The organism is Thioclava indica (assembly GCF_000714545.1).
Classification (GTDB): Bacteria; Pseudomonadota; Alphaproteobacteria; order Rhodobacterales; family Rhodobacteraceae; genus Thioclava; species Thioclava indica.
Window position 1 is genome coordinate 1 of record NZ_AUNB01000026.1, and the last position, 45,212, is coordinate 45,212.

The window sequence follows — 45,212 nt, forward strand, 5'->3', positions numbered from 1 at the left end:
GGGCGGCTCTCTGGAAATGCTGGTCACGGATTCCGCGAAAGCTGAGGAAGGGCAGAGTTATGGTCACAAGACGGACATCAAGTTCACCCACGTCTTACGACGCGGGAACAGGCGAGGGGGCGATGCCCCCTTCGAACCCCCGGGCAATCCCTGTTTCCAAGTATATGGATGAGCTATCCAAATCGATCACCTTCCGGGTGTCGCAGCTTGAGAAGGAGACCCTGGACGACATTGCGCGACGGGCGCGCCGCCCGCTGGCGGAGTTGCTGAGAGAGGCCCTCGGCATGGTGACCTCCGGCCACCGAAGTAGCGTTCCGATCGCGCCGCCTGAGCTGCTGCGCGCGGTGGCTCGGATTGAGGCCGACATGGACGAGGTCACGCGCGTCTTGCGGAGGGCTGAAGTCGACGATGGTTTCCTAGACCACTTGGCGATCCTGAGCCTGCTGGTCGGCATCGACCGAAAGCTTGGGAAGTTGGCGCACAGCCATTGGAGCTGGAGATGATGGTCAAGTTCTTCGCTCACGGCCAAGGCGAGGCCGCTCCGGCCGTGAAGTACCTCATCGAAGAATTTGTCGTGGACTACGATCAGCACCGCCAGCCCAAACTGGATGCCGCGGGCAAGGTCAAACACACCCGCCGCACGATCATGCCCGAAGTTCTGAAGGGCCATCCGGAGCGCATGATCGACCTCGTGGACGCGGTGCCACATCGCTGGAAGTACAAATCAGGCGTGCTGAGCTTTGCTGCCGAGGATGCCCCGACCGAAGCGCATCAGCGCCAGCTCATGGAGGATTTCGAGGCCTTCGCCTGCCCAGGGCTGAGGCATGATCGTTACCGGATGCTCTGGGTGCGCCACCTCCATGTCGGTCGCGTCGAGCTGCACTTCATCATGCCGAGAATGGACTTGCTGACCGGCAAGGCGCTGAACATCGCGCCGCCAGGGCATGAGCAGTCCTTTCTAGCTTTCATGGACCTGCACAATCGCCGCCATGGATGGGCAGACCCGATGGACCCGGCACGGGCGCGCGACGTGAAAAGCATCGCCGAGGCGCCCGAGCGCGCTCAGACTCGGGCGGAGGTCAATGAATGGGTGAAGGCTCAGGTCGGTCTGGGAGTGATCCATGACCGTGTCTCGCTGCTCGAGGCGCTCAAGGGCATCGGCTTTGAGAACCCGAGAGCCGGGAACAATTACATCACCGTCGCCGACCCGGACATGCCGAAAAACAAGTGGCGCCTGAAAGGAAAGTACTTCCATGTCGACTGGACCGCAGACACAACTCAACCCCCGCATTCGGCAGAACATGGAACAGATGCTGGAGGCTCAGCTCGACTCGCTGCAATCCCAGTTGCAGAGCTCGAACGTTGCGTTGCGGAAGACTGCGCAAAGCGTCGCGCGTACAATCTCGGACGATTTGGAGACCCTGCAGCACCTGTCCCGCAAGACCACACGCGACCTGAAGGAAGAGGTCGCGCAACGCAAGGCGGAGATCGAGTGCCTGACACAGGAGCTGGAGGTGCAGCGCTTGAGGCACAGCAAGATCGTAACGCAGAGGGCGGTGGCCCTGATCCTAACGGGGATCGCCCTCGCAGGGTTGATGGCGGCCTTCAGCGCGTTCCTGGGCGCGAAGGTGGCGACAATGCCGCCACCCGAGCCACCGATCCAGCTGATCCCGGAGCAGCTGACGGGCAGCCGGACTATCCGTGGCGTCGGCGGCCTGGGCCAGATGGTCGTCCTGCCCCCCGGGCTGTCGCCCGCAAGGTGCCCGATCGGCACCGGCACGAACCGAACTTGCCTGAAGATGGAGTGATCCTTGATGACCCTGACACCGCTCGAGAAAGAGTTGCTCGCCTGCGTCGAAGAATTGGAGAAGAGCGTCTCCGCGTGCATGCAGCGGCAACTCGAGCAAGAGCAGGCGCTCTCCGACTTGCGGAGCGAATTGAACGCCTCGTTGTCGACCTTGCACGGCGCCTTGGAGGCCGGGCCCAAGCCGCCGGAAAAGATCAAGCCCGAGGGGCGGAAGCGGAGCGGCTTCATCTTCAAACGCCCCTAATGGGCGGAAACGAGCCAGAGCAGTGAAAGTGGAAAAAGAAATGGCAGCGAAAACTGTGCGGGGGAGAGCAGCAAGACCTTCGTACCCGGCCGAGACAAGGGCAAGCGCGGTTCAGGAAGTCCTGAATATCCAGGACGATCACCCGTCCCTCTGGGCTGCCGTCTCCGAGGTTGCGCTACGCGTCGGTTGCGCTCCTAAGACTCTGCTGGAGTGGGTTCAGGACCAGATTAGCCGGTGACCGATTTTGTCCAGACGGTTAATGCGACTTTCATAGTCGGGCATAATTGTTTCGAGAGAGCGCCAGAACCGATGGGAGTGGTCGTGATAAAGAATGTGGCAGGCTTCATGTGCTATGACATAGTCAATGAGTGATGCAGGTGCCATTACTAGGCGCCAGTTAAGCCTTATTTTTCCATTCTTGTCGCAACTTCCCCATCGCTTTGATTGCTCAACTACCAGCATCCGCGGGGTGTCAATTCCAAGCGTCGTACTTACTGCACTGAGCCTTTCCGGAAACCGCCGCATTGCCTTCTCGACATACCATTGGCGCAAACCGGAGCGGATTGACGCGCGACGGATAAGATAGTGCTGATGTGGAAGAACTGGGGCTACAAGGGTTTGTCCACGCGCCGAAATTCGTGTCACGACAGCGTTCGGATCTTCAATAACTCGCAACCGATAAGGTCTTCCAAGATAGTGGAAGCTTTCACCGCTAACGAACTCCTTTGGCTGTGTTTCCGAAGCCAATTCCCTATAATCCGCAAGCTTTTTGATTACCCAGGGTGCCTTTTTTCGGACATGCGCCGCCACGTCTTGGTCAATCATATCAACTGGCGCAAGAACTCGAATTCCATCAAAGCCCACTGAAATAGAGATAGTTTTTCGGCGCGCAGTCCGTTCCAGTCGAAAGCTGATATTCTCTCCGCCATAACTGATATCGTGCTTGTCGATTTGTATCATTTGGAAAATCGCGCTCTGGCCACATCCATAATCTTTGCAGTAGATGCTTCCATTTCCTGAAAATCAGATTGCGCGGTGCGCAGATGCTCTTTGATCTTACGCCGCATCTGGCGTTGAACATCTTCTTTCATGTGCCAGTCGATCACTTGCGTCATGGCTTCGAGGTCTGTCGCAATGCTAGATGCGATTTCTCGGCGCGTGTCAGCATCCAAATCAGGCCGGAACTCTATCAAAGGAAGTATGGCGCCAGACGTGCCCGACAGGCGTATGCCGCCTGCATCACTACGGAGCTCGGCGGAGCGCGTAGCCATTTCTTCCAATCGAGCTAGCTGGCTAGCAGCGCTGACACGATCAGTTCGGCGACGTGAAATGAGTTCCTCGAGTTCTTCCCAAAGTGAAGAGTAGGCTGTTGGGTTTTCATCTCGATGGACGTGTATTTCATGGCGTATCGCATGCTCGATCCTCGCGGCCTTGGCCTCGTCGGAATGAAGCTCGGCCACACTCCGAAGGAATGCAGGATCAAGAATGTCCGTCGGCTGAAGCAGTTGTTCCACGCCTTCCGACTGAAGATGTGATGTGATGAGTTCACCCACCTTTGCGCCATAGGGCCGAGCGTCAAACCGCTCGTCGCTGAACGTTCGGCGAGCTGTTGCGCGAATTCGAGACAGCCACTTAAGATCAGCCAAATATGGTTCTTCCAATGCCTTGGGGTCGGGAAGAACCATATCAAATGCTTCCGCAAAACGTTGGAAGTCTAATTCAAAACGGGCACGCACATCCTCTGGCTCGAGCAACAGGACGCAAGCCTCTTCATCGTTGCGATCGACATTGTCGAACAGGCGCATTGCAGCTCGATGGCGACTTTCAAGAAGTTGGTACTTTTCCGAGGCAGGACGCATTGCCGAGAGGACACCATCATCCTCTGAGAACATTTCGAGCGCTTCAGATATACGTTGATTGTCGCCCCAATAATCTACAACCAAGCCGTACTTTTTACCGTCGGCAGTTCTGTTAACGCGTGCGATTGCCTGCAGCAAAGTATGCTCTCGCAACGGTGCGTCGAGATAAAGAACCTGCTCGATTGGGGCGTCGAACCCCGTCAGCAACATATCGCAGACGACAAGGATTTTCAGAGGGTCGTTCTGGCGCTTGAACCGTGCAATCAGGTCCTCACGTTCTCTCTTGGAATGGTGATGTCGTTGCAGCCGCGCGCTGTCGTTATTCGCGGTCGACATGATGACAGCACATTCCGGAGCACCAAGATCACGAAGTGTCTCTACATAGGTGACTGCTACGTCTCGACTGACCGTCACGATCTGTGCTTTGAACCCATTTGGCTCAATGGTTTCGCGGTAGTGCTGAAGTATATCTTGGCAGATCATCCGGACGCGTTCTTCGGCGCCAGCTACCTTTTCCTGCAAACGAGTTCCGCGTTTCAGCTTCTGGATTTCTTCGTCACTCAATTCGGGAAAGGCACGTCGGATTGCAGATTCCAATTCAACGCCGTGGATACGCATGCGAGCATCTCGCATTTCATAGTAGATCGGAACCGTCGCCTCGTCCTTGACAGCTTGGTGGATCAGATAGCGATGGATGTAGTCGCCAAAGACGCGACGCGTCGCCCGGTCTTTCTTGTCGATAGGCGTACCGGTGAAGGCGATCATAGTGGCGTTCGGCAGGCCCGCTCGCATCCGAGCCGCAAGCGCGCCATATTGAGTTCGGTGCGCTTCATCGACCATAACGAAGATGTTCGGGCTGTCCGAAATGACATCCGTCCGCTTCGGTACAGCCGACTGGAACTTGTGGACGGTCGTCAGTACCGTCGTACCTGCGCCGCCTGACAAAAGTTCTCGTAGGTGTTCGCCGCTTTCAGCCTGCGTGGGATTGGGGAAACCCGCGCGTTGAAATTGGCCGGTGATCTGGCCATCCAGTTCTGTCCGGTCCGTCACGATAACGAGGCGCGGGTTTTCCGCCTCCGGCAACCGACGAAGCTTTATCGCCAAGAAGACCATTGTCAGCGACTTGCCAGAGCCCTGAGTGTGGTGAATCACGCCACCACGCTTGTCTGGCCGCAAAGCGGTCCGGATGCGCTCGATCGTACGGCCCACTGCTACATACTGTTGATAGCGGGCGATCTTCTTGATCCGCTTGCCATCAATGGTTTCGAAGATGATGAAGTTGCGCACCAGATCGAGCAGGTTTTCAGGGGCAAGCATGCCAGCGAGGAGAGCATCCTGCGGCGTCGGTGTGCGGCCGAGGCGCGAGGCAAGTGCATCGCTGCTCAAGGGATAAGGATCGCGCCAGTCGGCCCAGAACCGCGTCGGCGTTGCTGTTGTGCCGCTCTTGGCGACATCGCGCGCGAGCGCGAGTGAAATCTGCGACACCTCGAACAGACGCGGCGCGCCCAGCCCTTGGAACTCGTCCCGCCCCTCATAGCGACGGAACTGGCGAAGTGCGTCACCGATCGGGTCAGAGAGTCCCGGCGATTTGCACTCGATGACGACGAGCGGGATGCCGTTCACATAGACGATGATGTCGGGGATAATCTCTTGCCGTGGGCCTTTAATCGCGACCTGGCGCGCGAACTCGAACGTGTTCTTTTCCACGGTTTCGAAGTCGAAGTAGCGGACGCTCCGGTCTTGCCTGCGCCCGTTCGCATCGGTGTGTGGCAAGGTGATGCCATAGGTCAGCGCCGTGTGGACCTTTTCGTTGGCGTCGATCAAGTCGATGGCCGAAACGCGCGCAATGGCGGCGATGGCGCGGCGGATTCCATCCTGGTCAATCCACGGGTTGAGCGCCTGCAACTGCGTTTCCAAGCGCCGGGTCAGCAAGACATCGGTCGTGCTTTCCCTCAGCCTGGATACGTCGGCGAGCAACAGCTCGCCGTAGTCGAACAGGACCCGAAGCAGGTCTACAGCCGGGTCTTCGACAAACTCGATTTCCAACCGATCGCGGGATGAGCTCATGCCGTCACCGCCTCGGGCGTATTGCCGCTTGGCAGAGAGTTCTCGAAGCGGGCAATCATGCTGGCGGGCAGGCGCAGACGGCCAGAAAGCAACTCTTGCGCAAGCGCGGCGCGCGTGTTTTGCAGCTCTGCCAATGATTGCTTTTCGGCCTCAATGCACCGATCGAAGGCCTCACCGGTATCGGCGATCTTTTCTTGCTCTGCCTTGGGCGGCAGCAGGATTTGCAGTCGCTTGAACGTCGGCATGTAGATGGTCTGGTGCGTGCTTCCCGCCTGCAGGCGATCCCATTCCCGCTTCATGTGTCGGAAGACCTGGAGCAGGTAGCGAGGATCAAGGTCTGATCCGCAAACCCAGTTGGCGAAGTCCTGACTGGTGGCCATTTCGACGGCCAAGCGGCACGCTTTGCCAACGGTCGCCGTTCGGGAAAAGACCACCGTATCAACAGGAAGGACGCGGGCAGACGAATTCTTGATCCCCTTTTCGGTCACCTGTTCCAGTGTGTTTTCAATGGTCAGTTGGTCAAGCGCATCGGTATCACCCAGCGACAGCCATGGAATGGTTCCACCCCAGTACTCGGGCTTGTCCCGATTTGGCGTGTGGCCACTTTCCAGCTTTGCCACGCTGGTGAGCCGAACAAGTTTCCAGTCCGTGGGGATCTGGTCGACGCCTTCTGCGATCCGACCCAGAACCCAGCGTTCCGGCAGGGGCTTCAAAGCCGCATTGTCCCGGCGCGTGCCCTTCGTCAGCAACTCGCGCATGACGGCCTTCTTGGTTTCGCCAAGAGAACTGATCAGCTCTAGCTTTCGTGCGATTACGTCCTCAACTGACCGCAGAACCTCGCCAATGGCCAACTGTTCAGGATATGGGGGATACTGGTACTTGTAGGCTGCTAGGTCGCGAAATGCTATGGAACGGCGCCGGTTGACCCCGCCGTTACTGTACGGCGCAAACCGACCTGACAACGCCAGGCGCTTCAAACTCCGCAACGCGAAAAACGGATCAAGCACCCCTGGCTGCACCTCAAACACCGTATACATTGGGCTGATCAGCCCTGCATCGAACTTCTGAAGGAGGTCGATGGAGCCTTCATCGAGATGAATGGTCGCGTATGCAAACTGTCCTTTCCGAACCAGTTTGTACTGATCAGTGTCGGCACTATGGATAGTTTTGGTGAAATACTCGGACGAGCGCACGAAGCCACGGTGCTTCGTCACGCTCAAAACGGGATAAGGGCCGTTCCCGAGGCCGCGTGTTCTTACTTCTTTAGCCAGCTTGCCGAAACGCGCTTCCTGCCAGCCTTTTGGCAGATCAACCGACATAGCCCATCTCTTTCAGCAGTTCATTCATGCGGGCCTCAGCATCGTCGCGGGCTTTCTCGGCAGCCCAGAGTTTGCCCAGTTCGGCCTTCACGTCGATCGGCTTTTCAGGCTCCAATGTGTCGATGTAGCGAGAGATGTTGAGGTTGAATTCGTTGTCCACGACCTCGGACATGGGCACGATGCGACTGAACCTCTCGGTTTCAATTCGCTCGCGATATGTGTCGACGATCGTCTTGATGTTCCCGGGGGTCAGAACGGCCTTTTTTCCACTGTCATCGGCTTCTTTCGCGGCATGCACGAAGAAGATGTTCCCTTGTTGCTCCGGCGCTTTGTTGCGGTTGAGGATCAGCACGATGGCTGGAATACCGGTGCCCGCGAACAGGTTCTCTGGCAGACCGATGATCGCCTCGATCAGGTCTTCTTCCAGCAGCGCCTTGCGGATGCGCCCGTCGCCTGACCCGCGGAACAACACGCCATGCGGCATGACCACACCGCACATGCCGTCCTTGTTCAGGGTCGCGAGCATGTGCTGCACAAATGCATAGTCGCCGATATTCTTGGCTGGGATGCCGTACTTGAAACGGTTGAAGCTCGCTTTCTCCCCTTCGCCGCTCGCCTCTTCCGCGCCCCACTTGTCGAGCGAGAAGGGCGGGTTGGCGATCACCCGATCATAGAGAATGAGGTTGCCGTCACCATCCAGTAGGCGCGGGTTGCGGATCGTGTCACCTTTTTCGATCCGGGCATCGCGCAGGCCGTGCAGCAGCAGGTTCATCTTGGCGATGGCCCAGGTTCCCAGATTGCGCTCTTGCCCATGCAGCGTAACGTTGATCGCCTCACCCAGGCGCTTGCCCTGTTTCGAGCCGACATATTCCGCGCATTGGATCAGCATGCCGCCAGAACCGCATGTTGGGTCACAGATGCGCATGCCCGGTTCGGGATTAAGCAGCTGCACGATCAGATTGACCACCTGGTGAGGGGTATAGAACTCGCCGCCCTTCTTGCCCGCGTCGTCCGCGAAATATTCGATCAGGTATTCATAGGCCCGCCCGAGCATGTCCGGTTCGGACAACGACCGGTTGGCAAGATTGATGCGAGAGAAATGGTCGATCAGGCCAGCAAGGACGACTTCCTTGTTCTTGGGATCACCCAGCCGCGACTCGCTGTTGAAGTCGATGTTTACCAGAACGCCCTCAATGGCTGGATTGGCATCTTCTAATGCTTCGCAGGCCTTGTTGAGGGATTGGCCGATTTCGACGGTTGTCTTCTTGATGTTGTCCCACCGCGCGCGCTCGGGCACGAAGAACTCGTGTTCATCCGGGTCATTGTAAGCGATGTCTTCCGGCAGGCCGTCGCGGATACGCTCCTGCGCCTCTTCCTCGAAGCGGTCCGACAGGCGCTTGAGGAACAGAAAGCCGAGGATGTAGACCTTGTAGTCCGAACTGTCGATCGAGCCACGGAGGTAATCCGCTGCACGCCAAAGATGATTATTCAGCGCATCGCGCGTCAGTTTTTCCATTTCTATCTCCCTCAATTCATTCCGCCGAAGAGCCGCTGGTTCAGCAGCTGGCGAGCAATGTCGCGCCGTAGCTCCGCCGCACGTATTGCATTCCTGTAGGCGTCGCGCGCTTCAAGCATCAGCGCCGCGATGCGATGTTGTTCATCCATAGGCGGAAGGTTCAGCTCCAACCGTTTCAAATCCTTGGCTGACAGGGACAGCAGCGTGGTCGAGCCCCGACGAAGCAGTTCGATCTTGGGGCGATACGCCTCGCTAGAAAGCAGAGCATAGAGAGCGGCCCCAATGATGCTTCCCCTCGGACGCACGACGATAATGTTGCTACTTGCAATCGCCCCTTCTGTTTCTTCCCCGACCAGGCCAAACTTCATCGCGGTGCCCCGGCCCGTCAGAAGTGTGTCGCCGGCTCGCACGCGGTAGTTTTCTGCGCGTTCCGGCTTATCGAAGCCAACCGTGTCGAGCGCGCCTACCGGTGTTACGGCATCGTCCACGAGGTCTCGGACGCCAATCATCGGCAACTGCTGGCCATCACGCTGCACAGCCTCCTCGCGAGAAGCACCCACCCCCGCAAACACCTCAGCAACATCGCCAAGGCGCACGGCGGCGGCACCATTTCTCGGTTTCTTCATGTTCTCTGTCATGCGGGCTGATGTCGCATATAGATTTACGTAGGTCAATACGGTTAAAGCTTAATGCAAAAACGTAGTCGAATACATTTTTCTAGGGGCCTAAAAAAATGGAGTTGAAATCCGAATTTGAGTCTGCCATATACATGATGTCCAGCCCGATCTGGACACAACTGAAACAGCTATGGAGCACAACATGGCAACACGCGCTGAGCCCAGCGGGCTCAAACTCACCGCATCAGATGCGGCCCTCATTCGCGGAATGGTTCGCCGTGGCGATCGCCACCACGACATTGCAGCTTTCTTCGGAGTGAACCAAGGAAGGGTCGCGGAGATCAAAGATGGAGCCCGGTTCCCGGGGATTCCCGCCGCTGACGAAGGGGAACTGCCGCCTAAGGGGCCGTATATGACCCCGAAGGTCGCATGGATGGAAAACCGGCTGCTGTAACAGCCGGTTTCCAAAAGGGGGCGAAGCCCCGCTAGCAAATATGCTTGAACACCATGTTTCTAGCTGGCCCCTCGATCACAGTCAACGGCCTGAAGCTTCGTCAGGCCGCCAACTTAGCCCCAAGGAGGGCAATCACTATGTTCGAGGTTTTGAAAGCATCTACCGGTTACTTCTGGCGCCTGAAGGGTGGCAACGGAGAAACCCTCTGCCACTCCGAGGTCTATACGACCAAACAGTCGGCTGAACGCGGGGCCGAAACCGCCAAGCGGATCGCGCCAAGCGCGAGCGTCGTCGATCGCACCTAAGTAAAGCACTAACACAACACCCCGTAGCCTTTCGGATGCGGGGTGTTTTTTGATTAGGCTATGGCACTTGACTGTCAGTTTTATCCCGCCGCCAATGAGGGCGTCCTAGTGTTCCATAGCGTTTGCGTGCCCTACGCATCTACGCGCGCCTCCATTCCTTGTGCTAGGCAGATGTCGGCACTGTTAGCTAGATACAGTTCGTGCCGCTGATCGCGATCGCGCAGCTGAGCTTCCGCATCTTAGTGATGGTCGAAGGTCATGGGCTTACCGGGATCGTCGGAGTGTTTTCTCAGCCTCGCGCTCGCGGTGCGTTTCTTAAATGGCTGTTTCAGGCGGAGACCGCGACCGCGCCGCTGCCTCCGCATTCGTCAGCTCTCCGCCCTTGTTTGCGCCCTGGCGTCATGTAGCGCCTAAGGCCTAGGGAGCAGATTTGCAGATCGGGTTGGTTTAGGGAACGGTCTTCATCATTCGGGACTACTCGAGGTCTTTTCTTTTCGCGTCACGTGACCTTCGCTCGGCGCGACGCTCTTCCTCATGACGCTCTCTCAAGAGTTCTTCGATGGCATCTAATCCCCAGCCGCCTTCCCGATACCAGTGGTCAAGGTGGGCCCACTCTTCTGCAACGCGCTTGGGGACCGACGTTGTCTCCACTGCGCCAAGTTCGGTGACCTCGCCTGCGATCTTTCGAGCGGGAGCCTCAGCATCAACGGGCAAATAGAGATCGTGCACGGAAAGAAGCGCCATGGCCTCGTTGTATCGATCAATTACCTTATCGTGGGTTTCAGCCCAAACAGGATCGCGGCGAACGTTGAGCAGGTCGTGGATGTCGACGTCTCCGCGTGCCAGAATCTGTAGCAGCAGCGAACTCGGAATGTCGCGCTCTCCACTTTCGTAGCCGCGATATGCTCGGACGGAGCAGCCCAGCTCTTCTGCCATTTGATCTTGAGTGAGGCCGCGACGACCGCGGTATTTGCGAAGTCCCTGGCTGACGCTCATTTCGCTTCGCCGGCGGATGCGTTCAAAGGTTCGAGCCTCTTCGGCCTCTTCGAGCCGCGCGTCTTGAGAGCGCTCGATCTGCTTCCGCCCAATCCAGCCCTTTTGCTGCGCTGACATGCCTGGGCGAATCACCAAATTGTCTTGGTTTGGGTCGGGCTTGAACTGAAATGGCATTGAACGTTCCTTCATAAGATCGAAAACCTGCAAGATTGTGCCGCTTTATGGGGTCATGAGAAAACATAATAATTTCATTTACTTGGCCCATTTTAGCGAGCCATAATCGTAGTAAGAAAGCGGTTTGGAGGCGCAAATGAACAATACATTTGAGAACGCAGTCACGCCAGAGGTTTGGTGCGAGCGGCTGCGCTCACAAGGAGCAGAGGTTTCAGCACGCGTTTTGCGGGCGAAGGCTCGTTCCTGCGGCCACTACTACGCCCTCGGCCGTGTCATGTTGCTGTCGGCGGAGCATGTCGAGGCGATCCTGTCTGCCGAAGGGGCACAGGTTCGCAGGGGTGGGCAGACTGCGAGGAGTTGGTCTCATGCGAAGTGAGTTCGATCGAGATCACGATTCATCCGCTCGCCAGGAGAAGGCCCGATGTGGTTCGACTATACTGGACGCGGGCAAGTCCCCTGCGGACTGGGTTTCCTGGTTGGAGGAGTACCGCCAAATCAACATCGCCGAGCGAACGTTGCGGGAAAAAGCCAATCGCCTAGGTGCGTGCTTTCGTATCGGCAATGCCATGATCATCACGCCCGAACAGATTGATGAAATTCTGACGGAGGATTGGAAGTGCCGCTCGAACCGTACCTCAGAGGCAAGGTCTATTGGGTCAAAGGCTGGATCGAATACAACAGCCGCCCGATCGCCGGCCCATATCGACAAAGCACGAGATCGACTTCGGAAGCTGGCGCGCGGGACTGGATAAGCGAAGAGACCGAGTTGCAGATCCGCAAGCACATCGTTGGCGAAGAGCGGGCCCTTCGCTTCGCGGATGCAATCGAACTCTACCAGCCCGACAGCAGGAGCGCCCGCCAGCTGCTACCGATCCTCGATGAGATTGGCAGTTTGCCTCTCGCGGCCATTACCGGGCGCTTGCTAAAAAATCTCGGACCGAAGCTGCGCCCGAACGCCTCCACAGATACTTGGTGGCGGGAAATCGTGACGCCCGCGCGCGCGGTCATCAACAATGCGCACGAGCTGAAGGGGACGCCGCTGCTGCGGGTGCGGCGCTACGATCAGTTCGAGCGGAATGCCCAGGACAAACGTCGGGGCAAGACGAGCCGGGTAGAGCGGGTTCCGGCTACCCGGGCCTGGATTGACGCTTTCTGTGCCGAAGCTGATCCTTACAATGCGGCCATGGCGCGCTTCATGTTCGAAACGGCCGCCAGGATCGATCAGGCTGTTTCTCTGACGCCAGACGACCTACGCCCGGAAAAATGCCAGGTCCGGGTCAAAGCTCAGAAGGGACATCCGGAAAGCTGGATCACTGTCTCGCCGGAAATGATGGAAGAGTTGCTGGAGCTGCGCCCCAAGCGCCCCCGCAACCGCAGGACTGGAGTGATTTTGGCGCCGCGGATATTCGGGTATGCCAGCCCAACCGGTTATAATAACCGCTGGAAGACAATCTGCCGTCGTGCCGGTATTCCGTATCTCTCCGCTCATGCCGCAGGAAGGCACGGGTTCTTCACTGAACTGGTCATCCGGCAGGGTGTCGATCCGGTGACAGCCGCGCGAGCCGGGCGTTGGTCAGACGCCAATTTGCCGATGAGCATCTACGCCCATCCGGAGACCGACGAGGCGGACATTCGAGCGCGTTTTCGTACATCCCCTGTACAGACGCGCTTATCGGATGATGATAACATTCAGAAATCACATGGAGAAATCAAAGATGAGTAACACCCTCCTAAGGGGCAGGTTGTTGGTTCGAATCCAACCGGGATCACCAATCACCACATAAAAAGACCCGCGCTGGGCGGGCCTTTCTACTTGATTTTCGGTGGCTCAGATTTCGGTCCAGGCCTTGTCTTCGCCGCCCAGACCACCGATCTGGACACGCGTCGTCAAGCCGATGCGATCAAGCACGGTGAAGAACGGCTTCGGGTCCAGCTCTTCGACGTTTTTCATCGTTTTGGCATCCCAATCGCCCTGCGCGACCAAGATCGCAGCGGCGACCGGAGGCACGCCAGCGGTGTAGGAAATGCCCTGCGAGCCGACCTCGTCATAGGCCTCTTTGTGATCGGCCACGTTATAGACGAACAGCTCAATCTCTGCGCCGTCTTTCACGCCTTTCACCAGATCGCCGATGCAGGTCTTGCCGGTGTAGTTGGGCGCGAGAGAGGACGGATCGGGCAGGCATGCCTTGACCACCTTGAGCGGGATGACCTCTTGCCCCTCGGCGGTGGTGACGGGCAGTTCCGAAAGCAAGCCAATATTCTTCAGCACCGTGAACACGTTGATGTAGTGATCGCCAAAACCCATCCAGAACCGCACATCGGCATCGGGGTAATTCGCGGCCAGTGAGTGCACCTCATCATGGCCTGACATATAGGCTTTTTGCGTGCCCACGACCGGCAGATCCCATTCGCGGCCCACTTCGAACATCGCGTTTTCCTGCCACGCGCCTTGCTGCCAGGAATAAACCGTGCCGGTGAACTCGCGGAAGTTGATCTCGGGATCGAAATTGGTCGCGAAATACTTGCCGTGCGAGCCTGCATTGATGTCCACGATGTCGATGGATTTCACCGAATCCATTTGGTCGGCGGCAAAGCGGGCATAGGCGTTGACCACGCCCGGATCAAACCCGGCCCCAAGGATCGCGGTTACGCCCTTTTGCGCGCAAAGATCGCGTTTCTTCCATTCGTAGTTCGCATACCACGGCGGGGTCTCGCAGATCTTGTCGGGCTCTTCGTGAATCGCGGTGTCGATATAGGCCGCGCCGGTTTCGATGCACGCATCCAGAACGTATTTGTTCACGAAGGCCGAACCGACATTGATCACGATTTGCGCGTCGATCTTACGAATCAGATCAGCGGTTGCGGCGACATCCATCGCGTCCAGCGCATGGGCTTCAAACGTGCCCTCGACCTTCATCGCGCCTTTTTCGCGCACGCTTTGCAAAATCGCATCGCATTTCGATTTGGTGCGCGAGGCGATATGCAGATCGCCAAACAGATCATTATTCTGCGCGCATTTATGCGCCACAACTTGGGCAACGCCGCCTGCGCCGATGATAAGCACGTTCTTTTTCACTTCGGCTGTCTCCTTTTGATTGGACAGGGGAAGGGGGCGCAAGCGCCCTCAGGACAATGAGGAAAGATAGTCCTCATAGGTGAAGTCTTTGATCCGCTCGATTGTGCCATCGGCACGGCGGATCACGATGGCGGGCATGGCCACGCCGTTGAACCAGTTTTTCTTGACCATCGTGTAGCCAGCGGCATCGGCAATCGAAATCCGGTCGCCGATCTGCAAGGGAGACTCGAATTTGCCATCGCCAAAGATATCGCCCGCCAGACAGGTCTTGCCCGCGATCTGATACTCATGCGCGCCGTTTTGCGGCAGCTTGGCCGTCTCGCGATAGATCAGCAGATCCAGCATATGCGCCTCGATCGAACTGTCCACGATGGCGATTTTCTTGCCATTATCGAGAATATCCAGCACCGAGACTTCAAGGCTGGCGGTTTGCGTGATCGCCGCCTCGCCGGGTTCCAGATAGACCTGCACGCCGAAATCGTCCGAGAACCGTTTCAGCCGATCCGCGAGATCATCCAGCGGATAACCCTCGCCCGTGAAATGAATGCCGCCCCCAAGGCTGACCCAGTCGAGCCGCTTGAGGATATCGCCAAACTCCGCCTCGATCCGGCCAAGCTGATGATCAAACAGCGCAAAGTCACTATTCTCGCAGTTATAGTGAATCATCACGCCCGAGATCCGCCCCATCGCAGCCTCAAGCCGTTCGGTATTCCACTCGCCCAACCGCGAGAACGGCCGTGCCGGATCGGCCAGATCGAAACCGCTCGTCGAGAACCGCGGGTTCAGGCGCAGGCCCCGCTCGATATGCGCCGCCTTGTCGCCGAAACGGTCCAACTGGCTCAGCGAGTTAAAAATGATCTTGTCGGCGTAACCGATGGCCTCGTCGATCTCATTATCCGACCACGCCACCGAATAGGCATGCGTTTCCTTGCCGAATTTCTCACGCCCCAGATGCAGCTCGAACAAGGAACTCGAGGTCGTGCCATCCAGAAAGGGGCGCATGATGTCGAACGCCGACCATGTCGCAAAGCATTTCAGCGCCAGCAGTGCCTTGGCACCAGACCGCACGCGCAGGCGCTCGATCTTGCGCATATTTTCAAGCAGGCGCGTCTCGTCGATCAGGTAGAACGGCGTGTCGGACATGGCTTTTCCCCCGGCAGAACAGGCAAGGGATATAGGACGCATGTGGCAGCGGTGCAACCGGACTCAATCGACGCGGATCGCCTCTTTGGATACGCTCAGCGCATAGCCCTTGCGCGCGATATTGCGCACCAGAAGCTCTGTCACCAGTTGATTTCCCAGCGCATCGCGCAGCCGTTTGATCCGCGTGGCGCCCGCCGCTTCTTCGCAATCGGACGCATCGCGCCCCGAGATCATCGCCTCAATCTGCACGCCCGTGAGAATGTCGTCATCCATCCGCGCTTCGGCCAGAACTGAGAGCGTCTCAATCGCGGCGGGCGTCAGAGAAAACGCCATATCGTTCAGCATCACGGCGTTCTCGCCGCGCAAGATGCGCAAGCTTTGCACCTCGATCCCGTTGCGGCGAATCTCTACCATGCGACGGTTTAGTCCAATCAGCAGCAGCAAGAAGATCAGCGTAGCCAGTAATAGCGCTGCGGCAAAGATCAGCAGGATAAAGATGATCATCCGGTAGCTTGCCAGTACATCGGAAAACGCCGTGCCCGATTGCGCCAGAACCTCGAGCAGCTTGATCTCGGCCTGCGAGGTCAGATTGTTGTTCTGCACGAAAATCTGCTCGACCCGCGCGTTGAAAGCGTTCGCATCGGGGAGTGCTGCAAACAGCAAGCCCGCCGCAATTGCCAGAATAGCGACCACAGCGGCAATGCCGCCGATCACCGCGCGCGAGCCCAGCCGCAAACTGTCAGTAACGGAGGAAAAATGGTCCGGCACTGGCCTTCCTTTGCGCTAAGCCTTCGGGGCCGAATGTGGAGACAACCGTGAGCAAGGTCCAGCCCGCAGCGCGCAGCCTCGGCGCCAATTCGCGCGCCGCCTGTTGTTTCGAGCACGCCCCGTCCGAGACTTTTGCAACGCCATATTGCAACTGCAACGGGTTGTCGCGCTTGGCCTTATAGTCGGCGTAGCACTCGGCCTGAGCCGTGCCTGCGATGGCGATAAGGGCGCATATGAGAATGAGCTGTTTCATGCCACTCACGTTGCGCAAAACGCCGTTGTTATTCAATAGCGAAAGGGGGTTGGCGCGGTTGATATCTGATAACAATGCGGCGTTATTGCCTGTCGATGGCGGTTGGAGCGAGGGTTGGTCATCGCAACTGATGCGGCCTGAACGGGTCGCCCCACTGAAAGGACCGACCATGTCGCTCAAAACCAAAATGACCGCATTGTTCACGGCTTCTGCACTGGCCTTGGGCACGTTTGGAATTTCCGCCAGCCCCGCCGCCGCGTTGGGCAAAAAGGATCGTCAGGCGTTGACCGTGATCCTTGGCGTCGGGGCGGCTGCGCTGCTTCTTGATTCGGCGAATAAGAATCAACGCCACGTGCGCCATGCGCCGCCGCCCCCGCCGCGTGTGGTGTATCGCGAAGTGCGTCGCGATGGTTATTATAAGGCGCGTCGCATCGACCGCCGCATCGACCGCCGCATCGACCGCCGTGTCGACCGCCGCATCGACCGTCGCATTGACCGTCGTGTCGACCGTCACATTGACCGCCGTGTCGACCGCCGCCACGAATCGCGTCGCTAAGTCGGACGGCAGGTGCCACTTAAGAGCACCAATCGAGCGGGGCGGGGGCCAAGTGCCCCCGCTTTTTTTATTGAACGCACCGTCGATCCGTTGCATCCCGTCTTGATGACACAAATTCCGGATTACTCCTTTGAAAGCGCTGCCCGCGCGCGGGGTTTGACCCTTATTGCCGGTGTTGACGAGGTCGGGCGTGGCCCGCTTTGTGGCCCCGTCACCGCCGCCGCCGTGGTATTGGATCCGGCCAATATCCCCGCCGGGCTGAACGATTCCAAAAAGCTGAGTGCCGCGAAACGCGCCAAGCTTGCCGCCGAGATCATGCAAAGCGCACAGTTCTGCGTTGCCCATGCCAGCGTCGAGGAAATCGACGAGATCAACATCCTGCAAGCCTCGCATCTGGCGATGTGCCGCGCGGTTGCAGGCCTGCCCACGCGCCCCGATCACGTCCTGGTCGACGGCAATCGCCTTCCGCGCGACCTGAGCCTTTCGGCCGAAGCCGTTGTGAAAGGCGACGGGCGATCTATGTCGATTGCGGCGGCCTCAATTCTTGCCAAAGAGGCGCGCGATTTGCTGATGGTGGATTTGGCGCAACAGTATCCGGGCTATGGCTGGGAGCGCAACGCGGGCTACCCGACCAAGGACCACTTGCAAGCCCTCCTAGATTTGGGGGTAACCCCCGTTCATAGACGTTCGTTCAAGCCTGTCCACAATATCTTGTGCCAAGCAAAATATATAACCCCTTGATTCAAAAAAGAAATTGACGACGAATCGCCTTTGACTCATCTTGGTCTGCATAGATCGGCGCAAAAGCCGACACCCGATAGACGGGCAGAAAGAGGCGAGTATGACCAAAACAAAGACCCTGGCGGCGCGCAATGCGCTGCCCCTGAACGAGATTCTTGCAGGTGACTGCATCGAGGTAATGAACAGCCTGCCGGAAGGCAGCGTTGATCTGATTTTTGCCGACCCCCCCTACAACTTGCAATTGCGCGGCGATCTGCATCGCCCTGACAATTCCAAGGTCGATGCGGTGGATGACGCTTGGGATCAGTTCGGTTCATTTGCGCATTACGACCAGTTTACCCGCGACTGGCTGGCCGCCGCGCGCCGTATCCTCAAACCGAATGGCGCGATTTGGGTGATTGGCTCGTATCACAACGTCTTCCGCATGGGCGCCGAGCTACAAAATCAGGGGTTCTGGATTCTCAATGACGTCGTCTGGCGCAAATCCAACCCGATGCCGAATTTCCGCGGCAAACGCCTGACGAACGCGCATGAAACGCTGATCTGGGCGTCCAAGGCCGAGGGCGCGAAATATACCTTCAACTATGAGGCGCTGAAATCGCTGAACGAGGGGATCCAGATGCGCTCGGATTGGGTGATCCCGATCTGCAATGGCGGTGAGCGGCTCAAGGATGATAACGGCGACAAGGCCCATCCCACGCAAAAGCCCGAGGCCCTGTTGCATCGCCTCATCGTCGGCACCACCAATCCCGGCGATGTCGTGCTCGACCCGTTCTTTGGCACCGGCACCTCGGGGGCGGTCGCCAAGATGCTGGGTCGCGATTTCATCGGTATCGAGCGCGAGGAAGCCTATCGCGAGGTCGCCAAAAAACGTCTCTCGAAGATTCGCAAATTCGATCGTGAGGCGCTTGAGGTCTCGACATCGAAGCGCTCCGAACCCCGCGTGCCCTTCGGTCAACTGGTCGAACGCGGCATGCTGCGCCCCGGCGAAGAGCTGTTTTCGATGAACGGGCGTCACAAGGTCAAGGTGCGCGCCGATGGCACGCTGATCGGCGATGATGTCAAAGGTTCAATCCATCAGGTCGGCGCCCATCTCGAAGGCGCGCCCAGCTGCAATGGCTGGACTTACTGGACGTTCAAGCGCGACGGCAAACAGGTTCCCATCGACCTGCTGCGCCAACAAATCCGCGCCGAAATGAACTGAGCTTCACACTAATCACAAAGTTTACCGCCAGTGCCTGAGGTCCGCCCTCAGGCACAGCCTTGCCCCGTCGTGTGAAAACGACGGGGCCTTTTGCGTTTGAAGGAAAACGGGGGCGCTGCCCCCCCGTCGCCGGAGGGCGACAATTAACAGTCAAAGAGGGGGCGCTGCCCCCTCTGGCTGCGCCATTCACCCCCGGGATATTTCGATCAAGAGGAAGTTAGGGCTTTCTTTACCAGAATCAGGTGAGCTTGGTCCTACGGAACAGGCGGGGACGCCGATGGCCGTTCAAGGGGAAGCGCCCGGCCTTGCCGCCCAAAGACGGGCCCGAGCCGGGCGTTTTTTCTTCCTCTTGATAAAAATATCCCGGGGGAGGCCGCAGGCCGGGGGCAGCGCCCCGATCCGATCAGCTTTTTTCCAGCCGCGCGCGCAATTCGCGTAAGACCGGCAAGGTTGCGCGCACTTTATCGGGGCCCAGATCGCGCACAATCCCGCCAATGATCGGCATCAAAGACGCCAGCGCGCCATCGCGAGCCCGCCGGCCGGAGGGCGACAGCGACACCCATTTGCGCCGCGCATCATCCCAATCGGGGCGGACATGCACGTGGCCCGCCCATTCCAGCTTGGCAAGCGTATTGGTCATTGCGCCGCGCGTCACATGTAGCGCCTCGGCCAACTGTGCGGGCGTGCGTTCTTCATTGATGTGGCTGAGCAGGTTGAGCACCGAAAAATGTGAGATCTCCATCCCCTTGGGCAGCGCGCGGCTGACCACGTTTCGTGCCAGTTGATCGGCCATGAAGACCTCGGCGAACAGGGCTGCGGCAAGGGGATCGGGATCCTGGCTCACGGTGCCTCATAGCTCCGGTCATGAAACAGCGAGCGCAGGCGCAGACGCGTGGTTTCAACCTCATCGAGATCGATATCGACAAGGCTGACGCCGGGCTCGGTGCCACCATCCACCAGCACATCCCCCCAAGGGTTCACTGCCAGAGAATGCCCCCAGGTTTTGCGTGGGCGCCCCTCATGCGCACCATGGGTGCCACATTGCGCCGGGGCCAGAACAAAGCACGAGTTCTCGATCGCGCGCGCACGCACCAAGGTTTCCCAGTGGGCGCGCCCGGTGCCCTCGGTAAAGGCCGAGGGGATTGTCAAAATATTCGCCCCCGCCTGTGCGAGTTGGCGATAGAGATGAGGAAAGCGCAAATCATAGCAGACTGACATCCCGATCTGCCCGTATTTAGAGGGCGCAAGCACTGCCTGCTTGCCGGGGCGATAGCCCTCGGATTCGCGGTAGCGCTCGGTCTCGGAGACATCGAGATCGAACATATGGATTTTGTCATAGCTCGCGTTGATATCGCCCTTGCGACCGATCAGATAGGACCGGTTGGCAAAGCGCCCGTCATCATCGCCGGTTTGCAAGCACAGCGATCCGATCAACACGTAAACGCCCAGCTTTTCCGCCTCTTGGCGGATCGCAGCCAGAGTAGGGTCGTTATGTTCGTGATGCAGCACCTCGCGCTGATAGGCGCGATCCGAGGAGATCAGATTGGTGCATTCGGGCGTCGCGATCATCTGCGCGCCAGCAGCCGCGGCCTCGCGGATGAATTCAAGCGTGACCGGCAGGTTTTTGACCGGATCGTCGGTAACAGACAGCTGAACCAGAGCAGCTTTCATTGCATCACTCCGCCAACATCGTGTCGAGCTTGCCCGAATGGTCAAGCGCATGCAGCTCGTCGCAGCCGCCAATCGGTTCATCGCCAATGAAAATTTGCGGCACCGTGCGTCCACCCTTTGCGCGCTGCATCATTTCTGCGCGCAGATGCGGGTCACGGCCCACGTCGGTTTCTTCATAGGTTACGCCCTTTTGCTCCAACAGGCGCTTGGCCATGATGCAAAACGGGCAGGTTCGGGTGGTATAGATCTCGACGCGCTTCATGCGATAATCCCTTTCAAGTCGGCTCGACTATAGGGATTTAGGGCGCCTTCGCAACGCGCGCCAGTGTCACGACATCAACCCGGGCAGCATCGGCTTGCATGGCCGCCTGTGTCGCCACCCCAAGAGTCGCCCCCGATGTCATCACGTCATCCACAATCAGCACGTTGCGTCCCGCGATCAGATCGGCGCGTACAGGGTTGACGGTGATCGCGTCGGCGAGATTGGCAAGGCGTGCGTCTCGGTCATGGCCCTTCTGGCTCGCAGTATTTCGGGTGCGCAGGAACAGGTCGACGCAGCCCTCGCGCCCGGTGATCCGCGCCATCGCCTGCGCCAGCAGTGCGGATTGGTTGTAGCGCCGTTTCAGTAATCGCCAGCGATGCAGTGGGATCGGCGCAATCAGCGTGTCGGGCGTGATCAGGGGGCGTGCTGCCTGCGCCATCCAAGCCGCCATCGGCCGCACCAGATCAAGCCGGTCGGCATGTTTGAATGACAGAACCAAATCGCGCCCCACGCCGGAATACATCATTGCCGTGCGCCCGCGCGTCCACGGGCGCGGATGGGTCATGCAATCGTCGCACAACACAGATTCGCCGCCGTCGTCACCGGGCAGGGGCACGCCGCAGGCATCGCAGACCGTGCCGGTGGCGAAACTCGTCTGCTCCCAGCAACTCAGACACAGGCCGAAATCAGACCCGACCTCTTCTCCACAGGCAATGCAGCGCGGTGGGAAAACGGCGTGAAGCGCGTGCATTCCTCCCGCTAGCATCCGTGCGCGAAGCACGTTAAGACCTGTCTCAGCCATGAACACACCGCCCCTCTTGACCGACCGCGCCGCCTTGAGGCGCCAACGCGCCCGCGCCGCGCGCGCCCCCGAGCTATTCCTGCACGAGGATGCGGCCGATGAGCTGTATGAAAGGCTCCAAGAGGTTAACAGAACCTTTACGTCACCCGCCGTAATCACCGCTTTTCCCGAACCGTGGCGCAAAATCCTGTCCAACGCCAAGATCGTGGCCGATAGCGACCTGCTTGATCTGGAAGAGGGCGCGCATGATCTGGTGGTGCATGCGATGTGCTTGCATTGGGCGAATGATCCGGTCGGGCAGATGGTGCAGGCAGCCCGCGCGCTGGAACCCGACGGGCTGTTTCTGGCGGTGATGTTTGGTGGCCAGACCCTGAACGAGCTGCGCGCGGCGCTGGCGCAGGCCGAGGCCGCGATCACCGGCGGTCTTAGCCCGCGTGTGCTGCCGATGGGTGAAATTCGCGATCTGGGCGCTTTGCTGGGGCGGGCCGGATTTGCGCTGCCGGTGGCAGATGCGGTGACGCGCAAGGTGACTTACGAAACCCCGCTGCGCCTGCTCAGCGATCTGCGTGCCATGGGCGAGACCAACGCGCTTGCGGCCCGCAGCCGCCATTTCACCCGTCGCGATATAATGTCCGAGGCGTTGCGGATCTATTCCGACAGCTATCGCGAGCCTGATGGTCGCGTGCGCGCCACGTTCGAGATGGTTTGGCTGACAGGCTGGAAACCCCACCCGAAACAGCAAAAACCCCTGCGCCCCGGAACCGCCGCGAATCGTTTGGCCGATGCGCTGGGCACGATGGAAATTCCGACGGGGGATAAGCCGGGGCACTAAATTCGCCCGGCGCGGATTACCCCAGCGCGGTCAGAAACGCCTTGGACCACCAATGCACGTCCTGCGTGGTCAGCCCCTTCATCAACGCGTGATAACGCTCGCGCCGTTCAGACAGCGACATCATTAAAGCGGTCAGCATCGCGGTTGCCATTTGCTCGGTGTCATGGGGATTGACGATCAACGCCTCCTCCATCTGCTCGGCGGCCCCGGCAAATTGCGACAACATCAGAACACCGGGATTTTCGGGGTTTTGCGCCGCGATATATTCCTTGGCCACAAGGTTCATCCCGTCCATCAGCGGCGTCACCAGCCCGACTTGCGAGGCGCGATACAGCCCCGCCAGAACCGCGCGCGGCACGGGGCGGTTGATGAACCGGATCGGCGCCCATTGGATATCAGCAAACTGCCCGTTGATCCGGCCCGACAGATGCTCGGTCTCTTCGCGAATATCGTCATAGGCGGGCACGCCTTCGCGGGTGGGCGGAGAGATCTGGATCAGCGAAACATGGCGGTGCCAATCCTCGTGGCGTTCGAGAAACTCGCCAAAGGCGCGAAAGCGTTGCGGCACACCCTTGGAATAATCCAGCCGATCCACGCCGATCATCAGGCTGCGATTGGGCTTCACGATGCCTGCGGGCAGCTTTTCGATCTCTTGCTCGGCCAGTGTCTTGAACTCGCCTGCGTCGATCGAGATCGGAAACGCCTCGATCCGGCACTGACGCGGGGCAAGATGCACAAAACCGTTGCCCAGATCCGAGGCCTCGCCGATCTCGACCATCGAGGCCAGACAAGCGCGCACATCGCGCTCGGCCTGCAATCCCACCAAATCAAAATTCGACAACCACTGGCAAATCTCACGCCCGTTAGGCAGCGCCTGCATCGCCGTCGGGCCGGGAAACGGCGTGTGTAGAAAAAATCCCATGGGGCTGTGAACGCCGAGCGTGCGCAGTTCATAGGCCAGCGGCAGGAAGTGGAAATCATGCACCCAGATCCGGTCTTCGGGCTGGATGATCGGCGCAAGCATCTTGGCCAGTCGCCGGTTCACCTGCTTGTAGCTATCGAGATAATCCTGCTGGATCTGCATCAGATCGGTGCGACCGTGAAACAGGGGCCACAGCACCGAATTGGAATAGCCGTCGTAATACAGCGCGTGCTCTTCCTCGGTCAGATCAAAGCGCATCCGTTTGAACGGCCCGCCTTTAATCTCGCGAAGCTCTGTGCCGGGCTGTTTGACGGTCTCGCCCGATGTGCCGATCCAAAGCCCGCCGTTTTCGCTTAGGACATCGCCAAGCGCCACGACCAGCCCGCCCGAGGGGTTTGCCCCGGTGGGAATGCGGTTTGACAGGCAAATCAGACGTCCCATGCTTAGCCCTCCAATGCCGCCATGAGCCAAGCGCGCAACTGGCTTGGCGCATCTAATCGAAACCGCGCAACGCTGTGTCCCGCGCCGATCTTGACGCCGAAACCGCCATGATCCTCGGCCCAAGCGAGCGCAGGCTCGTCGGTCGTGTCATCGCCCGCATAGACCGGGCGGCGTCCTGCGAAAGCGGATAGCTCGGACAACAGCGCCAGCGCGCCATCCTTGGAAAAACCTGCCGGACGCAGTTCAACCGCCATCTTCGCGGGTTGCACGGCAAAATCGCCATGACGTGCCGCAAGGTCCTGCGCAAACCCTTCAACCAGCGTCTGCTGAGCGGGATCAGACCGGAAATGCACCGCGCCGCCATGGCTTTTATGCTCATAAAGCAGGCCCGACCGGGTGGCAAAGCTGGCCATCTCCTGTTGCAACTCAGAGAGGCCCGCAGGCTGATGCGCCATTGGGGCCGTCATGCCGCGCGCTTCGGCCCCGTGAGAGCCGACCATCGGCCCGTCAAACCCCTGCAAAAACGTCTCTAACTCGTGCAAAGAGCGCCCTGACACGATGGCCAGCGCCCCGTTCAAACGCGCTGACAGATCCTGCAAAACGCGGGGCAAAGCATCAGGCACCTTGATGGCATCGGGAGTGGGGGCGATGTCAACAAGGCAGCCATCGAAATCCAGAAAAAGCGCCTCCCGCCCGAGGTTCAACGCGGGGGGTGTCGGTTTCACGCCAGTTGAGTCATCCATTGTCATGATGTGAACGTAAGTGATCCTGAAGCGGTTGAATAGGCCGCATTGACCTGACGGGGAAACCCTTTAAGTCGAGAGAATGTTCCAAAAGACTGAATGATAGGACAGTGACCGATGACGAATGACGCCGCCACGCGCCTTGCCCATGCGCCAGCCGACCATCCGCCCGTGAAAGCCGCCAAAATCGGCCTGCTGGTTGCAAATCTGGGAACGCCGGACGGCACCGATTACTGGTCAATGCGCCGCTATCTGAACGAGTTTCTGTCGGACGAGCGCGTGATCGATATTGCGCGCTGGAAATGGCAGCCGCTGTTGCAGCTGATCATCCTGACCAAGCGGCCCTTCACGAGCGGCGCGAATTACAAGACGATCTGGAACAACGAGGCGGATGAAAGCCCGCTGATGACGATCACCAAGCAGCAGGTCACCAAGCTGCGCGCGGCGGTCTCGGCGCGTTACGGGGCCGAAGTCGTGGTCGATTATTGCATGCGCTACGGCAATCCCTCGACCAAATCGGTCGTGGATCGCATGGTCGCGCAGGGCTGCGAGAAAATCCTGTTTGTGCCGCTTTACCCGCAATATGCGGGTCCGACCTCGGCCACCGCTAATGACGAATTCTTCCGCGCATTAATGAAGCAGAAACGTCAGCCCGCCGCGCGCATCGCGCCGGAATATTTCGACCGTCCCAGCTATATCGAGGCGCTCGCGACCTCGGTCGAGCGCGCTTATGCCAAGCTCGACACCAAGCCGGATGTGCTGGTGGCGTCGTATCATGGGATGCCGCGCCGCTACCTGATGGAGGGCGACCCCTACCACTGCCAATGCCAGAAAACGTCTCGGCTTTTGCGTGAGCGGCTGGGCTGGGACAAGGACGCGATCGACACGACCTTCCAGTCGGTCTTTGGCCGCGAAGTCTGGCTCAAGCCCTACACGGTCGAGCATGTCGCCGAACTCGCCAAAGCGGGCAAAAAGAACATCGCGGTGATCTCGCCTGCGTTTTCCGCCGATTGCATCGAGACGCTAGAGGAAATCAACGGAGAGATTTGCGAAGCATTCGAACATGCAGGTGGCGAAACCTTCACCTATATTCCCTGCCTGAATGACGACGATCTGCATATCGACGCGCTGATGGATCTGGTGCAGGAAAACCTGGCGGGCTGGATCGAATAGAGCCTATTGCTGCTTAAATCAGCCCAAACCGATCAATTTTGGCACCTGCGCCATATCGGTGAACAATTCCGCGCCTTCTGCCGCAAGGCGCGGATTCGCCCCCTGCGGCGCATAGCCCAAACAACGCATCCCGGCGTTCTTGGCGGCGCGCGCACCGGTTGCACTGTCCTCGATCACGACACAGGCCGTTGGATCAGCCCCCACAGCCCGCGCCGCATGTAAATACAAATCCGGCGCAGGCTTCGGACAGCCCATGTCCTGACCTGAAAACAACCGCCCCTCAAGCCGCGCTTTGATGTCGGGATACTGGCCCAGCGTGGCCTCCATCTTGGCCATGCGCCCGTTCGAGCCGACCGCATAGGCGATGCCCGCTGCGTCAAGCCGATCCAGCAGATCCGCGATCCCCGGCATCAGCGCAACCCCCTCGCGCAGCCGCGCGTAAAGCCGGATGTAATAGCTCTCGACCCAGTCGTCAGGCAGCGTCGCGCCCATCTCGCGGGCCTGACGCGCCACGCCTTCGATGGTGCCGCCGATAAACATGCGCTCCATCTCGTCATGCGACATCGACAGGCCATGCGCGGCGAGTTCCTCGCCAAGAAGATCGAAAGTCGCAGGCTCGCTATCCACCAGCACCCCGTCGCAATCAAACAAAACCGCTTGCACGTTCATTCCGGGTTCCTTGCCAATGTGACCAGCGTGTCGCCATAGCGGCGCTGGTCGATTTGTACCAATGGGGCGGGGATGATTGGTGCCACGCTTTCTTCCCAGACCACCATCGCGCCGGGGGCGACCCAGCCGCCTTCAAGACACGAGGCAATCGCGCGCTCGCCCAGACCCATCCCATAGGGCGGATCGAGGAAGATCAGGTCATAGCCAGCGCCCCGGCATGGCCCCATCTTGGTCGCATCGCGCCGCCAGACATCGGTGACGCCCATCGCGCGCATCGCGTCGATGTTCTGGCGTATCAGAGCGCGCGCGACCGTGCCATCATCGACAAAAGCGACCCGTGCAGCCCCGCGCGACAAAGCCTCAAGCCCCAGCGCGCCAGTGCCCGCAAACAGATCAAGCACGCGGGTCTCGTGCAGCGGGTTGCCATGCCCGCCGTTGATCAGCAGGTTGAAGATGCTCTCGCGCACCCGGTCTGTCGTGGGGCGCAAATGCGCTTGCGCATCGCCCGCGCCCACATCGGCCAGCTTCAATCCACGGCGCGCGCCGCCGATGATCCTCATTTCAGCAAGGCTTTCAGGTCGGTGTCCGGATCAGCCACTTGCGCGGGGGTGACAGGCTTGCCGCCTTCGATCAGCCGCTTGCCGATCATGTAGGCGCGCGCATCCGAAATCGCATCGACGGCAATCAACTGCCCCGCGCGGAAATACCAGAAACTCTCGCCTTCGCCCTGCCGCGTGATCACCTGATCATAGCCTGCATTCAGCCCCGCAATTTGCAGCTTGGCGTCGAACTGATCCGACCAGAACCACGGTTTGGGACTATAATCGCACGCCGCGCCCAGCATGTTCTGCGCAACCAGCTCGCCCATGTCGATCGCATTGCCAACGCTTTCCAGCCGCAGTCTGCCCGCGCCGCTTGGAAACGCAGCGCAATCGCCTGCGGCCCAGATATGGCGGTCAGAACTGCGCCCGTGCAAATCCACCGCAATACCGTTTTCACAAATAATCCCAGCCTCGCGCGCAATCTCGTCATCCGGTGTCACGCCAATCCCGACAATCACGAAATCGGCAGTGATTTTTCGGCCATCACTCAGCTCCGCTCCGCTGACCTGCGCATCCCCCGTCAACTGCGTCAGGCCCACGCCTTCAATAATTTCAACGCCATGGGCGCGATGCAACTCACGGATCGCGTCCGCCGTTTGCGCGCAGGCCACGCGGCCCAGAATACGCGGGGCGGCCTCAATCAGCGTGACCTCAAGCCCCAGCTTGCGCGCGACTGCCGCCGCCTCAAGGCCGATATAGCCGCCGCCAATCACCACCAGCCGCTTGCCCGGCACAAACAGCGCGCGCATCGCATCGACATCGGCCAGATTGCGCACGGTAAACACATTGCCAAGCGCCCCGCCAATCGCGGCTGGCAAACGTTTGGGCGTGGCCCCCGTGCACAGCGCCAATTCGGTGTAATCGAGAGTGTCGCCATCCGATAAAGTGACCACCTGCGCATTCGGATCAATCGCCGTTACCGTCGTGCTCAGATGCAGGCTTACATCGTTTTCCGCCCACCAGGTATCGGCGCGCAAAGTCAATCGCTCGACCGCCATTTCCCCCAGCAAATAAGCCTTGGACAGGGGCGGGCGCTGATAGGGGGGCACGGGCTCTGCGCCGATGACACTGATTGCGCCGTCATAGCCAAGGGCGCGCAATTTCGCCGCCATTGAGGCTGCCGCCTGACCCGCTCCGACAATAACGATCCCGCTCATGCAACTCTCCACTGGCCCAATCCGTGCCTGACCCTATATCGTTGCAAGCGATAAACGCAACGCGACAACAACGGAGCTTTCGATGACCATTACAACTGGAGACGTCCTTCCCGGCGCTACCTTCCTCGCGATGGGTGCCGAGGGCCCGCAAGATGTCAGCCTTGGGGATAAGATGAAGGGCCGCAAGATCGTGATCTTTGCCGTGCCGGGCGCTTACACCGGGGTTTGCACGACCGCGCATGTTCCCAGTTTCATGCGCACCAAAGATGCGTTTGCTGAAAAGGGCGTGGACGAGATCCTGTGCGTCGCCGTCAACGACCCGTTCGTGATGCAGGCTTGGGGCGAGTCGACGGGGGCCACCAAGGCCGGTCTGAGCATGCTCGCTGACGCTGAAGGCGCGTTTACCCAAGCGATTGGCATGGATTTCAGCGCCCCTCCGGCGGGTCTGATCAATCGCTCACGCCGCTATGCGATGCTGGTCGAGGATGGCGTCGTCAAAGTGTTGCATGTCGAGGAAAGCCCCGGCACCTGCGAGGCTTCGGCAGGCGAAAGCCTATTGGCCGCGATCTGATCCGGTGTGGCGGAGGGCCTGCGCTCTCCGCCCAACCAAAGCCTATTCGGGCACCTCATCGGCAAGACGCATGATCGGACGCCCGATATCGCGATCGACCTCACCCTGATCGTCAACCAAGGCATCCAGCGCGCGTGCCAGTTCGATATCAAGCACGCTTATCCCGCCACAATCATGCGTCGTCAGCGTGACTTCCACCGTGTTATAGACGTTGCGCCAATCGGGATGGTGATCCATCTTCTCGGCGCAAAGCGCAGCCTGTGACATGAACCCCCAAGCGGCTGAAAAATCTTTGAATTTCAGCCGCTTGATCAGGGCGTCACCGCTTTCTGCCGCGCGCCAGCCGGTATCTTCCAGCCCACGCAGCAGGGCTTTGCGTTCTTCGGGGTCAAGCTTCGAAGTCATCAGTCTCTCCCTCATCGCAGTCGGTTGAATGTCGTGCCGCCCCCTCGCCCTTCCAGACTAGAGCGCGCCGTTTTGCATCCCGTTTTGCGCAGGCTTTTACGCAGTTTCAATACGCGGCACCTGCACAACTTCCAATGTGCGCGTCGGGAAGGGAATGCCGATGTCGTTGGCGTCGAACGCTTCCTTGATCTTGCGCAGCAGTTCGGATTGCAAGCCCCAGTAATCGCTTGAATTGGCCCAGACCCGAAAGGTGAAATCGACCGAGCTATCGCCCAGCGCCTTCACCCGGATTGTCGGGGCAGGATCTGACAAAGCACGCGGGTCCGAGGTCGAAAGCTCTTCCAGAACGGACTGGGTTTTCTTCAGATCCGCGTCATAGGCAACGCCGATCGTCAGATCCATCATCCGCGTGGAATTGGCCGAGTAATTGATGATCGAACTTGCCCAGATATCGCCATTGGGAACGATGATCTGCAGCCCGTCATAGGTCGTCAAAACCGTGTAAAACAACTGGATTTCACTTACCGTGCCGCTTTCGCTGCCTGCTTCGATGAAGTCTCCCTGCCGGAACGGGCGAAACATAATGATCATCACCCCGGCGGCGAGATTCTTCAGCGCCCCCTGCAGCGCCAGACCCACGGCCAGACCTGCGGCACCGATCAAGGCTGCCAGCGATGTCGTCTGGATACCGAAACGGTTGAGGATGAAAATGATCCCGATCCCGAGGATCAGGTATTTCGCCAGATTTCCCAGAAAACCGAACAGCGTATCGTCCAGCTTTTGATGGTTGTTTGACAGCGATACGATCCGCCGCTTGGCCCATGACGAGACCGCCATAGAGACCAACAGGATCACCAGCGCCGCCACGACATTCACCGCAACAAGAATCGCCGCGTCGATACGCGTTTGTGTCAGCCAACCGCTGACATTCGTAAGTTCGTCCAAAGTCATCCATTTCCCCTAAGTTTCTTGGGTGACAAACGCGGGTTGCCGATTAGGGTTCCCGATTGGCCCGAAACGGCCCCATTTCATTCAGGATTTCAATATCCTGATCGACTGCGGCGCGTTCGCCTTCAAGATAATCCGCGATAGCGTGGCGCAGGCCCGGATGGCCGATCCAATGCGCCGAATAGGTCGGCACGGGCAGATAGCCCCGCGCGAGCTTGTGCTCGCCCTGTGCTCCGGCTTCAACCCTTTGCAATCCATGCGCAATCGCCCAATCGACGGCCTGATGATAGCATAGTTCGAAATGCAGATAGGAGTGATCTTCGATGCACCCCCAATAGCGCCCGAACAGCGCCTCACGCCCGATGATATTCAGCGCTCCTGCAATCGGCCGCCCATCCCGCAGCGCCAGCACCAGCAGCACATCGTCGCGCATCTCATGCAGCGCGTCGAAAAAAGCCCGCGTCAGATAGGGGCGGCCCCATTTTCGGCTGCCGGTATCTTGGTAAAACGTCCAGAACGCATCCCAATGCTCGGGGCGAATATCATCTCCCGTAAGCTGCACAATCTGTCCGCCGAAATCCTGCGCGCGCGCGCGCTCTTTGCGCAGGGCCTTGCGTTTGCGCGACGAGAGATCGCCGAGGAAATCGTCAAAACTGCCGTAGCCGCGATTGATCCAGTGAAATTGCTGACCGATGCGCGCCAGCCATCCGGCGTCGTCAGCGGCCTCCATTTCTGGTTGCGTGCAAAAGGTCATGTGGACCGACGACACGCCCGCCCCCTCGGCAATTTGCGCCATGCCCGCCAGCAGCGCCTTGCGACCGATCTCTTCAAGCCCCGGCAGAACCAGCAAACGCCGCCCCGTCACCGGCGTAAATGGCACCGCGCATTGTAGCTTGGGGTAATAGCGCCCTCCTGCCCGCTCGAACGCATCTGCCCAGCCGTGATCGAATACATATTCGCCTTGCGAGTGGCTTTTGACGTAAAGCGGCGCGACGCCGATCACCCGACCCTCAATCTTCGCGACCAGATGGCGCGCGTCCCAGCCCGTGCCCGGTCCGACCGAGCCCGACGCTTCCAGCGCGGCCAGAAAGCGATGTGTTGTAAACGGATCAAGCGCCCGCCCGCCCTCAGGGCAGGCGCAGGCATTCCAATCTGTTTCGCTTATTTCGGAAATATCCGAATAAAGCGTGATTTCAACGCCTTGATCCATGGCACCTATCGGGGGCTGCGAGGTCTTTCGCTGAACTTGGGGCGAGCCGTCTTTTGGTCAAGCGGGCAGGGGCGAAAGATACCCCTCGAAGGTGACGTTATCGGCGACGCGGCGCGCCTGCGTTTCGGCCTCCAGCGAGCGGATCGTCCAGCACAACACCGGCACATTGCGCGCCTTGAGTTCCGCCACGCGAGAAGAATCCAGATCCTTTGCCTCATGCGAGATAAACTGCGCATTCAGGGCGTCGAAATCAGGGATTGCCCGCAATTCCTCGCGCCGCGCGGCGGGCAGTAGCTGCCAATCCTGCGCTTTATAGGCTGATGTTGTCAGCCCGACGCAAATCTCTGGGGCCGCTTTAGAAAACGCCGCGATCGAATACGGATTGAACGACATCACGGCCAGCGGCCCCGCGTAATCGCGCAACAACTCCGCCGCGGCGACCTCAAGCGAGCCGACATCGGGGCCCATCGCGCCATCCTGATCCTTGATCTCAATCAGCAGCGGCGCGCGCCCGTTCACCAGCGCCAGCACTTCGGCAAGCGTGGGAATGCCCTCATCCCCGCCAGTCAGCACGATTTTCGACAGCTCCGCCGCGCTGCGCCCTTTCACAGGACCGGTTTCTCCGGTCAGCCGATGTAGGCCGTAATCGTGAAATACCATCACTTTACCATCGGCCGAGGGTTGCAGATCAAGCTCGATCCCGTAGCCCGCCGCAATCGCCGCGCGCATCGCTGCAAGGCTGTTTTCAGGGCGACCCGCCGATTTGTCATGCAGCGCGCGATGTGCCAGCGGCTGGGTCAGAAACGCAGGATGCAGCGCCATCATTCGACCTCGAAAATCGCCTCGATTTCAACGCCAACGCCCAGCGGCAGGCTTGGCGCACCCACGGCGGCACGCGCGTGACGCCCGGCATCACCGAATACCTCGACCATCAGATCGGAACAGCCGTTCACGACCTTGGGTTGCTCGGTAAAATCGGGCGTACAGTTGACGAATCCGGTCAGCTTGACCACCCGCGTCACGCGGTCCAGATCGCCCAGCGCCGCCTTGGCCTGCGCAATCAGCGCCAGCCCGCAAAACCGTGCCGCGGTGGCACCCTCATCGGCGTCCATGCTTGCACCAAGACGCCCCAAGATCAGCCCGTCTGGTCCGTTTGAAATCTGCCCCGAGACATACAGCAAATTGCCACTTTGCACGAAGGGCACATAGTTCGCCGCAGGTGCAGGGGCCGCAGGCAAAGTGATCCCGAGTTCTTCCAGTCGTGCTTCGATTTTCGCCATTATCGTCTCCATGAATTTGCGCCGGAGGCTAGGCGCGCGCCGCGCCGCTCGCAAGGTCAAAACCACGCGGCGGGATTTACGCCTCGCTCTCGGCGCAATGACGGCGGAACGCTTGTTTCAACAGGTCCAACTCGGCACGCAACAAGTCGATCTCGGCGCGCAGATCATCGGCCAGAGGTTCGCCTGCCACAATCGTGAAATGCGCAACCTCTGCACCACTGGCGCAATCGCGCACAACAAAGCTCAAAACCCCGTCCGACAGCAGTTCTGCGGGGACCGGCTGCGAGACCTGCCATTCCCCTGCCGAGCCAGTTACCGTCAGCCCGTCCAGCACCTGACCCAGATGCAGCACTTCCAGATCCGGCGCGGCCTCCTGATGACAGATCGCCTCCCAGTGACCAGCCCGCATGCGCGTCATTTCCAGCATGGCAAACCCCTTATATATCAGCGCGCGGATAGCGCGCGAACGTCATGTCGCGCAGCACGATCTGGTTCATCGCGGGGCGTTCAAAAATGATGTCGACCCACGCCTTTTCCAGTCGCTTTTCGTTCATCCGCGTATAGGCGAGATCAAATTCCACAAAGCTATCCCCCTGCGACAGGGGCATCTCGCGCACGAGTTGCTCGTTATTAGGGCCGTGCTTGATGTTGAGGCGGCAGAAAATCTCAAGCGGGCGCTCTAGCTCCAGCTTTAGATCAAGGCGCACAAGATGGTTCAGGTGCAGCCCGCGCAATGCGGTCTCGGGCAGATCCAACGCGAAAGACAGGAACGAGCCGCCAAAGCGAAACACATCCATGCGCAGCGCAAACGGCGCAAGATCGGTTTCGTGGCGGTTACGGATCTGGCGCAGCGTGATTTCGGATTCGGAGCAGTCGTGAAACAGGGTCAGCTCCCGGCCCAGTTGCGCCCGGTTTTCTGCCCCCGCCACCCCAAAGGGCGACACCGGACCACGCCATAGCTCGGGGCGCCACGTCCAGTCGCTGGTCGCCGGCGCAGGCACCGAATCAGCCCCAATCCGGGGCAGTTGCATCCGCCCTTCAACCTGATGCAGCACGGCGTCGATTTCACGGCGCAGCGCGCGTGCATCCGAGCGCAACAGCGGCAGTTGCGCCAAGCTCAGACTGCCCGCAGCCCGCGCAGCCTCGCGCCACCGCGCCAAAGCGCGCCGCTGAACCACACGGTCAAGAAAGGAGCTTCGCGGTGTCTTTGCCATCCTAATCCAAGTTTCATCGCCCGCAGGCGCGTCAATTTCCAATATCGAAACAGTTATTTCTTATCGTTTCTTTACGCGAAAGGGCATTTCGGGACATAAATCGGAAAATTCTTCAACAGTTTCCTGATGAACGGCCCTCGTCCCTCTTAATTCGCTCTTCGTATAGCCTCGGCAAAGCGCGTAATCAGGGTCTTTTGCGCCCCGGCACTCATCTCTCCATCTTTCAGCGGCATGACAGAAAGCGCCGTGATGCGCCCCCCCAGATCAGCGATCGCACGCAAATAAACCTGCGCCACCGGCGGTCCGCCACTTCGCGAGCGATCCTGAATATTCAGCAACAACATATCCTGCGAAATCTCGGAGTGCAGGATTTTCACGTCAGCGCTCTCGCCAGATCGCGACAGCGCCGCGCGCCCGATATCCGAACGAAAGAATGTCTCCATCCGCTTCAGCCGATCATGACTAAGCTTGCCGTTTTCATCCTTGACCGTGGGTGGCCCCACTGTCGCGCTTAGCAGGGCAGGCTCGGACGCGCGCGCGTCGTTAGGATTGCCCGAAATCGCGGCGCAATTGCCAAACAAGACGAACCCGCCATTGCGTTGATCGCTTCGCGACTTGGGGTCAACGCACCAGCCTTTGGGCGCAGCGATGGTCAACGCGCCCTCCGCCAAAGTCGTGCGCGCCTGACCCACTTGCGTGCTGCCCATTCCGGTGGGCACGCAGCCTGCCAGCATCAACGCAAGCGAGGCCGCAATTATCGGCTTGAACAGGGAGAGGCGATTGACGGGCGTGAAGCTGACTAACATGGCAAAACAGATAGAATGTTGCAGCGTAGCTCGCAAGCCTGACCGCGGGTTTATCGCGCCAGATGCAGCACCCGATCGGCGGCTAGCGCGTCTTGTTCATCATGGCTAACCATCAGCGCGGGAATTGCAGATGCGGCAATATGGCTCAGCACAAAGGCGCGGATGTCTTCTCGCAACCCCGTATCAAGGCGCGCAAACGCCTCGTCGATCAGAATCGCGTACGGCTGTGCCAGCAGCGCCCGCATCAGCGCCACCCGCATCCGCTGCCCGCCCGAAAGCGTTGCCGGATCGCGGGTTTCAAACCCCGCCAGCCCGGCTTGCTCCAGCGCATTTGCCACAGCTTCACGCCGCGCCGCGCGTCCACGTACCTCTGCGCGCAAACCAAAGGCAAGATTGTCGCCCACCGACAGATGGGGAAACAGCTGCGCGTCTTGAAATAAGACCCCAACACCGCGTTTTTCGGCAGGTAACGCCCCCAAATCACCCCCATTAAGCGTGATCGTCCCGGTCGTACGAAACCCGCGCGGCAGATGTCCGCCGATATGCGCGATCAGGCTGGATTTTCCCACGCCCGATGGCCCCATCACGCAGACCGTTTCGCCGGGCGCAACCGATAGCGAGAGCGGCGCGAACAAAGCCGCCTCTGCCCCCGGCGCGATCAGGCTCACATTGCTTAGCTCTAAACTCATAGCGTTCCCCCCCGCAGCCCGCGCCGATTGCGATACAACCAAAGCGGCAGCGCCAAAGCCAAAAGATAGCCGATCAGCGGCAGCGCCGCCTGCATCAGCGCCATGATCGCCGCCAAGCGTCGATCCGCGCCAGAGGCCAGCGCCACGGCCTCGGTCGCAAGCACCTGCACCCGCCCCGCGCCGGGCAGCAGAACGGCAAGATATTGCGCCACCGACACCGCAACGCCAATCGCTGCCGCCATCGCAATCGGGGCGGCCAGCATCGGCAGCTTTACCGCCAAAAGCCGCCGCAATGGCCCCGCGCCAAGGCTAGCGGCGCTTGCCATCAAGGCAGGGTCAAGCGCCCGCCAAGGCCCTGCCAGCGCGATCATCACATAGGGAAACACGAACAGCAGTTCAGCCCAAATCACCGCCGGCGTTCCGGGCGGCAGGCCCAGCCATAGGAACCCCGTCGTCAGCCCCTGCAGAAACCCGATCTGGGGCAGCAACAGGGGCAGCGCGATCATCCATCCCAGATGCAACCTCCTCTGCGTTCGGTCCTCGATTTCCAGCCAAAATAGAGCCAAACATAGCGCAATCGTCGTGCCTGCAACTGCCAAACCCAGCGTGAGGAGCGCCGGTCCGACCCAATCGGCGGCGTCCCAAAGCCGCATCGAAAACCCGCTCGGCAGTGCGTTTGGAAAGCGCCAAAACGTTGCCACGCTCCACAGCAACAGCGCGCCCAGCGCACCGATCCCCAAGCCTGCAACGATTATTGCCACCAACGGCCCCATCACCTGCGCGCCACTATGCCCCCGCCGCCCCCTACGCAGCCAGACGCGACCTAGCGCTGCCACCAACCGCTCCCCCGCCAGCCACGCCAGCAGACTCGCCGCCATGACCCCCAGCAAAATCACCGCCATCGCAGAGGCAGGCTGCGCCATCGCCGGATCGGGCGCGCCAAACAGCCGCAAAATCTGCACAGCCATCACCGGCGGGTTCGACGGCCCCAACACCAGCGCCATATCCACCACCGATAGCGAAAACCCCAGCACAATCAAAACCGGCAGGCGCAGCGCGGGGTAAAGCTGCGGCCAGATCATCAGCCGCCAGACCTGCCCGCGCGGATAGCCCAGCGCACGCCCAGCCGCCATCTGTCCGCCAATATCGCGCGGCCCGGCGGCGACCAACGTCGCGAGCACCAGAAACGGCACCTCTTTCAGCATCAGCCCAAGGATCAGCGTCACGCCCCAAGGATCGCCCACCGTGACAAACGCAGGCGGCAAATCCCAGCCCGTGGCCCAAGGTGAGATCAGCCGCGCCGCCCAGCCCGAAGGAGCGAGCAAGAACGCCAGCCCAATCGCCAGCGCAGCATGGGGAACCGCTAAAAGCGGCGTCAGAAACCGCACCGCGCCTGCTTTGCTCACCAGCCACATACCCAGCGGAACAGAGACCAAAAGCGACCCTAACGTTGCCCCAAGCCCGGTGACAAGCGTCAGCCGCAAGCTGCTGGAAAAACCGGGCAGGGCAAACGCTTGCGCAAAGCCTCGCCAGCCCAAATCAAACCGCCCGATCCCCGGCTGCCAGCCCAGAGCCGCGCCAAGCGTAAGGCCCACGCCAACAAAAATTGGCGCGCCAAACAGCAATAGGAACAGGGCGCGGGCAGCGATCATTTCGTGTAGCGCTTGGCCCAATCTTCGGTGATCCGCGTCATCCAGCTTGGATGCGGCTCGGGCAGGGTCGGCCCCAAATCGGCAAGCGTGGGCAGCGCCGGAGCGGTCGGCAAAGCCGCAAACGCCGCCTTGGCCGCGTCATCCAATTTGTCCGGATCGAGCACCGCATAGCTGCCCAATACGTCGATATTTTGCATATGCGCCTGCGTTGCCGGATCAAGCAGGAAATTCGCCACCAATTCGGCCCCCGCACGATGCGCCGCGTTATAGGGAATAGCCACGAAAGACATGTTTCCGATCGAGCCATCCTCGGGCACCCAAACGCGCACGCTGGGCGGCAAGACCTGTTGCCCGATCATCGCAGCCGGGGCCGCCGGATCGAGGAACATCGCGAAATCAGTCTCTCCATCGGCCAAAAGCTGGGCTTGCGCGCTTTCATTCTCGGGGAAATCTCGGCCCTGATGCCACATATTCGGACGCAGCGCGTCATACCACGCCCAAAGCGGCGCGGTTTCCTTGGCATAGCTCGCATCGGTGACGGGGGCTGCCAAGGCTGCCGGATCTGGAGCCATCTCGACCAAAGCCTGTTTCAGAAAGGTCGCGCCCATAAAATTCGCCGGATTCGGGTGGGTGAAACGCCCCGGATGTGCGCCCGCCCAAGCGCCGAGGCCCGCCATGTCCTTAGGCAAGTCGCTCACCCGATCCCCGTCATAGGCAAAGACGAATTTCGCAAGCCGCCACGGGCTTTCATAGCCCTCGGTGGGCACGGTAAAATCCGTTGTCGCCGCCGACCCCGGCGCAAGATCAAGATATTTCGCATTCGGCAGATCGGTCAGAAACGGCCCCGCCAACAGCCCCGCCTGTTTCATCGCCAGAAAATTCGGACCGTTGATCCAGATCAGATCAACCGCGCCACCGCTATCCTTGCCTGCCGCCTTTTCAGCCTGCACGCGCGAGACCGCCTCGGCCGTATCGCTTAGCTTTACCTGTTCCACAGTAACGCCGTGACGCGCTTGCATCTGCTCTGACACCCAATCGATGAACGCATTGGTGCGCGGATCGCCTCCCCACGCGTTGAAATACACCGTCTGACCCTTGGCCTCGGCCTGCGTCTGCGCCCAATCCGCCAATGCCGGAGTGCCCAGCGCAAAAGACGCCGCAAGACCCAGCGCGATAACAAGTTTCTTCATAGCTACTCCGTGTCGGAAAATGCCCGCCAGCCCATCAGCCAGCGGGTGAGCGTGGTCAGGGTGCAGGCCAGCGCGAACAGATAGGCGAGCAACGGAAAGGCTGCAGGGAACAGGCAGATCGCGGCGAAGAACAAGATCGTCTCGGCCCCCTCGGTCAGCCCGCCCAGATAGTAGATGCCTTTGCTCGGATAGCTTTGCGCGCTCATCTCACGTTTCGCGGCAATCGAAGCAAAGGCCAGAAAGCTGGACCCGCTGCCGACAAAAGCCGCGATCAACACGCTGGCCGCCAGCGCATTGCGCGCCGGATCGGCCAGCGCAAACCCGACCGGGATCAGCGCGTAAAACACAAAATCAAGCGCGATATCAAGGAAAGCCCCGCGATCCGTCGGCCCGTTAATCCGCGCGATGGCCCCGTCCAGACCATCCGCCAAACGATTGAGCAATATCAGCACCAGCGCCAGCCAATAGGCCTGCATCGCCAGCGCCGGTATCGCCAACAGCCCGATCGCAAACCCCGTAACCGTTACCTGATCGGCGCGCACGCCCCGCGCAGCCAGCGCCGCGGCAGGTGAGCGCAACATCGCGCGCTGAAGCGGTAAGAGTGCTGCATCAATCATCCGCGCCTCCATGTCATGAACCGACTTGCCAGCGCCAACATGCGCGGGTTCACATGCCCCTGCCGCCAGCGTCCGGCCGCGTTTTTGGCAGCTTCCGACCAGCTTGGATAGATATGGGGCGTGGACAGGATCTTGCCCAGCCCCAGCTTGTGACGCATCGCGAGCGTGACTTCGGCGAGGATTTCGCCCGCATGATCGCCCAAAACGGTCGCGCCCAAAATCTTATCCGAGCCTTTCGCCGTAATGATCTGCACAAACCCCTCGCGCGCGCCCTCAGTGATGGCGCGGTCCAGATCGCCCAGCGGATAGCGCACAACTTCATGCGCGATCTCCTGCGCCTCGGCTTCCGCCACGGTTAACCCGACACGCGCAACTTCGGGCGCTGTGAAAACCGCCGCCGGAATCGGTGCCGAAGCCGCCTTGAACCGCCAGAACGGAGCCGCAAGCGCATTCGCCGCCGCGATCCAGCCCTGATGCCCGGCCGCATTGGTCAGCTGCAACGGCCCCGCCACATCGCCCGCCGCAAGGATATTGGGCAGCAGCGTCTCAAGGTATTCGTTGGTTTCAATCACCCGATCGGTGCGAATACCTAGCTCTTCCAGACCATACCCCTCAAGCCGCGCGCGCCGGCCCACAGCGACCAGTAGCATGTCAAATGCGATCCGCGTGCCATCGTCCAACTCGACCCATTTGTCGCCATCGACACCAAATTGCATCGCTTTCGCACCGGCTTTCACGTCCACACCGTCATGGCGTAGCGCCGCTTGCAGCGCGTCCGAGACCTCAGGCTCTTCGCGCTCCACCAACCGGTCCGCCGCTTCGATCAGCGTCACACCACCGCCCAGCCGCGCAATCGCCTGCGCCAACTCACAGCCAATCGGTCCGCCACCCAAAATGACCATCCGCTCGGGCGGGGCGGGGCGCGCAGCCAGCGCCGCCCAAAGCGTTTCCGAGGTCAGCGGCTCGACCTGATCCAGCCCCGGCAAGGGCGGGATCACCGGCGCGGCCCCTGTCGCCAGCACAATCGCGCGGCTGGACCAGCGCTGGCCGTCCATCTCGACGGTCCAGGGGTCGATCAGCGTGGCATGACCGCGCCGCACATCCACGCCCAAGCCCTCATAGCGCTCGACCGAGTCGTTGGGCGCAATCGTCGCGATCACCTCGGAAATCCGCGCCGTCACGCGCGACCAATCCACCACAGGTTCACTGCTGACACCCAACGCTGCCCCGGCGCTCGCATTCGCGGCCGCACGGCCCGAGGCAATCAGTGCTTTGGACGGAACGCAGCCGGAATTCAGGCAATCGCCGCCCATTTGCGCCTGCTCAACCAGCGTCACCTTCGCCTTGGCTTGCGCTGCGACATAAGACGCCACCAGCCCCGCCGCTCCCGCGCCAATCACCGTGAGATTGCGATCAAAGCTTTTCGGGCGCGTAAAGCCACGATAGGCCCGGCGGCGCGCTACGATGCGCAAGCCTGCCCGCGCGATCCACGGGAAAATCGCGAGCAACACAAACGCCCCCAGCAACCCCGGCGACAAGATGCCCGACAGACTGTTAAGCTGCCCAAGCTGCGCGCCGGCGGCCACGTAAACCACCGTGCCCGGCAACATCCCCAACTGCGAAATAATGTAGAACCGCAACGCCTTCATCTGCGTCAACCCAAAGGCAAGGTTGATCACGAAGAACGGCACGACGGGGATCAGCCGCAAGGAAAACAGATAAAACGCCCCATCGCGCGCCACGCCCTTTTCGATCGCGCCCAACCGATTGCCCAGCTTGCCGCGAACCCAGTCACGCATCAGATAACGGCCCACCAAGAACGCCAGAAGCGCCCCGATAGACGAGGCAAACGAGATCAACACCAACCCTTGCCAGAATCCGAACAAGGCCGCGCCCAGCAGCGTCATCCACAGCGCAAACGGCAAGGATAGAGCCGCAATTGCGACGTAAAGAACGAAAAACCCCAGCGGCAGCGCCAGCGGATAGCTCGCTTGCCACCCCCGCAAACCGTCGCGCAAATTGCGCAGCGAATCCGGGCTCGGATCGGCCACAATAAAGGTCGCTATGACAGCCACCACGATCAGTGCCGCGAATATAATAGGTTTGCGCATCGGTCCCCGCATGTGTCGTTTTAGTGATAAAGCCCAGAGGCTACTTTCCCAAGACGTTTCAATGGTGCATTTCGTTACACTCTTTCGCTCATCGCGTGGCTTTGACAGTGTTACGCAATAAATGGAGGCAGGGATGCATTTTCTTGGACTCGACGGCGGCGGCAGCGGATGTCGCGCGGTTCTGGCGGATAAAACGGGGCGCATTATTGGGCGGGGATCGGCAGGTCCGGCCAATATCGCAAGCGACCTCGCAAGCGCTACGCACAATATTCGCACCGCTTGCGATGAGGCGATGGCGGGCGTCGAGATAGCCGATATGCGCGCAGTTCTCGGGCTTGCAGGCGCGAATCTCGGCGACGCCGCCGAGGCGCTTGCCGCGCAACTCCCGTTTCAGGCACGCGTGGTGCAAGATGTGACCACCTCGGTGCGGGGCGCGCTGGGCACGGGCGACGGGATCGTCGCGGCGATCGGCACCGGCTCGGTTTTTGCGCGCCAGATGGGGGGCGTGATCCATTCGATTGGGGGCTGGGGGCTGCGTTTGGGCGATGAGGGCTCGGGGGCGTGGATCGGTCGCGCGCTTGGGATGGCCGCCGCGCGCGCGTCGGATGGATTTTGTGAGATCACGCCGCTTTTGCGCGATGCGCTCAGCGAATGGGACGGTCGCGCGGGGCTGATTGCCTTCAGTCTGCGCGCCACCGCCGCCGATTGGGCGGCATACGCGCCGCGTGTGCTCAATTCTGATGATACCGCCGCTTACGAGATCCGCGATCAGGCCGAGGCCGAAATTCGCGCGGCGATCACCCTGCTGCAACCCGAATCCCCGCTGCCGGTGACTTGGATCGGCGGATTGGGCAAGTTACTGGCGCTGCCGGACTGGCCCGCGCAGGAGCCATTGGGGACATCGCTTGACGGGGCCTTGGCGATGGCGATGGAGGGTCGAACATGAGCCAACTTATAATCGAAGCCGCGCGCGTTTTTGACGGGTCCGAGATGCTTGAAAACCACGCAATTGTGCTGGAACAGGGTCGAATTACAGCGATTTTGCCGCTGACCGAGGTCCCCTCGGGCGACACCATCGCGCTGCCCGATGGCGTGCTTGCTCCCGGTTTGGTCGATCTGCAAGTCAATGGCGGTGGCGGCGTGATGCTGGACGGCGATGTGACGCAAGATCGCCTTGCCACGATCTGCGCCGCGCATGCTGGCCTTGGCGCGACGTCGATCCTGCCGACGCTGATCACCGACAGTTTTGCCGCGACGCAAACCGTGCTGGCGGCGGGCGTGACCGCCGTTGGCCGCGTGCCGGGCTTCGCCGGGCTGCATCTGGAAGGTCCCCATCTTGACCCTAAGCGCCCCGGTTGCCACCCGCCCGGCCTGATCCGCCCGATGGATGAGGGCGATATCGAGCTGCTGCTAGAGGCCAAAACCGGCCTGCCCGCGCTAATCGTCACGCTCTCGCCCGCCTCGGCTACGCCCGAGCAGATCGCGCGGCTGTCTGATGGCGGGATTATCGTCAGCCTCGGCCATTCCGAGTGCAGTTTCGAGCAAGCCCAGAGCGCAGTGGAGGCCGGCGCGCATATGGTTACCCATCTGTTCAACGCGATGAGCCAGCTTAGCAGCCGCACCCCCGGTCTGGTCGGCGCGGCGCTTGCCTTGCCAGTATCGGCGGGGCTGATCGCTGATGGCATCCATGTGCATCCCGAAACGATCCGCCTCGCACTGGCGGCTAAACAGCGGGGCGATCTGTTCCTGGTGAGCGATGCGATGGCCTGTGCAGGCTCTAACATGGCGGAATTTGACTTGGCCGGGCGCAGAATCTTGCGTCAGAACGGCGCGCTTCGGTTGCAAGACGGCACGTTGGCCGGGGCCGATCTGTCGCTGCCCCAAGCGATCCGCTACATGATCGAGACGGTCGGTGTCGCACCCGAGCGCGCCCTCGCCATGGCCACCCGCATCCCCGCGCAAGCAATTGGCGCGCCATTGGGCCGGATCGCGCCGGGCTTCCCCGCCGATCTGGTGCATTTCGATGAAAACTGGGCGCTCACCCGCGTTTGGCAAGGCGGTCAGGCGAAATCCGTCACCGCATAGCCCTGAATATACAGTAACGCGCTCAGATCGCCGTGATTGATGCGAATGTCGCATTGCGCCGCGACCGAGGGCTTGGCGTGCAGTGCCACCCCGGCGCCCGCCAGCCCCAGCATTCCCAGATCATTCGCGCCATCACCCACCGCCATAACGTCGCCATGGGCAATCCCGAGCCGATCTGAAATCTCAAGCAACGCCTGTACCTTCGCCTCACGCCCAAGGATCGGGCGGGCCACGTCACCCGTCAAATGTCCATCCGTCACTAACAGCGTGTTCGCACGGTTCTCGTCAAAACCCAGCGTCTTGGCGACATGTCCGGTAAAGGCGGTAAATCCCCCCGATACCAGCGCGCAATACGCCCCGTTCGCCTTCATCGTCGCCAGCAGATCATGCCCGCCCGGCATGAAGCTGATCCGCGTTTCGATGACCTCTTCGATCACGCTATCGGGCAACCCTTTGAGCAAGCCGACCCGTTCCGTCAACGCCCCCTCAAAGTCCAATTCGCCATTCATCGCCCGCGCGGTGATATCCTTGACCCGCGCCCCGACGCCGGCCACATCGGCCAGCTCGTCGATACATTCCTGCTGGATCATCGTGCTGTCCATATCGGCCAGCAACATCTGCTTTCGCCGCCCTTCGCTGGGCTGCACCACCAGATCGACACCCAGCCCCTGCAAGCCTTCCCAAGCCTGCGCGGCATTGCGCGGCACCGTGTCGCAGGAGAACTCGGCGGCGACATTGGGGTTGAGCCAACGCGCATCGCCGCCCCCCCACGCGCCGCAGAGCGCATCCAGCGTGGCCTGATCCAGATTGGCCTGCGACGGGTCGGCGATCAGCGTGGCGGTGAACATGCGCGCTCCTGTGGGAAATGTCGTATCCGGGACGTGATGCGGCGCATTAGACGAATTTTCCCTCTTGCGCCAGAGGGGCACCGCGCGTATCTGCGGCAGCGGGACACCCTTCCCCAACGAAGGGCACATATCTGAAAGGATACCAGCAATGGCTATTCAAGCTCCGGCAGCGCGCCCGGCCAATCCGCGTTTTTCTTCGGGCCCTTGCACGAAGATCCCCGGTTTCTCCCTCGACATGCTGTCCGACGCGCCCTTGGGTCGCTCGCACCGTGCCGCTATCGGCAAAGCCAAGCTGAAAGAGGCGATCGAAGCCACTCGCGAAATTCTGGGCATCCCGGCGGATTACCGCATCGGCATCGTGCCTGCCTCTGATACCGGCGCTGTGGAAATGGCGATGTGGTCGCTGCTTGGCGAACGCAAGGCGACGATGTGCGCTTGGGAAAGCTTTGGCGCTGGCTGGGTGACCGATGTGGTCAAACAGCTCAAGATCGACGCTGAAACCAAGACTGCCGAGTATGGCGATATCGTTGATTTTACGCAGGTCGATTTCAACACCGATGTCGTGTTCACCTGGAACGGCACCACCTCTGGCGTGCGCGTCCCGAATGGCGATGCAATTCCGGCGGATCGCGAAGGGCTGACGATCTGTGACGCCACCAGCGCCGCGTTTGCGATGGATCTGCCTTGGGACAAGCTCGATGTGACCACCTTCTCATGGCAGAAAGTACTGGGCGGCGAAGGCGGCCACGGCGTTCTGGTCCTGTCGCCCCGCGCCGTTGCACGTTTGGAAAGCTACAGCCCCGCTTGGCCGCTGCCGAAAATCTTCCGCATGACCAAAGGCGGCAAGCTGATCGAAGGCATCTTTGTAGGTGAAACCATCAACACGCCCTCGATGTTGTGCGTCGAAGACTACCTAGTGTCGCTGAAATGGGCGAAATCCATTGGCGGGCTCAAGGGCCTTGTGGATCGCGCCACGGCGAATGCGAAAACCGTCTGGGATTTCTGCGATGCGCGCGACTGGATCGCGAATCTCGCCAATGACCCGGCGACCGCCTCGACCACCAGCGTTTGCGTGAAGTTCACCGATACCCGTATCAAAGACGGCGCGGCATTTGCCAAAGCCGTTGCCAAGCGTCTGGAAAAAGAGGGCGTCGGTCTTGATCTTGGCGCCTATCGTGACGCGCCCGCAGGTCTGCGGATCTGGTGTGGCTCG

The 45,212-nt window shown here is 60.2% G+C and carries 49 protein-coding genes; 15 read left to right on the plus strand and 34 right to left on the minus strand.

The window, feature by feature from the left end:
* Positions 1 to 122 precede the first annotated feature (122 nt).
* The gene (locus DT23_RS09155; RefSeq protein WP_156023904.1) at positions 123 to 503 is read left to right on the plus strand and encodes a hypothetical protein; all 381 of its coding nucleotides are present in this window, start codon (positions 123 to 125) and stop codon (positions 501 to 503) included.
* 221 nt (positions 504 to 724) lie between these two features.
* Here DT23_RS09155 and DT23_RS20020 read toward each other — a convergent pair whose 3' ends face one another.
* Positions 725 to 946 (minus strand): hypothetical protein, encoded by a 222-nt coding sequence (locus DT23_RS20020; protein ID WP_038130634.1) that lies wholly within the window; start codon positions 944 to 946, stop codon positions 725 to 727.
* Positions 947 to 1,253: 307 nt separating this feature from the next.
* Here DT23_RS20020 and DT23_RS20025 point away from each other — a divergent pair, with 307 nt between their 5' ends.
* A complete protein-coding gene (locus DT23_RS20025; protein ID WP_038130637.1) occupies positions 1,254 to 1,808 on the plus strand; it encodes a hypothetical protein in 555 nt (184 codons plus the stop codon).
* Positions 1,809 to 1,814: 6 nt separating this feature from the next.
* Positions 1,815 to 2,051 (plus strand): hypothetical protein, encoded by a 237-nt coding sequence (locus tag DT23_RS20030; RefSeq protein ID WP_038130639.1) that lies wholly within the window; start codon positions 1,815 to 1,817, stop codon positions 2,049 to 2,051.
* Between the two features lie 216 nt (positions 2,052 to 2,267).
* Here DT23_RS20030 and DT23_RS19050 read toward each other — a convergent pair whose 3' ends face one another.
* From DT23_RS19050 to DT23_RS09200, 5 genes are read right to left on the minus strand one after another with little or no spacing between them, the layout of a single operon-like run.
* A complete protein-coding gene (locus DT23_RS19050) occupies positions 2,268 to 3,011 on the minus strand; it encodes a M48 family metallopeptidase (RefSeq protein WP_081847044.1) in 744 nt (247 codons plus the stop codon).
* Complete coding sequence (locus DT23_RS09185) at positions 3,008 to 5,977, minus strand: type I restriction endonuclease subunit R (RefSeq protein WP_038130640.1); 2,970 nt, start codon at positions 5,975 to 5,977, stop codon at positions 3,008 to 3,010. The genes DT23_RS19050 and DT23_RS09185 overlap by 4 nt, the downstream gene beginning before the upstream one ends.
* On the minus strand, positions 5,974 to 7,296 hold the full coding sequence (locus DT23_RS09190; RefSeq protein ID WP_051697174.1) for a restriction endonuclease subunit S: 1,323 nt from the start codon (positions 7,294 to 7,296) through the stop codon (positions 5,974 to 5,976). Before DT23_RS09190 ends, DT23_RS09185 begins: the two co-directional genes overlap by 4 nt.
* Positions 7,286 to 8,812, minus strand: coding sequence for a type I restriction-modification system subunit M (locus tag DT23_RS09195; RefSeq protein WP_038130642.1), 1,527 nt, complete (start codon positions 8,810 to 8,812; stop codon positions 7,286 to 7,288). Before DT23_RS09195 ends, DT23_RS09190 begins: the two co-directional genes overlap by 11 nt.
* An 11-nt stretch (positions 8,813 to 8,823) precedes the next feature.
* Positions 8,824 to 9,438: a restriction endonuclease subunit S gene (locus DT23_RS09200; protein ID WP_038130698.1), complete on the minus strand. Its 615-nt coding sequence runs from the start codon at positions 9,436 to 9,438 to the stop codon at positions 8,824 to 8,826.
* A 193-nt stretch (positions 9,439 to 9,631) separates the two neighbouring features.
* Here DT23_RS09200 and DT23_RS09205 point away from each other — a divergent pair, with 193 nt between their 5' ends.
* Together DT23_RS09205 and DT23_RS19700 are read left to right on the plus strand one after the other, a co-directional pair.
* Positions 9,632 to 9,883, plus strand: coding sequence for a hypothetical protein (locus DT23_RS09205; RefSeq protein ID WP_156023905.1), 252 nt, complete (start codon positions 9,632 to 9,634; stop codon positions 9,881 to 9,883).
* A 137-nt stretch (positions 9,884 to 10,020) separates the two neighbouring features.
* Positions 10,021 to 10,188 (plus strand): YegP family protein, encoded by a 168-nt coding sequence (locus tag DT23_RS19700; RefSeq protein WP_162177198.1) that lies wholly within the window; start codon positions 10,021 to 10,023, stop codon positions 10,186 to 10,188.
* 474 nt (positions 10,189 to 10,662) lie between these two features.
* On the opposite strand, the gene DT23_RS09220 is transcribed toward DT23_RS19700, so the two are convergent.
* Entirely contained in the window at positions 10,663 to 11,358 is a 696-nt protein-coding gene (locus tag DT23_RS09220) for a helix-turn-helix domain-containing protein (RefSeq protein ID WP_038130649.1), read from the minus strand.
* Positions 11,359 to 11,974: 616 nt separating this feature from the next.
* On the opposite strand from DT23_RS09220, the gene DT23_RS09225 reads away from it, so the two are divergent.
* Positions 11,975 to 13,081 carry a tyrosine-type recombinase/integrase gene (locus DT23_RS09225; protein WP_051697176.1) on the plus strand — a complete coding sequence of 369 codons (1,107 nt, stop codon included), beginning with the start codon at positions 11,975 to 11,977 and terminating at the stop codon, positions 13,079 to 13,081.
* A gap of 105 nt (positions 13,082 to 13,186) precedes the next feature.
* On the opposite strand, the gene DT23_RS09230 is transcribed toward DT23_RS09225, so the two are convergent.
* From DT23_RS09230 to DT23_RS09245, 4 genes are all read right to left on the minus strand, one after another.
* Positions 13,187 to 14,434 (minus strand): saccharopine dehydrogenase family protein, encoded by a 1,248-nt coding sequence (locus DT23_RS09230; RefSeq protein WP_038130651.1) that lies wholly within the window; start codon positions 14,432 to 14,434, stop codon positions 13,187 to 13,189.
* Between the two features lie 48 nt (positions 14,435 to 14,482).
* Positions 14,483 to 15,577, minus strand: a complete 1,095-nt coding sequence (locus tag DT23_RS09235) for a carboxynorspermidine decarboxylase (RefSeq protein ID WP_038130652.1) — start codon at positions 15,575 to 15,577, stop codon at positions 14,483 to 14,485.
* A 63-nt stretch (positions 15,578 to 15,640) separates the two neighbouring features.
* Complete coding sequence (locus tag DT23_RS09240) at positions 15,641 to 16,345, minus strand: hypothetical protein (protein ID WP_081847047.1); 705 nt, start codon at positions 16,343 to 16,345, stop codon at positions 15,641 to 15,643.
* A complete protein-coding gene (locus DT23_RS09245; protein WP_038130655.1) occupies positions 16,317 to 16,598 on the minus strand; it encodes a hypothetical protein in 282 nt (93 codons plus the stop codon). The genes DT23_RS09240 and DT23_RS09245 overlap by 29 nt, the downstream gene beginning before the upstream one ends.
* Positions 16,599 to 16,767: 169 nt before the next feature.
* Here DT23_RS09245 and DT23_RS09250 point away from each other — a divergent pair, with 169 nt between their 5' ends.
* From DT23_RS09250 to DT23_RS09260, 3 genes are all read left to right on the plus strand, one after another.
* The gene (locus tag DT23_RS09250) at positions 16,768 to 17,154 is read left to right on the plus strand and encodes a hypothetical protein (RefSeq protein ID WP_156023908.1); all 387 of its coding nucleotides are present in this window, start codon (positions 16,768 to 16,770) and stop codon (positions 17,152 to 17,154) included.
* Positions 17,155 to 17,259: 105 nt separating this feature from the next.
* Positions 17,260 to 17,895 carry a ribonuclease HII gene (locus DT23_RS09255; RefSeq protein ID WP_038130658.1) on the plus strand — a complete coding sequence of 212 codons (636 nt, stop codon included), beginning with the start codon at positions 17,260 to 17,262 and terminating at the stop codon, positions 17,893 to 17,895.
* A 100-nt stretch (positions 17,896 to 17,995) separates the two neighbouring features.
* The gene (locus DT23_RS09260) at positions 17,996 to 19,099 is read left to right on the plus strand and encodes a site-specific DNA-methyltransferase (RefSeq protein ID WP_038130659.1); all 1,104 of its coding nucleotides are present in this window, start codon (positions 17,996 to 17,998) and stop codon (positions 19,097 to 19,099) included.
* 403 nt (positions 19,100 to 19,502) lie between these two features.
* Here the strand turns inward: DT23_RS09260 and DT23_RS09265 are convergent, their stop codons facing one another.
* The 4 genes from DT23_RS09265 to DT23_RS09280 are packed head-to-tail and all read right to left on the minus strand — an operon-like array spanning position 19,503 to position 21,783.
* Positions 19,503 to 19,943, minus strand: coding sequence for a MarR family winged helix-turn-helix transcriptional regulator (locus DT23_RS09265; protein ID WP_038130660.1), 441 nt, complete (start codon positions 19,941 to 19,943; stop codon positions 19,503 to 19,505).
* The gene (locus DT23_RS09270; RefSeq protein WP_038130661.1) at positions 19,940 to 20,770 is read right to left on the minus strand and encodes a carbon-nitrogen hydrolase family protein; all 831 of its coding nucleotides are present in this window, start codon (positions 20,768 to 20,770) and stop codon (positions 19,940 to 19,942) included. The genes DT23_RS09265 and DT23_RS09270 overlap by 4 nt, the downstream gene beginning before the upstream one ends.
* Before the next feature lie 4 nt (positions 20,771 to 20,774).
* A complete protein-coding gene (gene grxC, locus DT23_RS09275; RefSeq protein ID WP_038130663.1) occupies positions 20,775 to 21,032 on the minus strand; it encodes a glutaredoxin 3 in 258 nt (85 codons plus the stop codon).
* A 37-nt stretch (positions 21,033 to 21,069) separates the two neighbouring features.
* Positions 21,070 to 21,783, minus strand: coding sequence for a ComF family protein (locus DT23_RS09280; RefSeq protein WP_038130664.1), 714 nt, complete (start codon positions 21,781 to 21,783; stop codon positions 21,070 to 21,072).
* 49 nt (positions 21,784 to 21,832) lie between these two features.
* On the opposite strand from DT23_RS09280, the gene DT23_RS09285 reads away from it, so the two are divergent.
* Positions 21,833 to 22,666, plus strand: coding sequence for a methyltransferase domain-containing protein (locus DT23_RS09285; protein WP_038130666.1), 834 nt, complete (start codon positions 21,833 to 21,835; stop codon positions 22,664 to 22,666).
* A 16-nt stretch (positions 22,667 to 22,682) separates the two neighbouring features.
* Here DT23_RS09285 and DT23_RS09290 read toward each other — a convergent pair whose 3' ends face one another.
* Both DT23_RS09290 and otsB read right to left on the minus strand, forming a co-directional pair.
* A complete protein-coding gene (locus DT23_RS09290; RefSeq protein WP_038130668.1) occupies positions 22,683 to 24,029 on the minus strand; it encodes an alpha,alpha-trehalose-phosphate synthase (UDP-forming) in 1,347 nt (448 codons plus the stop codon).
* A 2-nt stretch (positions 24,030 to 24,031) separates the two neighbouring features.
* Positions 24,032 to 24,754 carry a trehalose-phosphatase gene (gene otsB, locus DT23_RS09295; RefSeq protein ID WP_038130701.1) on the minus strand — a complete coding sequence of 241 codons (723 nt, stop codon included), beginning with the start codon at positions 24,752 to 24,754 and terminating at the stop codon, positions 24,032 to 24,034.
* Positions 24,755 to 24,889: 135 nt separating this feature from the next.
* On the opposite strand from otsB, the gene hemH reads away from it, so the two are divergent.
* The gene (hemH, locus tag DT23_RS09300) at positions 24,890 to 25,945 is read left to right on the plus strand and encodes a ferrochelatase (protein WP_038130670.1); all 1,056 of its coding nucleotides are present in this window, start codon (positions 24,890 to 24,892) and stop codon (positions 25,943 to 25,945) included.
* 18 nt (positions 25,946 to 25,963) lie between these two features.
* Here hemH and DT23_RS09305 read toward each other — a convergent pair whose 3' ends face one another.
* Genes DT23_RS09305 through DT23_RS09315 form a run of 3 tightly spaced genes read right to left on the minus strand, consistent with a single transcriptional unit; the run spans position 25,964 to position 28,373 of the window.
* Positions 25,964 to 26,614, minus strand: coding sequence for an HAD family hydrolase (locus tag DT23_RS09305; RefSeq protein ID WP_038130672.1), 651 nt, complete (start codon positions 26,612 to 26,614; stop codon positions 25,964 to 25,966).
* On the minus strand, positions 26,611 to 27,174 hold the full coding sequence (rsmD, locus tag DT23_RS09310) for a 16S rRNA (guanine(966)-N(2))-methyltransferase RsmD (protein WP_038130674.1): 564 nt from the start codon (positions 27,172 to 27,174) through the stop codon (positions 26,611 to 26,613). Before rsmD ends, DT23_RS09305 begins: the two co-directional genes overlap by 4 nt.
* Positions 27,171 to 28,373: an NAD(P)/FAD-dependent oxidoreductase gene (locus tag DT23_RS09315; protein WP_038130675.1), complete on the minus strand. Its 1,203-nt coding sequence runs from the start codon at positions 28,371 to 28,373 to the stop codon at positions 27,171 to 27,173. Before DT23_RS09315 ends, rsmD begins: the two co-directional genes overlap by 4 nt.
* A gap of 82 nt (positions 28,374 to 28,455) precedes the next feature.
* On the opposite strand from DT23_RS09315, the gene DT23_RS09320 reads away from it, so the two are divergent.
* Entirely contained in the window at positions 28,456 to 28,944 is a 489-nt protein-coding gene (locus DT23_RS09320) for a peroxiredoxin (protein WP_038130677.1), read from the plus strand.
* A 42-nt stretch (positions 28,945 to 28,986) separates the two neighbouring features.
* On the opposite strand, the gene DT23_RS09325 is transcribed toward DT23_RS09320, so the two are convergent.
* The 13 genes from DT23_RS09325 to DT23_RS09385 form a co-directional block, all read right to left on the minus strand.
* Positions 28,987 to 29,349 carry a 4a-hydroxytetrahydrobiopterin dehydratase gene (locus DT23_RS09325; protein ID WP_081847051.1) on the minus strand — a complete coding sequence of 121 codons (363 nt, stop codon included), beginning with the start codon at positions 29,347 to 29,349 and terminating at the stop codon, positions 28,987 to 28,989.
* Positions 29,350 to 29,445: 96 nt separating this feature from the next.
* Entirely contained in the window at positions 29,446 to 30,300 is an 855-nt protein-coding gene (locus DT23_RS09330; RefSeq protein WP_038130678.1) for a mechanosensitive ion channel family protein, read from the minus strand.
* A 43-nt stretch (positions 30,301 to 30,343) separates the two neighbouring features.
* The gene (locus DT23_RS09335; protein WP_038130679.1) at positions 30,344 to 31,507 is read right to left on the minus strand and encodes a GNAT family N-acetyltransferase; all 1,164 of its coding nucleotides are present in this window, start codon (positions 31,505 to 31,507) and stop codon (positions 30,344 to 30,346) included.
* Positions 31,508 to 31,564: 57 nt separating this feature from the next.
* Positions 31,565 to 32,332 carry a glycerophosphodiester phosphodiesterase family protein gene (locus DT23_RS09340; RefSeq protein WP_038130681.1) on the minus strand — a complete coding sequence of 256 codons (768 nt, stop codon included), beginning with the start codon at positions 32,330 to 32,332 and terminating at the stop codon, positions 31,565 to 31,567.
* Positions 32,329 to 32,787, minus strand: coding sequence for a RidA family protein (locus DT23_RS09345; protein WP_038130682.1), 459 nt, complete (start codon positions 32,785 to 32,787; stop codon positions 32,329 to 32,331). The genes DT23_RS09340 and DT23_RS09345 overlap by 4 nt, the downstream gene beginning before the upstream one ends.
* Positions 32,788 to 32,863: 76 nt before the next feature.
* On the minus strand, positions 32,864 to 33,214 hold the full coding sequence (locus DT23_RS09350) for a hypothetical protein (RefSeq protein WP_038130685.1): 351 nt from the start codon (positions 33,212 to 33,214) through the stop codon (positions 32,864 to 32,866).
* Between the two features lie 10 nt (positions 33,215 to 33,224).
* A complete protein-coding gene (locus DT23_RS09355; protein ID WP_038130686.1) occupies positions 33,225 to 34,001 on the minus strand; it encodes a DUF6478 family protein in 777 nt (258 codons plus the stop codon).
* A 146-nt stretch (positions 34,002 to 34,147) separates the two neighbouring features.
* Positions 34,148 to 34,807, minus strand: coding sequence for a hypothetical protein (locus DT23_RS18565; RefSeq protein ID WP_051697178.1), 660 nt, complete (start codon positions 34,805 to 34,807; stop codon positions 34,148 to 34,150).
* A 50-nt stretch (positions 34,808 to 34,857) separates the two neighbouring features.
* A complete protein-coding gene (locus tag DT23_RS09365) occupies positions 34,858 to 35,496 on the minus strand; it encodes an ATP-binding cassette domain-containing protein (RefSeq protein WP_051697179.1) in 639 nt (212 codons plus the stop codon).
* Positions 35,493 to 37,148 (minus strand): ABC transporter permease, encoded by a 1,656-nt coding sequence (locus DT23_RS09370; protein ID WP_038130688.1) that lies wholly within the window; start codon positions 37,146 to 37,148, stop codon positions 35,493 to 35,495. Before DT23_RS09370 ends, DT23_RS09365 begins: the two co-directional genes overlap by 4 nt.
* A complete protein-coding gene (locus DT23_RS09375; protein WP_038130690.1) occupies positions 37,145 to 38,338 on the minus strand; it encodes an ABC transporter substrate-binding protein in 1,194 nt (397 codons plus the stop codon). Before DT23_RS09375 ends, DT23_RS09370 begins: the two co-directional genes overlap by 4 nt.
* Positions 38,339 to 38,340: 2 nt before the next feature.
* Entirely contained in the window at positions 38,341 to 38,955 is a 615-nt protein-coding gene (locus DT23_RS09380; protein ID WP_038130707.1) for a CDP-alcohol phosphatidyltransferase family protein, read from the minus strand.
* Positions 38,952 to 41,066, minus strand: a complete 2,115-nt coding sequence (locus DT23_RS09385) for an FAD-dependent oxidoreductase (RefSeq protein WP_038130708.1) — start codon at positions 41,064 to 41,066, stop codon at positions 38,952 to 38,954. Before DT23_RS09385 ends, DT23_RS09380 begins: the two co-directional genes overlap by 4 nt.
* A 133-nt stretch (positions 41,067 to 41,199) precedes the next feature.
* Between DT23_RS09385 and DT23_RS09390 the strand changes: the two genes are divergently transcribed.
* Together DT23_RS09390 and nagA are read left to right on the plus strand one after the other, a co-directional pair.
* On the plus strand, positions 41,200 to 42,012 hold the full coding sequence (locus DT23_RS09390; RefSeq protein ID WP_038130691.1) for a glucosamine kinase nucleotide-binding domain-containing protein: 813 nt from the start codon (positions 41,200 to 41,202) through the stop codon (positions 42,010 to 42,012).
* A complete protein-coding gene (gene nagA / locus DT23_RS09395; RefSeq protein ID WP_038130692.1) occupies positions 42,009 to 43,151 on the plus strand; it encodes an N-acetylglucosamine-6-phosphate deacetylase in 1,143 nt (380 codons plus the stop codon). Before DT23_RS09390 ends, nagA begins: the two co-directional genes overlap by 4 nt.
* On the opposite strand, the gene serB is transcribed toward nagA, so the two are convergent.
* Positions 43,127 to 43,999 (minus strand): phosphoserine phosphatase SerB, encoded by an 873-nt coding sequence (serB, locus tag DT23_RS09400; RefSeq protein WP_038130693.1) that lies wholly within the window; start codon positions 43,997 to 43,999, stop codon positions 43,127 to 43,129. The two genes, nagA and serB, sit on opposite strands and share 25 nt — an antisense overlap.
* Before the next feature lie 148 nt (positions 44,000 to 44,147).
* Here serB and DT23_RS09405 point away from each other — a divergent pair.
* Positions 44,148 to 45,212, plus strand: a 1,065-nt coding sequence (locus DT23_RS09405; RefSeq protein WP_038130694.1) for a phosphoserine transaminase, incomplete at its 3' end; no start/stop codon positions are given.

Excerpts from the sequence above, each read along its gene's own strand:
- DT23_RS09155 (WP_156023904.1), top strand. The coding sequence starts at position 123 with ATGCCCCCTTCGAACCCCCGGGCAATCCCTGTTTCCAAGTATATGGAT.
- DT23_RS20020 (WP_038130634.1), bottom strand. The coding sequence starts at position 946 with ATGCCCTGGCGGCGCGATGTTCAGCGCCTTGCCGGTCAGCAAGTCCAT.
- DT23_RS20025 (WP_038130637.1), top strand. The coding sequence starts at position 1,254 with ATGTCGACTGGACCGCAGACACAACTCAACCCCCGCATTCGGCAGAAC.
- DT23_RS20030 (WP_038130639.1), top strand. The coding sequence starts at position 1,815 with ATGACCCTGACACCGCTCGAGAAAGAGTTGCTCGCCTGCGTCGAAGAA.
- DT23_RS19050 (WP_081847044.1), bottom strand. The coding sequence starts at position 3,011 with ATGATACAAATCGACAAGCACGATATCAGTTATGGCGGAGAGAATATC.
- DT23_RS09185 (WP_038130640.1), bottom strand. The coding sequence starts at position 5,977 with ATGAGCTCATCCCGCGATCGGTTGGAAATCGAGTTTGTCGAAGACCCG.
- DT23_RS09190 (WP_051697174.1), bottom strand. The coding sequence starts at position 7,296 with ATGTCGGTTGATCTGCCAAAAGGCTGGCAGGAAGCGCGTTTCGGCAAG.
- DT23_RS09195 (WP_038130642.1), bottom strand. The coding sequence starts at position 8,812 with ATGGAAAAACTGACGCGCGATGCGCTGAATAATCATCTTTGGCGTGCA.
- DT23_RS09200 (WP_038130698.1), bottom strand. The coding sequence starts at position 9,438 with ATGAAGAAACCGAGAAATGGTGCCGCCGCCGTGCGCCTTGGCGATGTT.
- DT23_RS09205 (WP_156023905.1), top strand. The coding sequence starts at position 9,632 with ATGGCAACACGCGCTGAGCCCAGCGGGCTCAAACTCACCGCATCAGAT.
- DT23_RS19700 (WP_162177198.1), top strand. The coding sequence starts at position 10,021 with ATGTTCGAGGTTTTGAAAGCATCTACCGGTTACTTCTGGCGCCTGAAG.
- DT23_RS09220 (WP_038130649.1), bottom strand. The coding sequence starts at position 11,358 with ATGCCATTTCAGTTCAAGCCCGACCCAAACCAAGACAATTTGGTGATT.
- DT23_RS09235 (WP_038130652.1), bottom strand. The coding sequence starts at position 15,577 with ATGTCCGACACGCCGTTCTACCTGATCGACGAGACGCGCCTGCTTGAA.
- DT23_RS09245 (WP_038130655.1), bottom strand. The coding sequence starts at position 16,598 with ATGAAACAGCTCATTCTCATATGCGCCCTTATCGCCATCGCAGGCACG.
- DT23_RS09250 (WP_156023908.1), top strand. The coding sequence starts at position 16,768 with ATGTCGCTCAAAACCAAAATGACCGCATTGTTCACGGCTTCTGCACTG.
- DT23_RS09255 (WP_038130658.1), top strand. The coding sequence starts at position 17,260 with ATGACACAAATTCCGGATTACTCCTTTGAAAGCGCTGCCCGCGCGCGG.
- DT23_RS09260 (WP_038130659.1), top strand. The coding sequence starts at position 17,996 with ATGACCAAAACAAAGACCCTGGCGGCGCGCAATGCGCTGCCCCTGAAC.
- DT23_RS09270 (WP_038130661.1), bottom strand. The coding sequence starts at position 20,770 with ATGAAAGCTGCTCTGGTTCAGCTGTCTGTTACCGACGATCCGGTCAAA.
- grxC (WP_038130663.1), bottom strand. The coding sequence starts at position 21,032 with ATGAAGCGCGTCGAGATCTATACCACCCGAACCTGCCCGTTTTGCATC.
- DT23_RS09280 (WP_038130664.1), bottom strand. The coding sequence starts at position 21,783 with ATGCACGCGCTTCACGCCGTTTTCCCACCGCGCTGCATTGCCTGTGGA.
- DT23_RS09285 (WP_038130666.1), top strand. The coding sequence starts at position 21,833 with ATGAACACACCGCCCCTCTTGACCGACCGCGCCGCCTTGAGGCGCCAA.
- DT23_RS09290 (WP_038130668.1), bottom strand. The coding sequence starts at position 24,029 with ATGGGACGTCTGATTTGCCTGTCAAACCGCATTCCCACCGGGGCAAAC.
- hemH (WP_038130670.1), top strand. The coding sequence starts at position 24,890 with ATGACGAATGACGCCGCCACGCGCCTTGCCCATGCGCCAGCCGACCAT.
- DT23_RS09305 (WP_038130672.1), bottom strand. The coding sequence starts at position 26,614 with ATGAACGTGCAAGCGGTTTTGTTTGATTGCGACGGGGTGCTGGTGGAT.
- rsmD (WP_038130674.1), bottom strand. The coding sequence starts at position 27,174 with ATGAGGATCATCGGCGGCGCGCGCCGTGGATTGAAGCTGGCCGATGTG.
- DT23_RS09315 (WP_038130675.1), bottom strand. The coding sequence starts at position 28,373 with ATGAGCGGGATCGTTATTGTCGGAGCGGGTCAGGCGGCAGCCTCAATG.
- DT23_RS09320 (WP_038130677.1), top strand. The coding sequence starts at position 28,456 with ATGACCATTACAACTGGAGACGTCCTTCCCGGCGCTACCTTCCTCGCG.
- DT23_RS09325 (WP_081847051.1), bottom strand. The coding sequence starts at position 29,349 with ATGACTTCGAAGCTTGACCCCGAAGAACGCAAAGCCCTGCTGCGTGGG.
- DT23_RS09330 (WP_038130678.1), bottom strand. The coding sequence starts at position 30,300 with ATGACTTTGGACGAACTTACGAATGTCAGCGGTTGGCTGACACAAACG.
- DT23_RS09335 (WP_038130679.1), bottom strand. The coding sequence starts at position 31,507 with ATGGATCAAGGCGTTGAAATCACGCTTTATTCGGATATTTCCGAAATA.
- DT23_RS09340 (WP_038130681.1), bottom strand. The coding sequence starts at position 32,332 with ATGATGGCGCTGCATCCTGCGTTTCTGACCCAGCCGCTGGCACATCGC.
- DT23_RS09345 (WP_038130682.1), bottom strand. The coding sequence starts at position 32,787 with ATGGCGAAAATCGAAGCACGACTGGAAGAACTCGGGATCACTTTGCCT.
- DT23_RS09350 (WP_038130685.1), bottom strand. The coding sequence starts at position 33,214 with ATGCTGGAAATGACGCGCATGCGGGCTGGTCACTGGGAGGCGATCTGT.
- DT23_RS09355 (WP_038130686.1), bottom strand. The coding sequence starts at position 34,001 with ATGGCAAAGACACCGCGAAGCTCCTTTCTTGACCGTGTGGTTCAGCGG.
- DT23_RS18565 (WP_051697178.1), bottom strand. The coding sequence starts at position 34,807 with ATGTTAGTCAGCTTCACGCCCGTCAATCGCCTCTCCCTGTTCAAGCCG.
- DT23_RS09365 (WP_051697179.1), bottom strand. The coding sequence starts at position 35,496 with ATGAGTTTAGAGCTAAGCAATGTGAGCCTGATCGCGCCGGGGGCAGAG.
- DT23_RS09370 (WP_038130688.1), bottom strand. The coding sequence starts at position 37,148 with ATGATCGCTGCCCGCGCCCTGTTCCTATTGCTGTTTGGCGCGCCAATT.
- DT23_RS09375 (WP_038130690.1), bottom strand. The coding sequence starts at position 38,338 with ATGAAGAAACTTGTTATCGCGCTGGGTCTTGCGGCGTCTTTTGCGCTG.
- DT23_RS09380 (WP_038130707.1), bottom strand. The coding sequence starts at position 38,955 with ATGATTGATGCAGCACTCTTACCGCTTCAGCGCGCGATGTTGCGCTCA.
- DT23_RS09385 (WP_038130708.1), bottom strand. The coding sequence starts at position 41,066 with ATGCGCAAACCTATTATATTCGCGGCACTGATCGTGGTGGCTGTCATA.
- DT23_RS09390 (WP_038130691.1), top strand. The coding sequence starts at position 41,200 with ATGCATTTTCTTGGACTCGACGGCGGCGGCAGCGGATGTCGCGCGGTT.
- nagA (WP_038130692.1), top strand. The coding sequence starts at position 42,009 with ATGAGCCAACTTATAATCGAAGCCGCGCGCGTTTTTGACGGGTCCGAG.
- serB (WP_038130693.1), bottom strand. The coding sequence starts at position 43,999 with ATGTTCACCGCCACGCTGATCGCCGACCCGTCGCAGGCCAATCTGGAT.